General features: G+C 64.6%; 42 protein-coding genes and 1 pseudogene (2 of these 43 only partly in view). 23 read left to right on the top strand and 20 right to left on the bottom strand.

Annotated elements, in window-relative coordinates; all coding sequences use genetic code 11:
* The 3 genes from GJ699_RS01425 to GJ699_RS01415 all read right to left on the bottom strand — a co-directional run.
* On the bottom strand, positions 1-1,972 hold the 5' portion of the coding sequence (locus GJ699_RS01425; RefSeq protein WP_154372385.1) for an FdhF/YdeP family oxidoreductase. 341 nt of this gene lie to the left of the window's left edge; only the first 1,972 of its 2,313 coding nucleotides appear in the window; it begins with the start codon at positions 1,970-1,972; its stop codon lies off the left edge, out of view.
* A 12-nt stretch (positions 1,973-1,984) separates the two neighbouring features.
* Positions 1,985-4,750 carry a bifunctional diguanylate cyclase/phosphodiesterase gene (locus tag GJ699_RS01420; RefSeq protein WP_154372383.1) on the bottom strand — a complete coding sequence of 922 codons (2,766 nt, stop codon included), beginning with the start codon at positions 4,748-4,750 and terminating at the stop codon, positions 1,985-1,987.
* Between the two features lie 98 nt (positions 4,751-4,848).
* Positions 4,849-8,559 carry an ATP-binding protein gene (locus GJ699_RS01415; RefSeq protein WP_154372381.1) on the bottom strand — a complete coding sequence of 1,237 codons (3,711 nt, stop codon included), beginning with the start codon at positions 8,557-8,559 and terminating at the stop codon, positions 4,849-4,851.
* Between the two features lie 102 nt (positions 8,560-8,661).
* Here GJ699_RS01415 and GJ699_RS01410 point away from each other — a divergent pair, with 102 nt between their 5' ends.
* Both GJ699_RS01410 and GJ699_RS01405 read left to right on the top strand, forming a co-directional pair.
* Entirely contained in the window at positions 8,662-13,164 is a 4,503-nt protein-coding gene (locus tag GJ699_RS01410; protein ID WP_195763432.1) for a DEAD/DEAH box helicase, read from the top strand.
* Positions 13,165-13,221: 57 nt separating this feature from the next.
* The gene (locus tag GJ699_RS01405) at positions 13,222-15,240 is read left to right on the top strand and encodes an AsmA family protein (protein ID WP_154372377.1); all 2,019 of its coding nucleotides are present in this window, start codon (positions 13,222-13,224) and stop codon (positions 15,238-15,240) included.
* On the opposite strand, the gene GJ699_RS01400 is transcribed toward GJ699_RS01405, so the two are convergent.
* The 11 genes from GJ699_RS01400 to GJ699_RS01350 all read right to left on the bottom strand — a co-directional run bounded on the left by GJ699_RS01400 (position 15,237) and on the right by GJ699_RS01350 (position 29,357).
* Positions 15,237-16,571, bottom strand: a complete 1,335-nt coding sequence (locus GJ699_RS01400; RefSeq protein WP_154372375.1) for a sigma-54-dependent transcriptional regulator — start codon at positions 16,569-16,571, stop codon at positions 15,237-15,239. The two genes, GJ699_RS01405 and GJ699_RS01400, sit on opposite strands and share 4 nt — an antisense overlap.
* Entirely contained in the window at positions 16,568-18,379 is a 1,812-nt protein-coding gene (locus GJ699_RS01395) for a sensor histidine kinase (protein ID WP_154372373.1), read from the bottom strand. Before GJ699_RS01395 ends, GJ699_RS01400 begins: the two co-directional genes overlap by 4 nt.
* Before the next feature lie 34 nt (positions 18,380-18,413).
* The gene (locus GJ699_RS01390; RefSeq protein WP_154372371.1) at positions 18,414-19,409 is read right to left on the bottom strand and encodes a porin; all 996 of its coding nucleotides are present in this window, start codon (positions 19,407-19,409) and stop codon (positions 18,414-18,416) included.
* Positions 19,409-20,668: a dicarboxylate/amino acid:cation symporter gene (locus tag GJ699_RS01385; RefSeq protein ID WP_371867413.1), complete on the bottom strand. Its 1,260-nt coding sequence runs from the start codon at positions 20,666-20,668 to the stop codon at positions 19,409-19,411. The genes GJ699_RS01390 and GJ699_RS01385 overlap by 1 nt, the downstream gene beginning before the upstream one ends.
* A 177-nt stretch (positions 20,669-20,845) precedes the next feature.
* Positions 20,846-23,236: a glycoside hydrolase family 127 protein gene (locus GJ699_RS01380; RefSeq protein WP_154372369.1), complete on the bottom strand. Its 2,391-nt coding sequence runs from the start codon at positions 23,234-23,236 to the stop codon at positions 20,846-20,848.
* Positions 23,237-23,352: 116 nt separating this feature from the next.
* Positions 23,353-23,619, bottom strand: a complete 267-nt coding sequence (locus tag GJ699_RS01375; protein ID WP_154372367.1) for a UBP-type zinc finger domain-containing protein — start codon at positions 23,617-23,619, stop codon at positions 23,353-23,355.
* A gap of 66 nt (positions 23,620-23,685) precedes the next feature.
* Positions 23,686-24,933: a right-handed parallel beta-helix repeat-containing protein gene (locus GJ699_RS01370; protein ID WP_154372365.1), complete on the bottom strand. Its 1,248-nt coding sequence runs from the start codon at positions 24,931-24,933 to the stop codon at positions 23,686-23,688.
* 2 nt (positions 24,934-24,935) lie between these two features.
* On the bottom strand, positions 24,936-26,018 hold the full coding sequence (locus tag GJ699_RS01365) for an SGNH/GDSL hydrolase family protein (protein ID WP_154372363.1): 1,083 nt from the start codon (positions 26,016-26,018) through the stop codon (positions 24,936-24,938).
* A complete protein-coding gene (locus GJ699_RS01360) occupies positions 26,015-27,799 on the bottom strand; it encodes an ATP-binding response regulator (RefSeq protein ID WP_371867412.1) in 1,785 nt (594 codons plus the stop codon). Before GJ699_RS01360 ends, GJ699_RS01365 begins: the two co-directional genes overlap by 4 nt.
* Position 27,800: 1 nt before the next feature.
* Positions 27,801-28,418: a response regulator transcription factor gene (locus tag GJ699_RS01355; RefSeq protein ID WP_154372362.1), complete on the bottom strand. Its 618-nt coding sequence runs from the start codon at positions 28,416-28,418 to the stop codon at positions 27,801-27,803.
* 6 nt (positions 28,419-28,424) lie between these two features.
* The gene (locus GJ699_RS01350; RefSeq protein ID WP_154372360.1) at positions 28,425-29,357 is read right to left on the bottom strand and encodes a LysR family transcriptional regulator; all 933 of its coding nucleotides are present in this window, start codon (positions 29,355-29,357) and stop codon (positions 28,425-28,427) included.
* A gap of 109 nt (positions 29,358-29,466) precedes the next feature.
* On the opposite strand from GJ699_RS01350, the gene GJ699_RS01345 reads away from it, so the two are divergent.
* Positions 29,467-30,210: a 3-oxoacyl-ACP reductase family protein gene (locus GJ699_RS01345; RefSeq protein WP_154372358.1), complete on the top strand. Its 744-nt coding sequence runs from the start codon at positions 29,467-29,469 to the stop codon at positions 30,208-30,210.
* A gap of 2 nt (positions 30,211-30,212) precedes the next feature.
* Here GJ699_RS01345 and GJ699_RS01340 read toward each other — a convergent pair whose 3' ends face one another.
* The gene (locus GJ699_RS01340; protein ID WP_154372356.1) at positions 30,213-31,190 is read right to left on the bottom strand and encodes a ribonuclease T2 family protein; all 978 of its coding nucleotides are present in this window, start codon (positions 31,188-31,190) and stop codon (positions 30,213-30,215) included.
* A 146-nt stretch (positions 31,191-31,336) separates the two neighbouring features.
* Between GJ699_RS01340 and GJ699_RS01335 the strand changes: the two genes are divergently transcribed.
* Positions 31,337-31,594: a hypothetical protein gene (locus tag GJ699_RS01335; protein ID WP_154372354.1), complete on the top strand. Its 258-nt coding sequence runs from the start codon at positions 31,337-31,339 to the stop codon at positions 31,592-31,594.
* Between the two features lie 25 nt (positions 31,595-31,619).
* On the opposite strand, the gene GJ699_RS01330 is transcribed toward GJ699_RS01335, so the two are convergent.
* Positions 31,620-32,489, bottom strand: coding sequence for a LysR family transcriptional regulator (locus tag GJ699_RS01330; RefSeq protein WP_154372352.1), 870 nt, complete (start codon positions 32,487-32,489; stop codon positions 31,620-31,622).
* 97 nt (positions 32,490-32,586) lie between these two features.
* Between GJ699_RS01330 and GJ699_RS01325 the strand changes: the two genes are divergently transcribed.
* The 15 genes and pseudogenes from GJ699_RS01325 to GJ699_RS01255 all read left to right on the top strand — a co-directional run bounded on the left by GJ699_RS01325 (position 32,587) and on the right by GJ699_RS01255 (position 46,666).
* Positions 32,587-33,978, top strand: a complete 1,392-nt coding sequence (locus tag GJ699_RS01325) for an MFS transporter (RefSeq protein ID WP_154372350.1) — start codon at positions 32,587-32,589, stop codon at positions 33,976-33,978.
* Positions 33,956-34,228 (top strand): tautomerase family protein, encoded by a 273-nt coding sequence (locus GJ699_RS01320; RefSeq protein ID WP_267877703.1) that lies wholly within the window; start codon positions 33,956-33,958, stop codon positions 34,226-34,228. Before GJ699_RS01325 ends, GJ699_RS01320 begins: the two co-directional genes overlap by 23 nt.
* Before the next feature lie 70 nt (positions 34,229-34,298).
* Entirely contained in the window at positions 34,299-34,697 is a 399-nt protein-coding gene (locus GJ699_RS01315) for a VOC family protein (protein ID WP_154372346.1), read from the top strand.
* 45 nt (positions 34,698-34,742) lie between these two features.
* Entirely contained in the window at positions 34,743-35,501 is a 759-nt protein-coding gene (locus GJ699_RS01310) for a hypothetical protein (RefSeq protein WP_154372344.1), read from the top strand.
* A 163-nt stretch (positions 35,502-35,664) separates the two neighbouring features.
* Positions 35,665-36,972 (top strand): sugar MFS transporter, encoded by a 1,308-nt coding sequence (locus GJ699_RS01305; protein ID WP_154372342.1) that lies wholly within the window; start codon positions 35,665-35,667, stop codon positions 36,970-36,972.
* Between the two features lie 97 nt (positions 36,973-37,069).
* On the top strand, positions 37,070-37,942 hold the full coding sequence (locus tag GJ699_RS01300) for a DUF4351 domain-containing protein (protein WP_154372340.1): 873 nt from the start codon (positions 37,070-37,072) through the stop codon (positions 37,940-37,942).
* Between the two features lie 124 nt (positions 37,943-38,066).
* On the top strand, positions 38,067-38,804 hold the full coding sequence (locus GJ699_RS01295) for a c-type cytochrome (RefSeq protein ID WP_195763431.1): 738 nt from the start codon (positions 38,067-38,069) through the stop codon (positions 38,802-38,804).
* Positions 38,801-40,072 (top strand): c-type cytochrome, encoded by a 1,272-nt coding sequence (locus GJ699_RS01290; RefSeq protein WP_154372338.1) that lies wholly within the window; start codon positions 38,801-38,803, stop codon positions 40,070-40,072. The genes GJ699_RS01295 and GJ699_RS01290 overlap by 4 nt, the downstream gene beginning before the upstream one ends.
* A complete protein-coding gene (locus GJ699_RS01285) occupies positions 40,065-40,262 on the top strand; it encodes a hypothetical protein (protein ID WP_371867410.1) in 198 nt (65 codons plus the stop codon). The genes GJ699_RS01290 and GJ699_RS01285 overlap by 8 nt, the downstream gene beginning before the upstream one ends.
* Positions 40,263-40,823, top strand: coding sequence for a cupredoxin domain-containing protein (locus GJ699_RS01280; protein ID WP_154372336.1), 561 nt, complete (start codon positions 40,263-40,265; stop codon positions 40,821-40,823).
* Complete coding sequence (locus GJ699_RS01275; protein ID WP_371867409.1) at positions 40,807-42,429, top strand: cbb3-type cytochrome c oxidase subunit I; 1,623 nt, start codon at positions 40,807-40,809, stop codon at positions 42,427-42,429. Before GJ699_RS01280 ends, GJ699_RS01275 begins: the two co-directional genes overlap by 17 nt.
* A 4-nt stretch (positions 42,430-42,433) precedes the next feature.
* Complete coding sequence (locus GJ699_RS01270) at positions 42,434-43,210, top strand: c-type cytochrome (RefSeq protein WP_154372334.1); 777 nt, start codon at positions 42,434-42,436, stop codon at positions 43,208-43,210.
* Between the two features lie 286 nt (positions 43,211-43,496).
* Positions 43,497-43,970, top strand: a pseudogene (locus tag GJ699_RS01265) (FxDxF family PEP-CTERM protein); the annotation flags it as partial.
* Positions 43,971-44,463: 493 nt separating this feature from the next.
* Positions 44,464-44,907, top strand: coding sequence for a DUF2442 domain-containing protein (locus tag GJ699_RS01260; protein WP_154372330.1), 444 nt, complete (start codon positions 44,464-44,466; stop codon positions 44,905-44,907).
* A gap of 154 nt (positions 44,908-45,061) precedes the next feature.
* A complete protein-coding gene (locus GJ699_RS01255) occupies positions 45,062-46,666 on the top strand; it encodes a hypothetical protein (RefSeq protein WP_154372328.1) in 1,605 nt (534 codons plus the stop codon).
* Here the strand turns inward: GJ699_RS01255 and GJ699_RS01250 are convergent, their stop codons facing one another.
* The 4 genes from GJ699_RS01250 to GJ699_RS01235 form a co-directional block, all read right to left on the bottom strand.
* A complete protein-coding gene (locus GJ699_RS01250) occupies positions 46,667-49,180 on the bottom strand; it encodes an excinuclease ABC subunit UvrA (RefSeq protein ID WP_154372326.1) in 2,514 nt (837 codons plus the stop codon). It abuts the gene before it with no gap.
* A 24-nt stretch (positions 49,181-49,204) separates the two neighbouring features.
* Positions 49,205-50,935 (bottom strand): EAL domain-containing protein, encoded by a 1,731-nt coding sequence (locus GJ699_RS01245; protein WP_154372325.1) that lies wholly within the window; start codon positions 50,933-50,935, stop codon positions 49,205-49,207.
* A 75-nt stretch (positions 50,936-51,010) separates the two neighbouring features.
* On the bottom strand, positions 51,011-53,179 hold the full coding sequence (locus GJ699_RS01240) for a formylglycine-generating enzyme family protein (protein ID WP_154372323.1): 2,169 nt from the start codon (positions 53,177-53,179) through the stop codon (positions 51,011-51,013).
* A gap of 3 nt (positions 53,180-53,182) precedes the next feature.
* Positions 53,183-53,794: a TetR/AcrR family transcriptional regulator gene (locus tag GJ699_RS01235; RefSeq protein WP_154372321.1), complete on the bottom strand. Its 612-nt coding sequence runs from the start codon at positions 53,792-53,794 to the stop codon at positions 53,183-53,185.
* A 102-nt stretch (positions 53,795-53,896) separates the two neighbouring features.
* Here GJ699_RS01235 and GJ699_RS01230 point away from each other — a divergent pair, with 102 nt between their 5' ends.
* The 4 genes in view from GJ699_RS01230 to GJ699_RS01215 are tightly spaced (each overlapping or abutting the next) and all read left to right on the top strand, a layout consistent with a single transcriptional unit that may run on beyond the window.
* Positions 53,897-55,174, top strand: a complete 1,278-nt coding sequence (locus GJ699_RS01230; protein ID WP_154372319.1) for an NAD(P)/FAD-dependent oxidoreductase — start codon at positions 53,897-53,899, stop codon at positions 55,172-55,174.
* Entirely contained in the window at positions 55,171-55,947 is a 777-nt protein-coding gene (locus GJ699_RS01225) for a DUF1365 domain-containing protein (protein WP_154372317.1), read from the top strand. Before GJ699_RS01230 ends, GJ699_RS01225 begins: the two co-directional genes overlap by 4 nt.
* The gene (locus GJ699_RS01220) at positions 55,944-57,149 is read left to right on the top strand and encodes an SAM-dependent methyltransferase (RefSeq protein ID WP_154372315.1); all 1,206 of its coding nucleotides are present in this window, start codon (positions 55,944-55,946) and stop codon (positions 57,147-57,149) included. Before GJ699_RS01225 ends, GJ699_RS01220 begins: the two co-directional genes overlap by 4 nt.
* Positions 57,118-57,671 carry the 5' portion of a chalcone isomerase family protein gene (locus GJ699_RS01215; RefSeq protein WP_154372313.1) on the top strand. 49 nt of this gene lie beyond the right edge of the window, so only the first 554 of its 603 coding nucleotides appear in the window; it begins with the start codon at positions 57,118-57,120; the stop codon falls past the right edge of the window. The genes GJ699_RS01220 and GJ699_RS01215 overlap by 32 nt, the downstream gene beginning before the upstream one ends.

Raw genomic sequence — 57,671 nt, 5'->3', positions numbered from 1 at the left:
TGGTCATCATCACCATCAGACGCTCGCCATGTTGGGCGCGGGCGCGGCGAATCGGCGTGTCCAGTTCAACCCTGTGCGGCACGAACTGCGCCTTGCCGCTGTCGGTCTTCCATTCGCGCTCACGCGAGGCCACCTTCAGATGGAAGCCGCCCGGTTTGGCCACGCGCGCGTTGTAATCGTAAAAATCATCGAACACTTTTTCGATATCGTCACGGATGCGGGCGTAATCATCGCGATACGCCTGCCACGGCAACTGATAGCGCGTACCCAGCGTGGCCTCGGCCATGCGCGCGACGATGGCGATCTCGGACAGCAGCTCCGGCGATGCCGGCTTGTTCAGGCCATAAGAGATGTGCACCATGCTCATTGAGTCTTCCACCGTCACGCCTTGCGGCACGCCGTTCTGGACATCGATCTCGGTGCGGCCCAGCGTCGGCAGGATCAGCGCCTTGCGGCCGTGGATCAAGTGACTGCGATTCAGCTTGGTGGCGATGTGCACCGTCAGCGCGCACGATTGCAGCGCCTTGAAGGTCAGCGGCGTGTCCGGCGTCGCCATCGCGAAATTGCCACCCAGGCCGATGAAGACCTTCACCTCGCCCTTCTGCATGGCCTCGATGGTGGCCACCACATCCAACCCATGATGGCGCGGCTGGGCAAAGCCGAACACACGCTCCATGCGGTCCAGGAAAGCAGTGCTTGGACGCTCCTCGATACCCACCGTGCGGTCGCCCTGCACGTTGGAGTGGCCACGCACCGGGCACAGTCCCGCGCCCTGCTTGCCGATCTGCCCGCGCATCATCATCAGGTTGGACAGCATCTGCACCGTCGGCACCGAATGCTTGTGCTGCGTCAGCCCCATGCCCCAGGTAGCGATCACGCGTTCGCCGCGAATGAAGATGTCGGCCAGTTGCTCGATCTGCGCGCGCGGCACGCCGCATTCTTCCAGCAGCAGCGACCACTTCTCCGCCCGCAGATCGCGCGCGAATTCGGCAAAGCCGGTGGTGTGCTGTTCGATGAAATCCACATCCAGCACACGCCGCACGCCGATCAGCACCGCCCTGTCGTCCATCTCCAGCACCCGCTTGGCCACCGCCTTGATCAGCGCGAAGTCGCCGCCCAGACGCGGTTGCACAAACATCGAGCTGATAGGCGTGCTGGACATGGTCAGCATTTCGAGCGGATGCTGCGGGCTGGTGAAGCGCTCCAGTCCACGCTCGCGCAGCGGATTGATGGAGACGATGGTGGCGCCACGGCGCGCGCATTCGCGCAACTCGCCCAGCATGCGCGGATGGTTGGTAGCCGGGTTCTGGCCGAAAATCAGCAGCGTATCGGCATGCTCGAAATCGTCCAGCGTCACCGTTCCCTTGCCGATGCCCACCGTGCCGGGCAGGCCACGGCTGGTGGCTTCGTGACACATGTTGGAGCAATCCGGGAAGTTATTGGTGCCGTAGGCGCGCACGAACAGCTGATACAGAAAAGCCGCCTCGTTGCTGGCGCGGCCGGAGGTGTAGAACGATGCCTGGTCCGGGTGGTCCAGCGCATTCAGCTCGGTAGCGATCAGGCGGAAAGCATCGTCCCAGGCGATGGGCTGATATTTATCGCTGGCGGCGTCGTAGACCATGGGGTGCGTGAGCCGGCCGTGCTGCTCCAGCTCATAGTCCGACTGTTCCAGCAGCTGCGCCACCGTGTGGGCGGCAAAGAAGTCCGGCGTCACGCGCTTGCTGGTGGATTCGGCCGCCACCGCCTTCACACCGTTTTCGCAAAACTCGAAGGTGGACGCATGCTCGCGGTCCGGCCATGCGCAGCCGGGACAGTCGAAACCGTCCGGCTGGTTCTGCGCCAGCAGCGATTTATAATTGATGCCGCTGACGCGCTCCTTGACCAGATTGATGGCCACGTACTTAAGCGCGCCCCAGCCGGCGGCGGCGTGGTGGTAGGGTTGTATGCGTCCTTGCTTGTTATTCTCAGCCATGCCCGATGCTCCTTATATCGATGGTGCCAGCATAGCGTCGGCGGCAGCAGTGGAAGGAGTACAGTCGGCGAGACCGGCGGGGAGTACAGCCAGTTCCAGCTCCGCCAGCGGCGCCGCCCGGCCGAACAGATAGCCCTGGAAAGCGTTGCAGCCAAACGCCTCCAGCTCCGACCACTGCTCGCGCGTTTCCACGCCCTCCGCCACCACCGCCAGGTCCATGCTGTAGGCCAGTGTGATGATGGCGCGCACGATACTGGACGCATGACGGGTGTGCAGCATGTCGTGCACGAAGGAGCGGTCTATCTTCAGCTGGTCGATGGGCAGCAGCTTCAGATAGCTGAGCGACGAGTAGCCGGTGCCGAAATCGTCCAGCGCGAAGCCAACGCCGTGTGCTTTCAATGTTGTCATCTTTGCGATCACGTCATCCATGTCGGTCAACAGCATGCTTTCGGTGAGCTCCAGCTTGAGCCGGCGCGGATCGGCGCCGGTGCGGTCCAGCACCGCCAGCACCTGATCGACGAATGCGGTCTGGCGGAACTGCCGCGCGCTGACGTTGACGGCCATGCTCAGGTGCGCGCTATCCGGCTCCGACGCCCACTGCACCAGCTGGCGGCAGGCCGTCTCCAGTACCCACTCGCCCAGATCGACGATCAAGCCGGACTTCTCGGCCTGCGGGATGAATTCGCCCGGCCCAATCAAGCCGCGCTGCGGATGCTGCCAGCGCAGCAGCGCCTCCACGCCGGTGACGCGGCCGGCATTGTCCACCACCGGCTGGTAGTACAGCCGCAGCTCGCCGCGCTGCAAGGCGTAGCGCAGGTCGGCCTCCAGTGTGGCGGAAGCGTCCAGCGCCACCTGCATGTGCGGATCGAAGAAGCGGAAGGTGGCGCGACCGGCCGCCTTGGCCTCGTACATCGCCATGTCGGCCTGGCGCAGCAGGTCGTTGATGGTGTGGTGCTCGGCGCCGAACAACACCACGCCGATGCTGGGCGTGCTGCGCAGTTCATGCGCTTCCAGCGTGTAGCCGCGGCTCAGCGACTCCAACACCTTGCCGGCGACGGCGGCGGCGTTGCCCATCGCCTGCTGCTGCTCTTCGCCCAGCTCTTCCAGCAGGATCACGAATTCATCGCCGCCCAGGCGCGCCACGGTATCGGTCTCGCGCGTCACCTCGCTCAGGCGGAACGCCACCATCTCCAACAGGCGGTCGCCCATGTCGTGGCCCATGGTGTCATTGAGCGACTTGAAGTTGTCCAGATCGACGAACAGCACCGCGCCGTGACTGCCGCTGCGCGCGGCCTTGGCGATGGCATGGTGCAGGCGGTCCAGCAGCAGGCGGCGATTGGGCAGCTTGGTCAGGCCATCGTAGAAAGCCAGGTGAGCGATTTCCGCTTCCGCCAGCTTGCGGGCGCTGATGTCCATGCGCGTGCCCAGCATGCGCAGCGGCGTGCCGTCCGGCGCGCGCTCCACCACCCTGCCCCGGCTCTGCACCCAAATCCAGTGGCCGGCGCGATGCCGCATGCGGTACTCGGCTTCGTAGGAACGCGAACTGTCGGCCAGATGCGCTGCCAGCGCCGCTTCGATGGCGGGAATGTCGTCGCCCCTGACCATGCCGTGCCAATCAACCACGCCGGTGTTCAGCTCATCCTGGGTGTAGCCCAGCATGGCGGCGGCGCGGCCGTCCACGCTGCGGCGATCGTCCGTCATCTGCCACTCCCACAAGCCCAGATTGGCGCCGTTCAGCGCCAGCTCCACTTTTTCAGCGGCGGCGGCCTGCTCGGCGGAGCGCGCCTCCGCCAGTTCTTCCAGCACCAGGCGGCGCCGCTGCACCAGCATCAGGGCGCCGCTGGAGGTCAGGCCGAACACCAGCCAGGCCACGGCGCAGGACCAGGCCATGCTGTGCCAACTGGCCGCGATCAACGCCTGATTGCGGCCCAGGCTCACCACCAGCGTCTTGTCCAGCCCCAGGCCGCGCAGCAGCATGGTGCGCTGAACCACCAGCCGCTGCTCACCGCTGGCCGTGGTCCCGTCCAGCACCGTCTCCGAGCGCCGGCTGGCCTGATGCCGCATGAAGAACGGATCCGGCGCGGCACCGGTATCGCGCAGGGCGGCCGGATCGGCCGGCACGAACAGGATGCGGCGGCCGCTGTCCTCGGTGATAGCGCTGTTCATGTCCGGCGCATACAGGGCGGAACGCATCACGGCGTCAAAGTATTCCGGATTGAGGATGGCGCTGACGGCGCCGTTGTTGGCGCCGTCCCGCCCCACCAGCGCCATCGACAGCTTGATATTGAACACGCCCGGCGTGTTTTCGTACGGCTGCGACAGATACAGCGTGTCGGGATCGCGCATGCGTTCAACGCGGCTGGTGTAGTTGTGGTCATCCAGGCGGCTATCGCGCAAATCGTCGTCGGACAGCACGATGGCGCCCTTGCGATCCAACACCAGCAACGCGCGCACCCCGGGCATGGCGCGCTTGAGCGACTGCAGCAACGTGCGGCGGCAATCGGCGGTGCACAGGCTGCCCGGCCGCAGCGCGCCACGCACACTGTCCAGCGCACTGCGCACGCCGTCCAGCTGATGACTGAGATTTTCGTCGATGATCAGCGTTTGCAGGCGCATGCGCTCGACGTTGGAAGCCAGCAGCAGACCGCGTTCGTTCCACACGAAGTACGCGATCAGCAAACCGCTGAGTGCCAGCACAAAGCCCAGCATCAGCCACTCGGCTGCGCCGGTGCGCAAGCCGGGCAACTGTTTGAGCTGTTTGTAATGTTGAACGAACATAAACCCCTCCCTGATTGACTGCAAGCGTCAATATAGAATCAGGAGGGATGGCGCGAAATCGGACCTTGGTTATGCCAACTCATACCAAGGTTTAAGTATCAGGTCAGTTGCAGCATGCTGTCCAGGCGCCCCAGGTCCACCGGTTTGGTCAGATGGTGTTCGAAGCCGGCCTTCATCGCCTGCTGGCGGTCCGCATCCTGGCCATAGCCGGTGACAGCGAACAGGCGCAGGCCATCCATGCCCGGCAACTGGCGCAAACGCATCGCCAATTCGTAGCCGTCCATGCCGGGAAGGCCGATGTCCAGCAGGCCGACTTGCGGCCGCAGTTGCGGCGCCAGCGCCAGCGCTTCCGGTGCGCTGAAAGCCACCTGCACTGTATAGCCCATCAGCTCCAGCGCCTCGGCCAGCGCGCGTGCCGCGTCCTCGTTGTCGTCCACCACCAGCACCGACAATCCACCCGGCGCCGCGCTGGCCGGCGCCGATTCGGAACCTTCCTGTGCGGCCGGACTGCGCTCCTGCAGCGCCGGCATGCGCACCGTGAAGGTGCTGCCGCAGCCGACGCCGGCGCTGTAGGCGCTTACGCTGCCGCCATGCAGCTCCATCATGCTGCGCGCGATCGCCAGCCCCAGACCCAGCCCGCCCTGCGAGCGGCTCAGCGCCTGGCGCGCCTGCATGAAGCGTTCGAACACCGAGCCTATCATCTCGGCCGAAATACCGATGCCGTTATCCTTCACTTCCACCACCACCTGGGCGCCATCGCGCCAGGCGCGCACGGCGAGATGGCCGCCGGTCTCGGTATACTTGGCGGCGTTGGTCAGCAGATTGGCCAGCACCTGCGCGCAACGCACCGGATCGGCCAGCACCGGCAGGCCGGAAGCCGGCACTTGTACCGTCAGTTCATGACGCTTTTGTTCGATTAGCGGGCTGGCGGTTTCGATCGCGCGCGCCACCACGTCCGCCATCTCGATCACCTGGCGCCGCAGCTGGATTTTGCCCTCGGCCACGCGCGCCACATCCAGCAGGTCATCCACCAGCGCCACCAGATGCTTGGTCTGGCGTTCGATCACGGCACGTTCCTTGATGGCGTAATCGCCGCCGCGCATGCGCATCAGTTGCAAAGCGGTGACGATCGGCGCCAACGGATTGCGCAATTCGTGGCCCAGCATGGCGAGGAATTCATCCTTGGCGCGGTTGGCCGCTTCCGCCGCGCGCTTGGCGGTGGCCAGTTCGGTCACTTCAAATGCCACCACCGCCACGCCATGCGGCTTGCCGGTTTCGTCGAGCAGCGGTTGATAAACGAAGTCGAACCAGCATTCGGCCGGTGGCTGATCCGGTATGCGCCGCAAGCGCAGCAGCACCGAACGGCCGACGTAGGGCTGGCCGGTGGCCAGTACGCCGTCCAGCAGTTCGTAGATACCCTGCGACGCCAGCTCAGGGAAGGCTGCGCGCACGGTATGCCCCACCAGCGGACGCGGACCAACCAGTTGCTGATAATAGTCGTTGGCCTGTTCGAACACGTGTTCCGGCCCGCCGAGAATCGCGATCGCCACCGGCGCCTGGCTGAAAATGCTCTGCAAGCGGCGCGTGGCCGCCGCCTCCATGCCGCGCACGCGCTGGCGCAGCCGTAGCACTTCGATGCGCGCCGCCAGCTCGCGGCCGGAGAAGGGTTTGACCAGATAGTCGTCGGCACCGGCCTGCAAACCTTCCAGCCGCGCTTCTTCGCCGGCGCGCGCGGACAGCAGCATGAACGGAATGTCGCGCGTGGCCGGATGCGCGCGCAGCGCCGCCAGCAGACCGAAGCCGTCCAGCTGCGGCATCATCACGTCGGACAGGATCAGGTCCGGCGGGTCGCGCTCCACACTGGCCAGCGCCTCCAGGCCATTGGTACAGACCTCGATCTGCCAATGCGGTTGCAGCAAGCGGCGCAGATAGTCGCGCATGTCGGCGTTATCATCCACCACCAACAGGCGGCCATGACTGGCGACCTGAGTGACGGTGGCGGCATGCGAGTGAGTCCAGCCCTCGGCCTCGGACACGAAGGCGGCAACGGCGGCCGGCGCCGGTGTGACTGCAGCCGGCGTGGTCGCCAACTGCTCGGCCGGCAGATGCGCGCAGCCGAGCGGAATGACGACGCTGAACACGGTGCCGCGCCCGATCACACTTTCCACGCCTATCTGCCCGCCATGCAGCGTCACCAGATCGTGCACCAGAGCCAGGCCGATGCCGGAACCTTCGTGGGTACGCGAACGCGCGCCCTCCACGCGGTGGAAGCGTTCGAACAAGTGCGGCAGTTGGTCGTGCGGGATGCCGGTGCCGGTGTCCGCCACCTCCAGCCGCAACCGCTCGCCGACAATGCGCTGCGACACGCGGATCTCACCTTCAAAAGTAAACTTGAAGGCATTGGACACCAGATTCAACACGATCTTTTCCCACATCACCGGGTCCACATACACCGGCGCCGTCAGCGCAGCGCAATCCACCTCCAGCCGCAGTCCCGCGCCTTCGATCGCGGAACGGAAGCTGCTGGCAAGGTCGGTGGTCAGCGCCGCCAGGTCGATCGAGGCAAAGCTGGCCTGGGCGCGGCCGGCCTGTACGCGCGAGAATTCCAGCAGCGTGTTGACCAGCTTTTGCAGCCGCAGCGCATTGCGCTGCATGAGCTGCAACCGCTCGCGCTGCGGCGCCGGCAGCGGCGCGCTGCTGTCCTCCAGCGCATCGTTGACGGGGCCAAGCAGCAGCGTCAAGGGGGTGCGGAACTCGTGACTGACGTTGCTGAAGAACTGCGTCTTGGCGCGGTCCACCTCAGCCAGCATATCGGCGCGCAGGCGCTCATCCTCGGAGGCACGGGCGTGGCGGATGGCGTTGGCGGCCTGGGTCGCGATCAACTCCAGAAAGCCACGGTAGTCCGCATCCAACTGACGCGCCGCGCTCACACCCAGCACCAGCGCACCGATATTGTTACCGCGGCCGCTGCCGGACAGCGGCAGCACCAGCGCCTGGCGGTGCGGCTGTCCGGCGAGGCCGAGCGGCAGCCCCGCCGGCGACGCCTGCGGATCGAGCGCGATCAGATGCGACACACCGGACGCGATCACCGCATCCACCTCGAACAGCGCAGCCGCGCCGGCGATCTCGCCATGGGTGGCTTGCAGCAGCCGCGCCGGCGCGCCGTCGTCCGGCGCCGCCAGGTATAACTGCGCGAACGGCACGTCGTCCGGATTACGGCCGATCGCCTCCATTGCGATGGCGCAGGCGCCGTGCACGGTTTTCTCCTGCAGCGTGCGGGCATTCATGTCCGACAGCGTGTGCATGCGGCGCGCGTTCAGGTGGCGGCTGCTGACATCCAGATTGGCGCAGAAAAGACCGGCCACATTGCCCGATTCATCGCGCACCGGGCTATAGGAGAACGAATAAAAGGTCTCCTCGACAAACGCGCCCCGGTTCATGAACAGGCGCACGCCGTCGGCCATGGTGGCCTCGCCGCTGTTGAACACACGCTCGGTCAGCGGGCCGCAGTAGTGCCAGATCTCGGCCCACACCTCGGCGGTGGGCCGTCCCAGCGCCCATGGATGCTTGGCCAGGCTAAGTACGTCGATATAGGCGTCGTTGTATAAAAACGTCACCTGTTCGCCCCAACCCATCCACATCGGCTGCGGAGAATTCAGCATCAGACTGACCACGGTCTTGAGACTGTGCGGCCAGCCGTCGATGGGACCAAGCGGCGTGCTGCCCCAATCGTGAGCCCAGATGCGGGCTCCAAGCTCGCCGGGGGCGCACAAAAACCGTGGAATGCCGTCTGCGAGCGATGAGGACATGGAAATGAAGGTTCATGAATTACAATGTTTTTAAGCTTACCATGTCCACTTTCGGGCACGCGTCTGGTTGACTTGACCGCATCCGCCCTCATCATGCTATTCATGACCGAAGCCTTGCACGCCGCTGACCTGTACCACTTCCATCCCGCCGTCGCGGGCTGGTTTGATGCGGCCTTCCCAGCCGCCACCGAGGCGCAGCGGCGCGCCTGGCCGCTGATCCAGTCCGGCCAGACCACGCTGATCGCGGCGCCCACCGGTTCCGGCAAAACGCTGACCGCCTTCCTGGCCGCGATCGACGCGCTGGTGCGCGACAGCGTGGTGGCGCCGCTGCCCGACGAAACGCGGGTGCTGTATGTATCGCCGCTGAAGGCGCTGTCCAACGACATCCGGGTCAACCTGCTGGCACCTTTGGAAGGCATAGACCGCGAGCTGCAGGCCATGGGTTTGCCGCCGCATGGCATCCGCAGCGCGGTGCGCACCGGCGACACCACGCAGGCCGAACGCAACGCCATGCGCCGCCGCGCGCCGCACATTCTGGTGTCGACGCCGGAATCGCTGTACGTGTTGCTGGGTTCCGATAGCGGCCGCGCCATGCTGGCCGGCGTGCGCACCGTGATCGTCGACGAGATCCACGCGGTGGCAGGCAGCAAGCGTGGCAGTCATCTGGCACTGAGTCTGGCGCGGCTGGATGCCTTGTGCGCGCAGCCGCCGGTGCGGGTCGGGCTATCAGCGACGCAGAAGCCGATTTCGCTGGTGGCGCAATTCCTGGCCGGGACTGACCGCCCATGCGCGTTGGTGGACGTGGGCCATGTGCGGGCGCGCGATCTGAATCTGGAGCTGCCGCCGGTGCCGCTGGAGCCGGTGATGGCCAACGATGTGTGGGAGCGCGTGTACGACCGCCTGGCCGAGCTGACGGTGCAGCACACCACCACGCTGATCTTCGTAAACACGCGCCGCATGGCGGAGCGCATGGCACGCCATCTGGCGGACCGTCTGGGGCCGGAACATGTGGCCGCGCACCACGGCAGCTTGGCCAAGGAATATCGGCTGGACGCCGAGCAGCGCCTGAAACGCGGTGAGTTGCGGGTGCTGATTGCGACCGCGTCGCTGGAGTTGGGCATCGATATCGGTGATGTGGATCTGGTGTGCCAAATTGGTTCGCCGCGCAGCATTGCGGCGTTTTTGCAGCGCGTGGGCCGCTCGGGCCACCATGTGGGCGGCATGCCGAAGGGGCGGCTGTTCCCGACTTCGCGCGATGATTTAATCGAGTGTGCGGCGCTGCTGGACTGCGTGCGCCGCAATGAGCTGGACGCGCTGCGGATTCCACCGGCGCCGCTGGATGTGATGGCGCAACAGATCGTGGCGGAGGTGGCGTGCCGCGAATGGAGCGAGGATGATCTGTTCGCGTTGCTGCGTCAGGCCGCACCGTATGCACAGCTGGAACGTCAGCACTATGACGATGTGTTGCACATGCTGACCGATGGTTACACCAGTCGCCAGGGAGTGCGCGGTTCGTATCTGCACCGGGATACGGTAAGCGGTACCTTGCGCGGGCGGCGCGGCGGCAAGCTGACGGCGGTGACCTCCGGTGGCACGATACCGGATAACGCGGATTACACGGTGCTGCTGGAACCAGCGGGGCAGAACATCGGTACGGTGCATGAGGACTTTGCGGTGGAGAGTCTGGCGGGCGATGTTTTCCAGTTGGGGAATGCGTCGTATCGCATCCAGCGTATCGAGGCCGGCAAGGTGCGGGTGGAGGATGCGCATGGCGCGGCGCCGAATATCCCGTTCTGGATCGGCGAGGCGCCGGGGCGGACCGACGAGCTATCGGCCGGCGTCGCGCGCCTGCGGGCAGAGGTGGAGCGTCTGCTGCAGCCTGCGGCCAACAACGACACAGCGGCAGGCGACGGCGTGGCCGCTCGCGACGATGCGACTGGTGGCGGTGGCGGTGGTGCGACGATGGGTGGTGCGCTCACGGCGGCCGGCGAGGCTGCGATTGAGCGCGCGGTGGCTTGGCTGGGCGAGCATCTGGGCCTGCGCGACGATGCGGCACGGCAGATTGTCGAGTATCTGGCGCGCGCGCGATCGGCGCTGGGTGCGCTGCCGACCCGCGACACGCTGGTGATGGAGCGCTTCTTCGACGAGTCGGGCGGCATGCAGCTGGTGTTGCACGCCCCCTTCGGCAGCCGCGTCAACCGCGCCTGGGGACTGGCCCTGCGCAAACGCTTCTGCCGCACCTTCAACTTCGAGCTGCAGGCCGCCGCGACCGAGGACGCGATTGTACTGTCACTATCGGACAGCCACAGCTTCCCGCTGGACGAAGTGTGGCGCTACCTACGCTCACAAACAGCGGAACACATCCTGATTCAAGCCTTGCTGGACGCCCCGCTATTCAACGTCCGTTGGCGCTGGAACGCAACCACTTCGCTGGCCTTGCCGCGCTATGCCGGCGGCCGCAAGGTGGCGCCACAGCTGCAACGCATGAAAAGCGACGACCTGCTGGCGGCGGTATTCCCCGACCAGGTGGCATGCCTGGAAAACATCGTCGGGGAACGCGAGCTGCCCAGCCATCCGCTGGTCGACCAGACGCTGGACGATTGCCTGCACGATGCGATGGACACCGAAGGCTGGCTCGCCCTGCTGCGACGCATGGAAGCCGGCGAGGTCCGCTTGCTGGCACGCGATCTGCCCGCACCGTCACCGCTGGCGATGGAGATTCTGAATGCGCGGCCATATGCGTTCCTGGACGACGCATCGCTGGAGGAGCGCCGCACGCACGCAGTGCTGAACCGGCGCTGGACCGATCCAGCTTCCACCGACGATCTGGGCGCGCTGGACGTGGGTGCGATCGCGGCGGTGGCGGCGGAGGCATGGCCGTCGGTGCGTAATGGCGATGAAATGCACGAAGCGCTGATGTCGCTGGCCTGCGTGACACCGCACGAGGCGGCGAGCCAGCAAGGCTGGCCCGCGTGGCTGGACGCTCTGGCGGCCGGCGGTCGCGCCACGCGCTTGCGGGATGCCGACAGCGGCGCCGACCTGTGGGTAGCCCGCGAGCGCCTGCCCTGCCTCCAAGCCGCCTACCCCGCCGCCGACGCGCCACTCGCCGGCCCCACGCGTCCGGCCGCCGGCCTCATGGCAGCGGCGGCGGACGCTGCGACCGAGCCCGCGCTCACGGGCGATGATGGCGGCGGCACGTGGACCCGCGATGCCGCGCTGGTCGAAATCCTGCGCGCGCGCATGAGCGGCTTCGGACCGCAGACGGTGGCCGCGATTGCCGCCCCGCTCGCGCTGACCGCCTCCAGCGTCACCATCGCGCTAACGCAACTGGAAAGCGAAGGCTATGTGATGCGCGGCCGCTTCACGCCCGGCGCCACGGCGGAGGAATGGTGCGAACGCCATCTGCTGGCCCGCATCCACCGCTACACCATCCGCAGCCTGCGCCGCGAGATCGAACCGGTCGAGCGCCAGGACTTCATGCGCTTCCTGTTCGAATGGCAGCACCTGACGCCGGACGCCCAGCTCAAAGGCGAAAACGCCCTGCCCGAAGCGCTGGCCCAATTGGAAGGCTACGAAGCCGCCGCCGGCGCCTGGGAGAACGACCTGCTGGCATTGCGCGTGCATGACTACTCAGCCACGTGGCTGGATGACCTGTGCCGCGCCGGCAAAATCGTCTGGACCCGCGTTGGCGCACCGGCCAGCGCGGCCGGCGGTCCGGTACGCAGCACGCCACTGGTGCTGCTGCCACGCCGTCAATTGAGCTTGTGGCACGCCCTGCCCGCCGTGGCGGCCGAAATCGAAGTCTCGCCGCGCGCCGCCCGCGTACTGGAAACCCTGCGCCGCGACGGCGCCATGTTCTTCGACGAGCTGTCGCACGAAGCCCGCCTGCTGCCAGTGGAGCTGGAAAACACGCTGGGCGAGCTGGTGGCCACCGGCTTGGTCAACGCCGACAGCTACGCCGGCCTGCGCGCCATGCTGGTCCCGGCCAACAAGCGCGCCAGCAACGACAAGCGCCGCCGTCGTGGCGCCGGCCCGACCATGGAGGAAGCCGGCCGCTGGGCCATCGTGCGCCGTGGCGAAGTCGCCATCACCGTGCGCCCGACCGAAACCGTCCCCGCCACGCCAGCGCCGCGCAAGCCGCGCACCGATCCCGAAACGCTCGAACACATCGCCATGACCCTGCTGCGGCGCTACGGCGTCATGTTCTGGCGCCTGCTGGAACGCGAAGCCGCATGGATGCCCAACTGGCGCGAGCTGCTACCCGTCTACCACAAGCTGGAAGCGCGCGGCGACATCCGTGGCGGCCGCTTCGTGGCCGGCTTGTCCGGCGAGCAGTTCGCCCTGCCCGAAGCCATCCCGCTGCTGCGCGACATGCGCCGCCGCGCCCACGACGGCAGCTACGTCTGCATTTCGGCGATCGACCCGCTCAACCTGTGCGGCACCCTGCTACCCGGCGACAAAGTACCCGCACTGGCCGGCAACCGCCTGCTGTTCAAGGACGGCCTGCCGCTCGCCACCCAGATCGCCGGCAAATTCCACTACCCACCCAATACCAGCGACCGCGAACTGCTGCACGCCTGGCTGGTCGGCAAGCCGCCCGTTTGAGCTCACTGTGGCATAGCGCACATAACACCCGCCGCGCGAGGCGTAGCATGAATCTCCATGAAACTATCGCGCCCATACAAAATCATTGCTGGCCTGTTGGCCACGCTGCTGGTGGTGCTGGCGGCAGTCGTCATCTTCATTCTGACCTTCGACTGGAACCGTGCCCGCCCCTGGATCAACCACCGCGTAACCGACAGCATCGGCCGCGAGTTCGCCATCAACGGCGACCTGCGCGTGCACTGGCAACAAGGTGACGACAGCGAATCCGGCTGGCGGCGCTACGTGCCGCGCCCGCGCATCAGCGCTGCCGATGTCAGCATCGCCAATCCCACCTGGACCACCACCGGCCCACGGCTGGCCAACGTCGGCAGCATCGTGGTCGAAATCCATCCGCTGCCGCTGCTGCACAAGGAAGTGGTCATCACCGACCTCGAAGTCGACAAAGTCACGGTCGCAGCCCAACGCCGCGCCGATGGCAGCAACACCTGGACCTTCAAGGACAACGGCCCGTCCGAGTGGGAAATCGACATTCAGCGCCTGGCGCTGGGTGAAGGCGACCTGCGCTACCTGGACGATGGCATCAAACTGGATCTGCGCGCCAAAGCCAGCGGCATCAACGAGGGCGCCGACGCGCAGAAGTATGGCCTGCGCTTTGACCTCAGCGGCAGCTACCGCAATGCCCCCGTCACCGGCGGCGGCAAGATCGGCAAAGTGCTGTCGCTGCGCGAACAGCACGCCAACTTCCCGGTGCAGGCGCAGGCCAGCCTGGGCAAAAACAAAATCGCCGTCGAAGGCCAGGTCACCGACCCGCGCGCGCCGGCCGGACTGGATCTGAAACTGTCGCTGGCCGGCGCCAGCATGGCCGACCTGTATCCGCTGACTGGTGTGCTGCTGCCCGAAACACCGCCCTACGCCACCACCGGTCGCCTGATCGGCAAAAAATCCGGCGCCAACTGGAACTGGACCTACAAAGACTTCAGCGGCACCGTCGGCGGCAGCGACCTGGAAGGCACGCTGGCCTACAGCCCGCGCTCACCGCGTCCGCTGCTGAGCGGCAGCGTCACCTCGCGCCAACTGCGGCTGGAAGACCTCGGCCCCACCATCGGCGCCGAGAGCAACGCCAGCAAGGCCAAGCGCGACAAGCCGCAGAACCAGCCGGCCGACAAGGCGCTGCCGGTGGAACAATTCAACACCGAAAAATGGGGCGCGCTGGACGCCGACGTCAAATTCACCGGCAAGAAGCTGGTACGCACCCACGACATTCCACTGCAGGATATCCAGACCCACATCCGCATGAACGACAAGGTGCTGACGCTCACGCCGCTCAACTTCGGCATGGCCGGCGGCGACATCACTTCCAACATCAAGCTGGATGGGCGCCAGAAGCAGATCGACGCGCAAGTGCGGCTGGCCGCGCGCCACCTGAAGATACGTGAGTTGTTCCCCAAACTGGAATCGATGCAGGCCAGCGTAGGTGAAGTCAGCGCAGACGCCGCGCTGGCCGGCAAAGGCAACTCGGTGTCCGCCATGCTGGCCAGCTCCAGCGGCGAACTGGGGGCCGCCGTCAGCGAGGGCTCGGTCAGCAAATTCATTCTGGAGGCGGCAGGCCTGAACATCGCCAATCTGGTGTTCGTCAAACTGTTTGGCGACAAGCAGATCCAGTTGAACTGCGCGGCCGGCGACTTCGTGGTCGAACACGGCAAGGCACAGACCCGCCGCTTCGTCATCGACACCCAGGAAGCCGTTATCAACATCAATGGCTATGTCGACCTGGCCAGCGAAAGCCTGGACCTGGACGTGCGCCCGCAAACCAAGGGCGTGCGCATCGTCTCGCTGCGCACACCGCTGTATGCGCGCGGCACTTTCACCAATCCCAAGGTGGGACCGCAAGCCGGACCGCTGGCACTCAAGGCCGGGGCGGCGGTGGCGCTGGCCACCATCGTCACGCCGGTGGCGGCGATTATCCCGCTGGTCAATCCGGGCAAGGTGGATGCGGTCGATTGCGCCGCCGCGCTGGCGGAAGCCAACCAGACCCGCACCGCCGCCAGAACCCAGCCAGTGCAGAAAAAACGCTAAGCCTTGAAGGCGTCGCCGGTCAGGCCATACTTCTGCATCTTGTAATACAGCGTTTGCTTGGGCACCGCCAACGCCACACTGACCTCGCTGACGTTGCCACCAGCCTTGCGCAGCTCCTGCTCGATCACCGCGCGCTCGAAGCCTGCCACCTGATCCGCCAGCGGCACCGGCGCCATGCTACGTTCGGACAGCAGTCCATCGGAACCACTGGACAGCCCAAGCACGAAGCGCTCCGCGATGTTGCGCAGCTCGCGCACATTGCCCGGCCAGCTGTGCGCCATCAGCGCCTGCATCAGCGGCCCCGGTACTGGCGGCGCCGCGCGCTGATAGCGTGCTGCGGCACCCAACAGGAAGTGCTCGAACAGCAGCGGGATATCCTCGCGCCGCTCGCGCAGTGGTGGCAGATTGAGGATGATCAGATTCAAACGGTAATACAGGTCGCTGCGGAATTTCTGCTGGTCCGCCCATTCCTTCAGGTCGACCTTGGAGGCCGCGATCACCCGCACATCCACCGGCACCGGCGTGTTGGAACCCAGCCGCTCGACATAGCGCTCCTGCAGCACGCGCAGCAGCTTGACCTGCAAATTCATCGGCAGGCTTTCGATCTCGTCGAGGAATAGCGAGCCACCGCTGGCATGTTCGATCTTGCCGATCTGGCGCTTGGCGGCGCCGGTGAAGGCGCCCGGCTCGTGGCCAAACACTTCGCTCTCGAAGATCGTCTCCGGAATCGCGCCGCAATTCAGCGCCACGAAATGATGTTTGCTGCGGCGGCTAAACTGGTGCAGGCAGCGTGCCACCATCTCTTTGCCGGTGCCGGTTTCGCCGTAGATCAGCACATCGGCCGGCTCGTCGGCCAGGTCCAGTATGGTGCGGCGCAGATCGCGCATCGGCGCCGACTCACCCAGCAGCATCGCTTCGATACCCTCGCCATGCTCGATGCGATGCCGCAGCGCCGCCACCTCCAGCATCAGTCGGCGCGTCTCCAGCGCGCGCTGTACCACCTCGGTCAGCTGCTCGGACGAATACGGCTTGGCGATGAAGTCATAGGCGCCGCTGCGCATCGCCCCCACCGCCATGCTGATGTCGCCATGGCCGGTCACCAGCACCACCGGCAGCTGCGCATCGATGGCCTTGGCCGCCGCCAGGAATTCCAGCCCGCTCATGCCGGGCAGGCGCACGTCGCTGACCACCACGCCGGCAAAGCCGGGCGTGATCCGCGCCAGCGCCGGTTCGGCGGCGGCGAAAGCCTCCACTTCAAATCCCGCCAGATCCAGTGCCTGCGCACTGCCGGCGCGCACAGTGGCGTCGTCTTCTATCAGTAATACTTTCATGTTGTCTCCTGCTGCGCAAGCGGTAGCGCGATGACGAAGCACGCGCCCACGGCAACGGCTTCGGCCCGCAACTCGCCGCCGAATTCGCGGACGATCTGCTCCGAGATCGCCAGCCCCAGCCCCAGTCCCTTGCCCTGTGGCTTGGTAGTGAAAAATGGTTCAAACAAATGGCTACGGACCTGTTCCGGTATGCCCGGTCCGGTATCCGCCACCGTAATCAGCGCCTGCTGCGCCTTGCGCTCCACCGTCACCGTCAAGTGACGCTCAACGCTGTCGGCCATCGCATCCAACGCGTTGGTGAACAGGTTGACCAGCACCTGTTCCAGCCGGTTACTGTCGCACAGCGCCAGTACCTGCTGCTCGCGCATCGTCATGCGGAACTGCACACGCTCCTGCTCCACGCGCCGCTCGACCAGGAACAGCGCGGAGGTGATGGCGGCGGCCACCGGCACCGCCGACACGCTGGCATCGGCCTTGCGCGCGAACTGGCGCAATTGCCCGGTCAACGCGCCCATGCGCGCCACCAGTTGCGAAATCGTGGCCAGATTCCCCTTGGCGTCGTCCATCCGTCCGCGCTCGATCAGCACCTGCGCATTATCCGACATGGTGCGCAGCGCCGTTAGCGGCTGATTCAATTCATGCGTGATGCCGGCCGCCATCTGGCCCAGCACCGCCATTTTCCCGGCCTGTACCAGCTCGCTCTGCGCGCGCCGCAGCTTTTCCTCGGCGACGCGGCGCACCAGATTTTCCTCGCTGAGATGCTGCGTCATCTCGCGCAGACTGGCGGTGCGTTCGGCCACCTTGATTTCCAGCTCGGCGTGCACGCGCCGCCGCTGCCGCGCATACACCACCAGCATGAACAACAGCGCCTGCAGCAGCAACGCAAACAGGAACACGCTGAGGGCACTGGTGCGCGCGGCGCTCAGGTCGGACAGGTATACAAAGCGCCACTGGCGCGACGGCAGTGCCAACGTCTGGCTCAGCGTCGGCGCTTCCAGCCCGGAAGGCAGCGACACAATGGAAGTGCCGTCGTCCAGTTGACGCAGCTCGCGCATGTCGAGTGGCGTCAGCGGGTGCGAAAAGTACTGGCGCGACGTCTCCAGTTCGCGCCGCGCCGCCGCCGTCAACGGCACCAGCGTGCGGTACTTCCATTCCGGGACGGAGCTGAGGAACACCACGCCGCGCGCGTCGGCCAGCATCACCTCGCCGGCGCCGCGCTCCCAGCTCTGCTCCAGCTTCTCGATATTGACTTTGACAGTGGCCACGCCCAGCATGCGACCTTGGTGATAAATCCCGTGCGCAAAAAAATAACCCGGTTCGCCGCTGGTGGTGCCGACGCCGTAAAAGCCGCCGGGGATGCCGCGCAGCGCGTCACGCACATAGGGCCGGAACGCGACATAATCACCGACAAAGCTCTCCGGCAAACGCCAGTTGCTGGCCGCCTGCGTCACGCCCTCCAGATTGACGATGTAGATGGTGGTGGCGCCGGAACGCTGCTTGAGTTGCTCCAGATAGGCATTGACCTCGCCGCGCAGCGCCTCGTCGCCGGGACGCTGCAGCAGCGCGATCACGTCCTTGTTCAGCTCCAGCGTGCCAGGCAGGAAATCGTACTTCGACAGCAGGTTTTCCAGGCTGACCGCATAGCTGTCCAGGCGCTGGGCGCCGGCCAGCCGCGCGGCGGCGGTGGCGTTATCGCCGGCCCAGCGGCCGGCCAGTCCCGCCAGCGTCAGCGCAACGGCCAGCAGCAGCGCCCACAGCGCCAGCCGCCGGACCGGCCATGCCGGTGTCGCGGCCTGCGTTGTTGCCATAGTGTCCCCTGCTTCTTGTTATGCGAGATTAGCATTAAAACACATGACGTACACCCAGGTTAATACCCGTGGTGCCGGAACCGCTATCAGCCGCCGTGCCGACGCGGAACAAGGCGCCGTTACTGTTGCGAATATGGCCATAGGCCGCGTACAAATCGGTGCGGCGCGACAGGCCATGAGTGAAGCCCAGCGCCGCCTGGCGCGCGTGCTTCTGCGCCGTGGTCGAATCGTGATGATCGATGTAAGAAGCGATCAGGTGATTGGCGCCGCTCAGCTGCACGGTGAAGCCGGCCAGCGAGTCATGGCTCTCGTTGCCGTAGACGTCGCGGTTGCGCGCATGCGCCAGATGGCCGGTGATGTCGCCAAATTTGTAGCGTCCGACCAGCATGGTGTTGCGGCTGTGCGCAGTGGCGCTGGCGTTGTCGCGCTGCTGGTGCGCCAGCACCACGGTCAACGGGCCTTGCTCATAGGTGGCGCTGGCGCCGATGTAACGGTTTTTGGCGCGGTCGCCAGCGCTCTCGCCAAAGCCGTACTGCACATCAGCCGAGAAGCCGGCCACGCGCGGCGTGATGTACTCCACCGTGTTGTCAACGCGCGTGGTGTCGTCGAAGACGTTTTGCGCATTGCCGGCCAGGCCGGTGGTGAATGGATCGGCCACGTTATTCAGGGTTTTATAGAACGGCGTGTATTGATGGCCGATGCTCAGCGCGCCGGCCGCGCCGCTCAGGCACAACAAAGCCTGGCGGCCGAACAGTGCGCCATTCTGTTTGGCGGCGCCGGTGTCGATCGAATAGCCGTTTTCCAGGACGAAGGTCAGCACCGTGCCGTCGCCCAGGTCTTCCCTGCCCTTGAAGCCGAGGCGTGAGCTGGAACCCACGCCGCTACTGACCTTCTGTACCGAACCGGCTTCGCCGCCGTGTTCCAGTACCAGGCCGGCATCGGCCACGCCATATACGGTCAGCGACGACTGCGCCTGCGCGCCCAGCGATACCACGGCCAGCGCGAACGCGCTCATGACATGCTTTTGCATTAATGTGCCTCCTGTTGTACGGGCGCTTCTTCATCGAGCGCGCCTTCCCATTTGGCGACGACGGCGGTGGCCACGGCGTTGCCGACCGCATTGGTGGCCGATCGGCCCATGTCGAGGAACTGATCGATGCCCATCAACAGCAGCAGGCCAGCCTCCGGAATGTGGAACTGATTCAGCGTGGCGGCGATCACCACCAGCGACGCGCGCGGCACGCCGGCGATGCCCTTGGAGGTGACCATCAACAGCAGCAGCATGGTGATCTGCGTACCCAGCGACAGTTCGATGCCGTAAGCCTGGGTGATGAACAGCACAGCGAAAGTGCAGTACATCATGGAGCCGTCCAGATTGAACGAGTACCCCATCGGCATGACGAAGCTGGAGATTTTGCGCTTTACGCCAAACTGGTCCAGCGCCACCAGCAGCTTGGGATAAGCCGCCTCCGAACTGGCGGTGGAAAACGCCAGCAGGAAGGGTTCGCGGATCAGCGCGATCAGGCGGAACACGCGCTTGCCGATGAAAGCAAAGCCGCCCAGGATCAGCAGCGCCCACAGACACACCAACCCCAGATAGAAACCGCCCATGAATTTGGCGAAGGTGGCCAGGATACCCAAGCCATTGGTGGTGATGACCGATGCCATGGCGGCGAACACCGCCAGCGGCGCCAGATTCATCACCGTGCCGGTAATGCGCAGCATGACCTGCGCCAGCTGGTCGATCACATTGGTCAGCTGACGCGCGGATTCGCCCAGCGCGCCCAACGCGCCGCCGAAGAACACCGCAAACACCAGCACCTGCAGGATTTCGTTATTGGCCATGGCCTCGATCGGCGACTTTGGCACCATGTGGGCGACGAAGTCCTTCAGCGTGAAGGCCGAGGTTTTCAGGCCGGTGGCCGCATCGACCGGCGGCAGCGGCAGGCCGAGATGCGCGCCCAGTTGCATCAGGTTGGACAGCACCATGCCCAGTACCAGCGACACCAGCGAGGCGATGATGAACCAGGCCATGGCTTTCATACCCACGCGGCCGGCGGTCTTACCGTCGCCCATGTGGGCGATGCCGACTGTCAGGGTGGAGAACACCAGCAGCGAAATGATCATTTTGATCAGCCGCAGGAAAACGTCGGTGACGATGGAGATGTGGCTGGCGATATCCGCGCTGAGTTTTTTGTCCGGGAAGACTGCGTTGCAGGCGTAACCGACTAGCACACCCAGTACCATCGCGATCAGGATGTACAGGGTTAAAGGACGTTTCGTTTTCACTGGCTTCTCCAAGTTATTGTAGTGGCGGCTTGGATAGCAATGGACGTGCCAGCGCCTTGCGGCGCTTTCAGGCGCCACAAGTATTTGAATTTAATGAAGATTCTTTAGGGAAATGGTGCCAGACCAGCAGATCCGGCACCAGTTTTTGGACGCCCGGAACGGGCTTTGTATGAAAAGTTAGACGACTGTCGCCGCGCGCTGCGTAAACAGGCGCACGCCGAAAACCGGGCCGGCGGTGTGGCCTGGCTCCGGATCGAAGCGCACCACCACGTTGGCCTTGCCGCTGGTGAGTCGTTCCGGCACAGGATATTCCTCGTCGAAGAACACGCCGGCATGGCTGCCATCCAGCTTGACGTGGGCGATGCGTTCACCGTCCACGCTGATGTAGAAGTCGCGATTGCGCTCCTCGCCCCAGTAGCTGGCCTGCAGCACCAGCGGGCCGTCGCTGCACTTCATGCGGAAGCTAAAGTAGCCGCCGGTGCGCGCATCACGGCCGTTACGGCCACGGTAGGACACTGGATACGAGATGTCCGATTGCAGATCGTGGTCGCGCTCCGGTTGCATTTCACCGAGGTGCATCACGTCCACCGAACGCGCGGCCAGATCCTTCAGGCGCGCCTCCTCCTTGCGGAAAGCCACTTCCGAGGCGGCCCATTCGGCTTCGCTGTAGGCGTTGAAGTACACCGCCGCACGCCGCTCGTACTGCGCGTAGAACGGCGTGAACTTCATGTCGCCCGGACGACCGGTGCCAACGCTGCGGTACACCGCCTTGCTCTTGTCCGATTCCGCAAACGCGCCGAGGATGTTGGCGCCCACCAGCGCCGGCGCCAGGCCGTTGAATGGTTTATCGGCCGCGCCCAGATCGGCCGCCAGCACCATCGGTCCGCGCAGCAGCGCCACCACATGGTCGTTGCCGGCGGCGGCTTCCAGGCGCAGATCCAGCGGCAGCGACAGGCGCACCGTGTCGCCGGCACGCCAGCGGCGGCGGATCAGCGCATAGCCCTTGTCGTGCGTGACCGCTTGCGGCTTGCCGTTGACCAGCACCGTATGCTCCTTGGCCCACGCCGGAATCCGCAGCGCCAGCGTGAAGTAACGCTGACCGGCCAGGCGTCGCACCTTGAGGTCGATGTCGCCCTCGTACGGATAGCGGGTGTTCAATTCCAGCTTGGCCGCCGCAGCCTTCCACTCCACCGTCGACGGGATGTAGAGATTGACGAACAGCGTGTCCTTGTTCTCCCAGTAGATAGAGTCGCCGTGCTTGGCGTGGCTCTCCATGCCGGACAACACGCAGCACCAGAAATCGTTCTCCTCGCTGGAGTACTCGCGCGCCACGCCGGACATCAGCGGCGTCATGTAAGTGAACATGCCGGTGCGCGGGTTCTGGTGCGCCAGGATGTGATTCAGGTGGGTGCGCTCGTAGTAATCGAAGTAAGCCGCATCCGGCGCCCAGCTATACAGATGGCGCGTCATCTTCAGCATGTTGTAGCTGCAGCAGGCTTCGCAGGTTTGCTCGGTGATGTGGGCGGCGATGCTGTCCGGCGCCGAGAAGTATTCGCGGTCGCCGTTGCCGCCGATGACGTAGCTGTGATGCTGGGTGACGCGCTTCCAGAAGAAGTCCACGGCGGTGGCGTCGCTTTCGCGGCCGGTCAGCTCGTGCAGGCGCGCCAGGCCAATCAGCTTGGGGATCTGCGTGTTCGAATGCAGATTGGCCAGTTCGTCGCGGCCCTGCGCCAGCGGCAGCAGCACCTTGGTGTGGTACAGGCGCTGCGCCAGCGCCAGCCAGCGCTTGTCCTGGGTGCGCGCATACAGCTCGGCAAAGCTCTCGTTGATGCCTCCATGCTCGCAGCCCAGCACTTGCTGCACCTGTTCGTCGTTCAGCGCGGCGAACACTTTATCGATGTAGCCGGCCAGGCCCAGCGCCACTTGCAGCGCCTGATCGTTGCCTGCATAAGTCTGCGCATCGAACAGGCCGGCGAACACCTTGTGCCAGTTATACAGCGGCACCCAGCAGCCATTCAGATCGAAACCAGCGGAGCGGATTTCGCCGCGCATGATTTCGGGGAAGATCTCCTTGCCGTCAACCACCTGGCCATCTTTACGCTTGCGCATGAAGCCAGCGATGTAACCGTCGCCCTGCGCCTGCTGCACGCGCGCCAGTTCGGCCACGATGTAGTCGATGCGCGGCTTCAGCGCCGGTGTGCCGGTTTGCGCATACATCAGCGATAGCGCGGACAGATAGTGGCCCAGCCCTTCGCCGGCGATGGTGTCCGATTCCCAGCCGCCGTAGATGGCGCCCTTGGTCGGCAGGCCGGCGAATTTATGATAGTTGTGCAGGAAGCGGTCGGCGCTGAGGCGCAGCAGGTATGCCTGGTTGGCCTGCACCGCGTCCTGGTAGGCCGATGGCAGCAGCCGCACCGACGACAACGGCACCGCGCGCGCGGTGGCGGGCACGCCAGCGGCGCTGCCGGTGTTGCCAGCACTGGTGGCGGTGGCGGCGTTGGCTTTGGCGCTCCAGCCGGAAATCAGTCCCAGGCTGACTGCGCCCTGCAATATCGAACGGCGATGCATACGTACCTCATGGTTTAAGTTTTAACCAATAATGTACGTCCAGCGGCGCCCCGCCGTCTTGTTTCAGCGCGGCGCAAAGCGTGACGAAATCGGCATAATCACCACGCCGGCGCGGGCTAAATCGGGTCGAACATCTCGCGGTCGATATAGCACCAGCCCCAGGTTTCACCCGGCTCGCCCGAACGCATCATGGCGTGGCCGGTGGCGTGATAGTGCTTGGTGGCGTGGCGATTGGGCGACTGGTCGCAGCAGCCGACATGGCCGCAGCTCAGGCACACGCGCAGGTGCACCCAGCTATCGCCGGTTTTCAGGCATTCCTCGCAGCCCAGAGTATTGGCATGGTGAGTGTGAATCTGGTCGAAATGCTGGCATGCGTGGCTCATGACGAACTCCGTGGGCAGAAAGCTTCAGTCTAGCGCAGGCCAGCCGCCGTGTACTCTCCCCTTGGTTCAGTCGAACGCGCCCATGCCGGCTAGCGCACTGCCGGCGCGCAGGTGGGCGCTGCGCAGGACCGGCAGACTACCATCCGGCTGACGCGGCGCGTCCCAGCCGGTGATCGACAGCTCTTCAAAATCCGCAGCGCTCACTGGCGCCGGCAAGGTCCACGAATTGTGTGCCGCGTCCAAGCCTTCGGTGTGCAGGGTCAGCTTGCCGCCGTAGGCGATGTTGTTGCGCAGGTTGCCGAAGTTGAGCGGCGTACCATCCGGCGCGATGCCCAGCATGTTGTAGTCAACGCCATTGGCAAAGCTGGTGTTGTTGATAAAGTCGATCGCCAGCGGATGGTGGTTGGCGTAGAAGCCGGCCACCTTGTTATCGAAAGCGACCGAGTAACGCACGGTGTGCTTGACGCCATTCGCCACGTACTTGCCACCGTAGCCGCCGGCCTTGATGCCGTTGCCGTTACCCGCTTCCAGCGGCGTGTGGGTGCCGGGCAGATAGCCCTGCTGCCAGGCCCACGAATATTCAATCGTCACCGGCGAGAAAGCATTGATGAGGTCAAAGCCGTCATCCGTGTTGGCCCAGGCACGGCAGCCGCGAAATACATTGCCCGGCTGGTTGGCCTTGATGTGGGCGCCGAAACCATCGGCGCTCTGTCCGGCGCCGTTGGAGGTGTAGGGATCGTAGTTGTGATGCGAGTCGCTGTTCAGCACCAGGTTGTAGGCGCCGTCCTTGATGAACAGTCCCGGCCCCATATTGTGGTGCAGATTGAGCTGCTCAAACACGTTATGGCTGCCGTTGATCCAGATGCCCCACGACTCGTGATTCAGGTGGTTCTCCGGCTGCTGCGGCGCTCCCGTGACTTCCAGTCCTTTCAGATGTATCCAGCTGGCGGTGACGTTGAAGCCTTTGACGCGGCAGTCGTCCTTCATGGCCGTAAAGTCGAACACCGGTGTTTCGCCGGGATAGGCCCAGTAGCGTATCGGCTTGCCCTCGCTGCCGCTCTTGTCCAGCGTGACGCCGTTGACGATGCCGGTGCGGCTGGGGCAGACGTTTTCGCCGGCGCTGTAGACGTAGCGGCCACCGCGCAGATACACGGTGTCGCCGGCTTGCGCCGCTTGCTGCGCGCGGGCGATGCTGCGCCACGGCGCGGCTTTGCTGCCGGCGGCGCTGTCGCTGCCGTCCGGGGCGACATAGTAGTCGCTTGCCTGCGCCGATGCGGCCAGCGCCAGCGTGAGAATCAGAAGCAGCTTATGCATGTTCACCAGCCCATTTTCTGGCGGATGAACGCCGTCAGTTGCGCCGCATTCGCCTGATGCTGCTTGACGCGCGGATGGCCGCCAAAGCCGGTCCACGGAAACACGATAGTGTCAATGCGCTGGTCCCCCTGAGCCGCCATCTGGTCCACCGCCGTGCGCACATAGCCCGGCCACTTGGAACCCTCCTTCACCGCATCCATGCTGCCCAGCGCGCACACAATATAAGCTTTCGGATACAGCGCGCGCACCTTCTGTACAAAAGTACGATACGCCGCGATGCGTTGCTCATCGGTCGGCATCGGCGACAGACGCTTCTCGCGATCTATTAGCCAGCTGTCGTTCTGGAACAGGTTGACGACCACCACGTCCGGCGTCCACGAACTGAAATCCCAATGCGTGTCGTTGTTACCGACGGCGCTCAATTGGTCATAGAAGTCCGGCATGGTGAACGGGAACCAGCTGATCATGATGCCGATGCCGCTCTGCGACGTGATATGCGCCTCCGCATTCAGCGCCCGCGCCGTGATCGACGAATACGACATGAAGTTGTTCTTGTCCTTCAGCAGATGATCCGGACCGTCATCCGGCGACTCATTGCCCATGCCGGTGGTGATGGAATCGCCAAAGAATTCGATATGGCGCTGTTTGCGCGGTGGTGGCGGCAGCAGCTTGCCGCCGTCCGCCAGTTCCAGCCCCTGGAAGAAGGTGCCGCCCTCCTCGCCCTCGTTGCGTTTGGTGATGAGGAAGCTGTGCGCGCCGGCCTTCAGGCCACTGGCCGCCGGATAGGTCGCGCTGCCCTTGCGAGCCGCGATGATGACAGGCTTGCTGTAATCGCCATCGATGAAGACATTGAAGAAGTTCTTGCCCTGCTGGTCATCCAGCTTGACGGCCAGGCTGGCGCCGGTGAAGTTCCCTTCGATGCTGGTGCCGGGCCAGGACAGCATGGGCCGCGCGCGGTCGGCAAAGTCGATGCGGCCGATGTACTGCAGCTGCGCGCTATCCGCTGGCACCGTCACGCCGGCGAACGCCTGTCCTGCCGCCAGTAACGCCAATAACAACGCCAATAGTCCGGTCTTGAACTTCATTGATATGTCTCCTCTTTTGTCAGGTTAAACAAGGCTTGATATAACTGCTCCGGCTTGACCGGCTTGTGCAGCAGCGGATCGCCGGTCGCCATGGCTTCGCGCAGCCGCTCCGGCGCGGTGTCGCCGGTGATGACCAGCGCCGGCACATGCCGCCCCAACGCCGCGCGCAAAGCGGCAATCGCCTGCGCGCCGGTTTGCTGCTCGCGCAGCCGATAGTCGCTGATGATCACGGATGGCGTCCATGCCGGCGCCGCCCGCGTCGCCAGCGCTAGCGCTTCGCTTAGCGAACTGGCGGTGTCGCAGGCGCAGCCCCAGCTCTCCAGCAGCTGCGCCATGCCGGCCAGGATGCTTTGATCGTCGTCAATCACCAATACGCGCAAGCCGGGCGGCAGCGCTTCGGCGGCGTGCGGCGGCGTGGCCAAGGCGCCAGCCGTCCCGGTCATCGCGCCGGCCACCGTACCGCTCGGGACGACCGGCAGCACGATGCGGAACACGCTGCCACGGCCCGGCCGCGACGATAGCGACAGCCGCAGATCCAGCGCCCCGGCCAGCCCCTGCGCGATTGCCAGCCCAAGCCCCAGCCCCTTATTGCGGTCGCGCTCAGGATTGCCCAGCTGATGAAATTCGCGGAAGATCTCGCGCTGGTCAGCCGCCGCGATGCCGATGCCGGTGTCCCACACCTCCACCTGCACGCTGGCGCCGCGCCGCCGGCAAGCCACCAGCACGCCGCCACGCTCCGTGTAGCGGATCGCATTGGACACCAGATTCCGCAGCACCATCTCCACCAGCCGCTCATCCGACTCCACCGTCAGCGCGGTTTCGCGCGAGCGATAGAACAGCCCCTTGGCATCGGCCAGCGGCGCCAGGTCGTTCTCGATCTGGTTCAGCAGTCCTTGCAAATCAAACGGCTGCGGGTGCGGCTGCACCACACCGGCCTCGATGCGTGAGAAGTCCAGCAAGGTATTCAGCATGTCGCTGGACGCCTGCCACGCCGAGCGCGCGCTGGCCAGCACCTCATCCTGATGCGCCGTCAGGCCGCTGCGCGCCAGCACGTCAAGGAACAAGCCCTGAGCGTGAATCGGCTGACGCAGGTCATGGCTGGCGGCGGCCAGGAACTTGGTCTTGGCCAGGTTGGCGTATTCGGCGCTGCGGCGCGCCTCCTCTTCCGCCTTCATCAAATCCAGATTCTCGAAACGCAGCTTAATCGCCGCCAGCGCCGCGAGATTGCTGTTGCGCGCCTGCCCCGCCAGACTGACCACGTACAGCAGCCCGGTCAACGACAGCGCGCGGTAGGAGGTATCGCCGGACTGCCACAACCACGAAATGGCCAGCACGATCAGCGCCAGCGAAAAGGCCAGAAAGGTCGGCAGCACCGGCGCCAGCAAGGACATCGAACTACCCAATATCCCGGTCAACACCGCCAGCACCATGATACTGCCGGTCATGGTGGTGCTGCCCAGCGCCACCCAAGCCAGCGCGCCCCAGGCCGCGCCGTCCACCGCATGCAGCACGGTCAGGTGCAGCACCAGCCGGCGTTCCTGCCCCGGCGCGATGCCATCGGCCAGCCTGCGACGCGCATCGGCAAACGCATACAGTTTGGAGACGATGACGCCGGCCGCCCACGCCAGCAGCGCGCTGCGGTTGACGTCATTCTGCAGCGTGTACACCAGCAGTGCCGCCAGCAGCAGCGCCGGGATCACCGACGCGCCCACGTTCCCGTACAGCAGCCGCAGTTGTTCGGCCAGCAGCCGTTGTTCAGGCAGAGGCCACAGCTTACGCACGTCAGGCGACCAGGCCGTGACGGCGCGCGGCGAAAATGGCCTGGGTGCGGCTGGTCACGCCCAGCAGGCCGAAGATGGCCTGCACATATCCGCGCACAGTGAATTCGGAGAGCTCCATGCGGCGCGCTATCACCTTGTTCGGCAAGCCCTCGCATAGAAGTTGCAGCACCTCGGCCTGGCGCGCGGTCAGCTTGATGAGTTGCGTCAGGCCGCTGTCGGCCGCCACGCCCGGCTGCACTGGCGCCGCCTGCGCGCCGCTCAACGCATGCTCCACTGCTTGCAGAATGGCGCTGCTGCTATCGGCCTTGGAGACGAAGGCCAGCGCGCCACGCGCCAGCGCCGTGGCGATGGTGTCCGGCGTCGCCATTGACGACAGCATGATGACCGGCACTTGCGGCCAGCGCTGGCGGAAGATGGCCAGCCCTTCGATGCCGTCCGGGCCTTGCAACTGGATGTCGAGCAGGATCACGTCCGGCGCCTGGTGCACCTGGTTGACCGCCTGCGCCACCGACAGCGCCTCGCTGACTTCCACTTCCGGAAAGCGCTGGCGCAGCACCAGGCCCAGTCCCTCGCGGAACAGCGCATGGTCGTCGATCAGCAGGAGTCGGAAGCCGGGCATGCAATATTATAAACGGTGACGGAAACGCGCCGCATGGCCGCTGGCGCGGAAACTGCTCACGATGAAATCGACGAACACCCGCACCTTGGCCGGCACCAGCTTGCGGCTGGAGTAGTAGATCGACAGCGCGCCCACCGTCGCATACCATTCGGGCAGTACGCGCACCAGCTCTCCGCTGTCCAGCAACGGCAAGGCATGCGGCAGCGGCAGCATGGCGATGCCCATACCGCCGGAGGCGGCGCGGCCGATCGCCTCCGGATCGTCCAGCACCGCCACTGCGCGCACGCTGGCGACGATCTCCTGGCCGGCGTCGTGCTTCAGCGTCCACGGCATCAAACGGCCGCTGCTCAAGGAACGGCGCAGCAGGCCGCGATGGCGCGCCAGATCCTGTGGGTGCGCCGGCGCCGCATGCGCTTTCAGATAAGCCGGCGCCGCCACCAGAATGGTATCCACCCGCGCCAGCTCGCGCGCGATCAGCGCGTCGGTCAGCTCGATGCCGCCGCCGATGGCGACGTCGAAGCCTTCCGCGATCAGGTCCACCTGACGGTTATCGAAATGCAGATCCGGCACCACGTCCGGGTAAAGGCGCGTGAATTCGGCCAGCAGCGGCACAAAATAAGTCCGCCCCACCGTATGCGCCAGCGACACCTTCAGCGTGCCGGCCGGCTTGCCTGCACCTTGCCGCAGATCGGTCAGCGCGTCGCCGATTTCGCTCCATGGCAGCCGCACCTGCGCGTGCAGGCGTTCGCCGTCGCTGGTCAGCGCCAGACTGCGGGTGCTGCGCTGGAACAGCCGCACGCCCAGCCGCGTCTCCAGCCGCTGCACGCTTTTGCTGACGGCGGCCGGCGTCAGCCCCAGGCGGCGCGCGGCGGCGGAGAAGCTGCCCTCGTCGGCGGCGGCGATGAAGGCGTCAAGATAGCTGCTTAATTCGGTCAACATACGCTCATCTTATACCATTGGTTGAAACTGTACACGCATATTCATGACTACCGCGACAAGCCGGCCACACCCATACTGTGTTCATCAACCAACCCGAAAGGAACACATCATGAACACCAAACTCAACGGCAAAGTCGCTTTCATCAACGGTGGTTCGCGCGGCATCGGCGCCGCCAGTGCCCGTCGCCTGGCCGCCGAAGGCGCCAAAGTGGCGATCGGCTACGCCGCATCGGCCATCGCCGCCGAAGCGCTGGTCGAAGAAATCAAGGCCAACGGCGGTGACGCCGTCGCCATCAAGGCCGACGCCAGCGACGCCGCCGCGCTGACCAAAGCCATCGACGCCGTGGCGGAGCGCTTCGGCCGCCTCGACATCCTGATCAACAGCGCCGGCGTGCTGCATCTGGGCCCGGTCGACCAGTTCTCGCTGGAAGACCTGGACCGCACCCTGGCGGTGAATGTGCGCGGCGTGTTCGTCGCCTCGCAAGCCGCCGCCAAACACATGACCGATGGTGGCCGCATCATCAACATCGGCAGCACCAATGCGCAACGCATGCCGTTCGTCGGCGGCGCCGCCTACGCCATGAGCAAATCGGCGCTGGTCGGCCTGGTGAAAGGCATGGCGCGCGACCTCGGCCCGCGCGGCATCACCGTCAACAACGTGGCGCCAGGCCCGGTCGACACCGACATGAACCCGGCCGAATCGGACTTCGCCACCGCGCTGCACGGCCTGATGGCACTGCCGCGCCACGGCAAAGCGGATGAAGTGGCCTCGCTGGTGGCTTACCTGGCCAGCCCGGACGCGGCCTTCGTCACCGGCGCCGACCTGCTGATCGACGGCGGCTTCGCGGCCTAAGCTCAGTTCTTGCCGGCTGCCTCGATGTAGATCTCATCGTCGCAGCCCACCGCCCGGCTGGCCGCCGGGCGGGCGTTCGCCACGAGTTGCGTCAGATCGCGGTCGGTGGCGAAATCCAGCGCCAGCGAGACCCGGATCTCCTGCAGATATTTATGCTGGGTGCAGACCAGGGTGATGGTGCTGGCCACCTTGTCGCCATAGCGCGCCTTGACCTTGTCGAAGAAATCGCTGACGCGGATGCTCTTGCCGGTATTCGCCAGCACGATCTTGCCCACTTCCGATTCATTCACCACCCGCACCGCGGACACCGCCTTGATGAAGTAGTCGTCCGGCGGCAGCGATTGGCATTTGCCATGCTTGTTCCACTCATAGGCGCCGAAGCTGCGCTCGTAGTAGAAGTTGGGCATCCACGGCGCGATCTTTTCAACGGTATCTTTGCTGAGCGAGAATTGCGGCCCCTGGCAGCTGCCATAGTTGGTGCCGCATTCCTTTTTGTTCGGCCACAGGCCATGCAGACTCAGGGTCTTGGCCTCCAGCGTGCCGCTGTTCATGGCGTCGCATTCCGGTTTTTTGCCGTTGTACTTGGCGTGTTCGCAGAAACCGGGCTGCCAGGTGATCGCCAGCAGATAGCTGTCCTGCTGATTCGGCGCCGAGCAGCTGGCGCCGGCCGCGCCTTCAGGCGCATGGCTGGCGGCTTTATCTTCCAGCTCGGCCTTGCCGCACTCCTTCTGCACCCAGCGCATCGACGGTTCGGCGCCCGGCACCTGAATCCGCAGCCAGTCGTAATCGGGTTTATTGATTTCGCGTACGCTATAGCTGCTGCCGGCGCTGACTTTGACGTCGCCTGGGTTGGTGCGCTTGGCGAACGAGGAATATGCCTCGCAGCTTTTGGTGGCGTTGAAGCTGCCGTTGGCCGATTCACTGGCGCTGGCCGTCAGCGTGGTAAAGGCCAGCAGTGCGACTGCGATGTAACGACGCATGGAATTCCCCGGTTTGATCGAATGTCAATATTTTAACCGCAAGCTCGGGCTGTAGTCCTACAAGCGCACTGCAAGCGCTCCGACAAGGCTCTGTCTCTGGAGTGGATAGGATAGGCGTTCTATCCATCCAACGGGAGAAATCCACCATGAAACCAATACATCTCACTGGCAAGCTGGCCTGCGCCTTGATCGCTACGGTAGCCGTTATCAGCGGCTGTCAGAAAAAAGAAGTCGACCCGCCGCCCGTGCCGGAAGCTGCGCCCGCGCCGGCCACGCCACCGGTCACCAACACCCCGACCACCGAAGGCGGCACCGTCACCCAGCCGAACCCGAACGCGCCAGCACCGGACGCGCCAACTCAAACGCCACCACCAGCCACCACCGAGCCACCAGTCAAGCACTAAGCAATTCGCTGCGACGACTTTTGTCTCATAGTCCAACGCCGCCGAACGCGGCGGCGAAGGCATCGCGCGCGGCATGCTGGGTGATGTCGCGGCGCCAGATCAGCATGGTTTGCACGCGGGCGACCTCGGCCGGCAACGTGTGGATGCGGACCGACTTGGCCAGCTCACGCTGCTTGAGCACTTCTTTCGGCATCATCGCCACCCCCATGCCCGCCGCCACGCAGCCGATAATGGCTTCGAAGGTGCCGAATTCGGCGATGCGGGCTGGCGATACTCCGCCTTCGGCAAACCAGCGTTCCAGCCGGCGGCGGTAGGAGCAGCCGCTGCGAAAGCCGAGCAAGGTACGACGCGCCACGTCGGCCGGTGATTTGACCGGACCGTGCAAGCTGTCGGTCAGCAGCACCAACTCCTCATCAAACACCGGCAATTGCATTAGCTCGGGACGCTCAACCGGCGCCGCCACCAGCGCCACGTCGACCCGATGATTGAGCACAGCCTGGATCAGGTAATCGGTGGGGCCGGTGTCCAGCACCAGGTCAACTTGCGGATACTGACGGTGAAACTGGCCCAGCACCTGCGGCAAGCGGGCGGCGGCGGTGGTTTCCATCGAACCGATTTTGAGCTGGCCGGACGGCTGGCGGTCGCCGCGCATGGCTTCCTGCGCCTCATCAGCCAGTTGCAGCAGCCGCTCGGTATAGGCCAGCAGACGCGCGCCCTCCTCGGTAATCAGCATGCGCCGGCCGGAACGGTGAAACAGGCTGACGCCCAGCGATTCCTCCAGCTGGGTCAGACGCGCGGAAACATTGGATTGCACCCGGTTGAGCCGCGCGGCGGCCTGCGTGACGCCACCCTCCTCGGCCACGGTTTTAAAGATGCGCAGGGATGACAGTTCCATAGCGTTCTCTTTTAACGAATCATGAATTCAGTATAATTCATTTTTAATGATGCGTTAAACGGCCTATATTGGCAAGATCGAACTGCGGAGCATCATCATGAAAACCACACCCTCGCTGGCGATTCTGCTGGCTTGCAGCTTTGCCTTCATCATCGTCCAGCTGGACGTCACCATCGTCAACGTCGCGTTGCCGGAAATCGGCCGCGAGCTGCGCGCCGGCGTCGATCAGCTGCAATGGGTGGTGGATGCCTATACGCTGGGCTTTGCCGTGTTTCTGCTGTCGGCCGGCGCCATGGGCGACCGCTTTGGCTCGCGCAGCGTGTTCCTGGCCGGCTTCGCCCTGTTCACGGCGGCCTCGCTGGCCTGCGCGGTGGCGCCCGACGCATCGCTGCTGAACCTGGCCCGCGCCGTTCAAGGCATCGGCGCCGCGCTGCTGGTGCCCAGTTCGCTCGCGATTCTCAACGCTGTCTATGCGCATGACCGGCCGATGCTGGCCAAGGCCATCGCCTGGTGGACCGCGGCCGGCGGGGTGTCGATCGCGGCCGGGCCGGTGCTGGGCGGGCTGCTGATGTCGGCGCTCGGCTGGCGCAGCATCTTCTGGGTGAATGTGCCGATCTGCATCATCGGCTTCTGGCTGACGCTGCGCGTGGTGCCCAAGCTGCACCACGACGGCCCGGCACGCGCCTTCGATGTGCCCGGCCAGCTGTTGGCGGTGGTGGCGCTGACCGCCTTCATCGGCGCCGTGATCGAAATCCACGCACTGGGCCTGACCCACGCGGCGGTGCTGGGTGGGCTGGCGGTGGCGCTGGTGGCGGGCGCGCTATTCCTGCGCGTAGAACGCCGCAGCGCGGCGCCGATGCTGCCGTTGCAGCTATTTTCACAACGCGGCTTTACGCCGGCCGTGCTGTTCGGCGTGTTCGTCAATTTTGCCTACTACGGCGTGATTTTCGTGCTCAGCTTTTATCTGCAAAAAGTGCGCGGCTTCAGCGTGCTGCACGCAGGGCTGATCTTCCTGCCGCTGACCGGTACCTTCATCTTTTCCAATATCGCCAGCGGCTGGCTGCAGGCGCGTACCGGCTCGCGCACACCGATGATTATCGGCGGCCTGATCGGCGCCAGCGGCTATGCATTGCTGGGCCTGTTCGGCATCTCGGACCATGCCGGCTTCTGGGCCATGCTGCCCGGCCTGGCGCTGATCCCGGCCGGCATGGGACTGGCGGTACCGGCCATGACCACCGCGATTCTGGCCTCGGTCGAGCGCAGCAAGGCGGGTACCGCGTCGGCGGTCCTGAACACCGCGCGCCAGGTCGGCGGCGCCATGGGCGTGGCCGTGTACGGCGCGCTGGTGGCGGCACCGGCCTCCGCCGCCATCTTGCGCGGGATTGAAGTCGCCATGACGGTCTCAACTGCGCTATTGTTACTGGGTGCCTTGCTGGCGGTGTACGGGATCGCGCCCCACGGCGCGCCTGCCACGCGGCCGGCCAACTGATTTTCAACCAAGGAGTAGAGCTATGCCATTCGTAAATATCCGCGTTACCAATGAAGGCGTCACCGCCGAGCAGAAACAGGAACTGATCCAGGGCGTGACCGAGCTGTTGCAGCGCGTGCTGAACAAGAATCCGGCCACCACCTTCGTCATCATCGACGAAGTGGAAACCGACAACTGGGGCGTAGGCGGCACCGCCGTCACCACGCTACGCAAACGCGCGGCCGAAGCGGCGGCCAAGACATCCGCGTAAGCTTGTCGAATTCGAGCCACCTCGTTCGTCGTATGGATGAAGTACCTTTTATCCACCTCAGGGAGACGTCATGAACAAGCAGGTATTTTTCAATCTCGCAGTCAAGGATCTGGCCAAATCCAAGGCTTTCTTTGCCGCGCTCGGCTTCGGCTTTAAGCCCGAGTATGGCAACGAGAGTGCGGCCTTCATGGTCGTGGTCGAAGACACGATCTTCGCCATGCTGATGACCGAGGATTTTTTCCGCTCGTTGATCGACAAGCCGCTGGCGCAGGCCAAAGAGGCCAATGAAGTCATCATCTGCCTCAGCTGCGAAAGCCGCGAGGAAGTGGACAGCCTGATCGCCAAGGCCGTCGTCGCCGGCGGCCGCACCCCGCATCCGCCCGAAGACCACGGTTTCATGTACGACCAGGGCTTTGAGGATATCGACGGCCATTTGTGGAATCTGGTCTGGACCGCGCCGCAGAGCTGAACTTCAACTGGTACACTGGGGCTTTCCATTTTTGTCACGCCGACCATGGACCGACTGCGCCGCCTCGCCCTGCTGTGTTGCCTGCTGCCCGCTGCCGCCCACGCGCAGCAGCTGGAGCAGCCACAGCGGCCAATCGAGCATTTCATCTCGCCGCCGCAGCTGTTCCCCGAGGAAGGCGCCGATCGCGCGCCCTATCAGCCCTTCCCCGCCTACGATGGCCCCAACGGCAAGCAAATCGGTCAGGTGGTCGCCAACCTGAACCCCTGCGCGCCCGACAAGCCGCGCGAACAATGCGAGCAGCCATTCAGCTGGCACCTCGCGCTGTCCAACGGCCAAAAATTCGAGCTGCCACATGACATGGTCGGCTACGAGCAGGAAGCGTTTGTGTCCTACCAGCCGGTGCGCATCCGCGCCGGCAAGGCCTGGTCCAGGATCGAATACGATGGCGGCGCGTTCTGGATACGCACCGAACCAGAAGACATCATCAACCGCGAAAAACGCTCCACCGACATCGAGCGTTTCGACACCTGGTGCAGCCTGCCGGGCAAGTGCGCGCCAGTCACAGCTGCCATGCGCAAGGAAATCGACAAGGTGATGGCCGGCGAATACGCCATCCTCGGCGCTGGCCTGCAAACCTACAGCATCGAAGGCGTGGTCACGCGCAACGGCAAACGCTATTATCAGGTCAAGCTGGCGGAGGTGGAAGCCGGCAAGCCCGCGCCGCGCCTGCCGAAAACCGGCTACATCCCCACCCGCGACAAGAACGGCCAGCACGTCGGCCAGTTCTCGCCCAAAGGCTGCTGACGACGCGCGCAACTTGCCGTTCACGTAGCGTGGGCGGCGCACATTGCCACATGGAACTATTGACCTATTCCAAATTGGTATTGCTCACGGCGTTTTTGGCATTGGAGCTATAACGGTCGCTGCGATAGGATGGAGGATCAAGTAAACTTATAGAGACAACCCGATGCCAGCTCCACTCTCCAGCGCGGCCACCGCCGTGCCGCCATCGTCCCACGCCACCAGTCCACGCGCCGTGTTGTCGCTGCTGACCAGCCTGTTCTTCACCTGGGGCTTCATCACCGTCATCAACAACACCCTGCTGCCGCACCTGCGCAGCGTGTTCGACCTGAACTACACCCAGACCACGCTGATCGAATCGGTCTGGTTCATCGCCTACTTCTTCGCCTCGATTCCCTCGGCGCGGCTGATCGAACGCATCGGCTACCAGAAATCGATGGTGTTCGGCCTGAGCATGATGGCGGTCGGCGCCCTGCTGATGATTCCGGCGGCGCGCCTGCCGTCCTACGGTGTCACGCTGGTGGCGCTGTTCGTGATCGCCTGCGGCATCACGCTGCTGCAGGTGTCGGCCAATCCGTACGTGGCCGTGCTGGGTTCGCCTGAAACCGCGTCCTCGCGCCTGAACCTGGTGCAAGCGTTTAACTCGCTGGGTGCGACGCTGGCGCCGCTGTTTGGTGCTTACCTGATTCTGGGCCGTTCCAACTCCGGCACCGCCGAAGCCGGCCACGTGCTGACCCAGGCCGAAAAACTGGCCGACGCGCAAGCGGTGCAACTGCCATATCTGATCGTGGCCGCCGTGCTGGTGATCCTGGCGCTGGTGATCGCACGCTTCAAGATGCCGGCCATGCACCACGGCGAAACCAGCCGCGTGTCGGACGACGAGCGCGCCAAGCTGTCGCTGTGGAAGCACCGCAATCTGGTGTTTGGCATTCCAGCCATCTTCATCTACCTGATCGCTGAAATCGGCGTCGCCAACCTGTTCATCAACTTCACCGGCCAGCCTGAGATTGGCGGCCTGAGCCACGAGCAAGGCGCGCACTACCTGTTCCTGCTGTGGGGCGGCATGCTGGTCGGTCGTTTCGTTGGCTCGTGGGCGATGAAAAAGACCACGGCAGAACGCGTGCTGGCGTTTTGCGCGCTGGGCGCTTTCGTGGTGATGCTGATTGCCGCGCTGGGCACTGGTCATGTGGCGATGTGGGCGCTGATTTCGGTCGGCCTGTTCCACTCGGTGATGTTCCCGACCATCTTCACGCTGGGCATCAAAGGCCTGGGTCCGCTGACCGAAGAAGGCGCCGGCCTGTTGATCATGGCGATCGCCGGTGGTGCGCTGGTGGTGGTACAAGGCTGGCTGGCCGACACCGTTGGCCTGCAACTGTCCTTCCTGCTGACGGCGGTATGCGAACTGTACGTGCTGTTCTACGCCGTGTGGGGCTCGAAAGCCACCAACGCGCTGCCAGACGCGCACGTCGACTAAATTCCCTCCGCTCCGCCCTTCCATGCCCGCTCTTCAGCGGGCATTTTTTATGTTCTGCGTTAAGCCCGCCAGCGCGACCACGCCCTAGACTGGCTGGATGCCCGCCACCACGCCACCTGCCCGCTATGATCTGCCCTGGAAAACCGCGCTGACGCACGCGTTCCGGGACTTCATGGCGTTCTTTTTCCCCGACATCGCCGCCGAGATCGATTGGCGCCGGCGCCCGCGTTTCCGCGACAAAGAATTGGCCGGGATCAGCATGAGCGGCGAGGCCGATAGCCGTGTGGCCGACAAGCTGGTCGAGGTATGCTGGCGCAACGGCAGCGTGCATTGGATACTGATCCACATCGAAGTCCAGGCGCAACGTGACGCATCGCTTCCGCGCCGGATGCTCGACTACAACTACCGCATCTTCAACGAACACGTTCTACCCGTTTCCAGCCTGGTGGCTTCGCACAACCCGTTTGCCTGGATCACGCTGGCGCATTTACGCACGCAGCAAGCTGGTCACGATCCCAACGAGCTGTACGCCGCCAAGTGGCAATGCACGAAGCTAATGTATCAACATGGCTGGAACAAGAAGCGCATACTGGCCATGTTCTACGTGATTAACTGGATGATGGTCCTGCCCGAACCGCATCAGCGACGCTATTGGCAGGCCGTTCTGGATCTGAACAAGGAGCATGAGATGAGACCCTTCAACCCATTGGAACAAATGTTGGTAAACGACGGGATAAAAGAAGGCTTGGAACAAAGTGTGCGTCAAGGCCGCGTTCAGGGGCGGCAAGAAGGTCTTGAGCTAGGGCGTAAAGAAGGGGCGTTGGCACTGCTGGAACGACAGCTTACACGGCGTTTCGGCGCCCTACCGAAAACGGTCCAACGCAAATTGGCAAAGGCCGATCTACCTCAACTGGAAGCCTGGAGCGACCTGCTGGCCGAGGCGGAATCGCTGCAACAAGTATTTAAATAATACGCTCAGCTTGTGACACAAGCGCAACGTTGTCGCTTTTTATACGGCGTCACACGCATTCATGCGCTCGATCGGAGTACGATATCGTTTCGGCAACAGAACGTTTGCAACCAAAGGACAAGGTATGCCCCCATCCCGCGGACTTATTGCGTTACTCATTCTGACTTCGAACATCGCTCCCGCCACCGCGCAGCAAGCCGCCCCCGCTGCCGCGCCGCTGCGCGCGCCGGATACCATGGAAGCCCACACCCTGGCCTGCATCGGCTGCCACGGCGACAAAGGCCGTGGCGTCGAGAACGTCTACTTCCCGCGCCTGGCCGGCAAGCCCGCCGGCTATCTGTACAACCAGCTGATCGCCTTCCAGGAAGGCCGCCGCCGCTATGCGCCGATGAATTACCTGCTGGCCTACCTGCCGCCGGCCTATCTGAAGCAGATGGCCGACTACTTCGCCAGCCAGCGCCCGGACCCGCTGCCGACCACCGCCCCCAGCGCGCCGGCCGCCATCATCGCGCAAGGCCAGCAGATCGTCGCCAAGGGCCTGCCGGACAAGAAAATCCCGGCCTGCACCAGCTGCCACGGCGGCTCGCTGGGTGGCCGCGAACCCGGCATCCCCGGCCTGCTGGGCCTGCGTGCCGATTACGTCAGCGCCCAGCTCGGCGCGTGGCGCTACGGCACCCGCACCGCACTGGCGCCGGACTGCATGCAAATCATCGCGTCCACCCTGTCCGAAGCGGAAGTCGGCGCCGTGGCGGCCTACCTCGCCACGCAGCAGATTCCGGCCCAGGAAAAACCGGTCGCCGCCGACGCCACGCCGCTGCCTATGGCCTGCGGCAGCCAACAGGCACAAGAGGCCAAGCGATGAGCCGCCGCATCCTGTTCGCGTCCACCATCCTGCTGGTGCTGCTGCTCGGCGCCGGTTACTGGCTATTCAGCGGCCCCGCCCCCACCGCCAGCGGCGGCGGCGCCAGCACCGAGATGCTGGAGCGCGGCAAATACCTGGCCCAGGCCGGCGACTGCATCGCCTGTCACACGGTGCCGGGACAGGCCATCTTCTCCGGCAACCGGCCGATGCCAACCCCGTTCGGCACGCTGTACGCGCCCAACATCACGCCCGACGCCGACACCGGCATCGGCAAATGGAGCGCCGACGATTTCTATAACATGCTGCACACCGGCCGCTCGCCCGGCGGCGTGCTGCTGTATCCGGCCATGCCGTTCGCCTCCTACACCAAGGTCACGCGCGCCGACTCGGACGCCATCTACGCCTACCTGCGCTCGGTGCCGGCGGTCAAGCGCGTCAACCGCGAGCACGAACTGCGCTTCCCCTACAACAACCGCAGCCTGCTGATCGGCTGGCGCACGCTGTACTTCCAGGAAGGCGAATACCAGCCCGACGCGCAGAAATCGGTCGAATGGAACCGGGGCGCCTACCTGGTGCAGGGCTTGGGCCACTGCGCCATGTGCCACTCGCCGATCAACGCGCTGGGCGGCTCGGCCGAGGCCAAAGCCTTCCAGGGCGGCCTGATCCCGATGCAAAACTGGTACGCGCCATCGCTGACCTCCAACCGCGAGGCCGGCCTCGGCAACTGGGAACTGCAGGACATCATGGACCTGCTGCAAACCGGCGTCTCGCACCGTGGCACCGTGTACGGCCCGATGGCCGAAGTCACCTTCAACAGCCTGCAGCACCTGAACGACGCCGACGTGCGCGCGATGGCGGTCTACCTGAAGCAACTGCCCGGCACAGACGCCCCGGCCGAACCACCGGCGCCGCTGACCAACGACGTCCAGCAACAATACGCGCTGGGCCAACGCATCTACGACACCCGCTGCGCGCTATGCCACGTCGACGACGGCCACGGCATGCCGCCGCACTTCCCGCCGCTGGCGGCCAACCAGTCCATCCTGATGACCTCGGTGGTGAATCCGGTGCGCATGATCCTCAACGGCGGCTACCCGCCCGGCACCCACAAAAACCCGACCCCGTACGGCATGCCACCCTTCGCGCAAGACCTGAATGACGCCGAGGTGGCCGCCGTGGCCACCTACATCCGCAACGCCTGGGGCAACGCCGCCGCGCCGGTGACGCCACAGCAAGTCAACCAGCTGCGCAGCGCGCTGCTTGAATAGGAGCCCAACCATGATCGTCGAACCCAACCTGCCCGCCGAGGGCGATCTGGCCGAACAGCAGCGCGTCGACGCCATCGTCGCGCGCGGCCCCGGCGGAGCCTTCACACTGGCCGGGGTGGCGGTGGCGATCGTGATGGCGATCTGGTTCGCCTTCTATCTGCTGGTGTTCGTCGCCCGTGGAGGTGCCTAGATGAGCGACCAGCACAGCGCCGCCCACGCCGCCGAACAGGCCGAAGCCCGCTGGGTGTGGGTGGTGGCCATCATCATCGCCATCCTGTTATGCATGATGGGCTACATGAGCCTGCACTGGATCACGATGCCGCCGCAGCGCATGGAAACCGTCAACCCCGGCACCTTGCACCTCAGCGGCGAATTCGTCGAGAGCAATCTCGGCAGCGCGCTGGAGGCCGACGGCAGCGTCACCGTGCGACTGACCGGCAACCAGTACTCGTTCACGCCGCAATGCCTGCTGGTGCCGGCCGACACGCCGCTGATATTCCGCGCCACCAGCAGCGACGTGGTGCACGGCTTCAGCGTCACCGGCACCAACATCAACCTCAACCTGGTGCCGGGTTATGTATCGACCATCCACGCCCGCTTCCAGCAACCGGGCGAACACAGCATGCCCTGCCACGAATTCTGCGGCGTCGGCCACGCCGCTATGTGGGCCCATGTCAAGGTGGTGGACAAGCAAACCTTCGCGCGCGCCGCGCAAGACAAAAGGAGGCTGAGCTGTGCTGAACGTTCCTAACCGGCGGCTGGTGCTGGCGCACTTCTGGCTGGCCTTTATCGCCTTCTTCATCGCGCTGCTGCTGGGCGAATGGCAGATGTACGTGCGCAGTCCGTTGCACGACTGGATCGCCAATCCCGAACTGTACTACCGCTCGGTCACCGCGCACGGCTCGGCCATGGGCTATGTGTTCCCGACGCTGGTGGCGATGGGCTTCGGCTATGCGATTGTCGAACTGGCGCTGAAGCAGACGCTGATCGGCCTGCGCTGGGCATGGCTGGGTTTCGCGCTGGTGGTAATCGGCACGCTGACCGCGATGGCACCGGTGGCGGCCGGCAAGTCGTCGGTGCTGTACACCTTCTATCCGCCACTGCTGGGCAGCGTGTTCTACTACCTGGGCGTGGTGCTGGTGGTGGTCGGCTCGTGGATCTGGGTGGCGCTGATGGCGATCAACCTGCGCGCCTGGCGCCGCGCCCATCCGGGCGCCACCGTGCCGCTGGCGATGTTCGCCAACAATGCCGGCGCCTATCTGTGGGCCTGGACCTCGGTTGGCGCGGCGGTGGAAATCCTGTTCCTGATCCTGCCGGTGGCGTTCGGCTGGAAGCAGACCATCGACGCCGGCCTGGCGCGGGTATTCTTTTCGTGGACCTTGCATGCCATCGTCTACTTCTGGCTGATGCCAGCTTACATCGCGTTCTACACGCTGGTGCCGCGCGCCATCGGCGGCCGGCTGTACAGCGATGCCATGGCGCGCCTGTCCTTCGTCCTGTTCCTGGTGTTCTCGATGCCGATCGGCGTACACCACCTGTTCCAGGACCCGCAGGTGGGCAACGGCGTCAAGTTCCTGCACGCGGTGTTCACCGCCATGGTGTCGGTGCCGACCTTGCTGACCATCTTCACCATCTGCGCCTCGGTGGAGATTGCCGGCCGGCTGCGCGGCGGCCAGGGCCGCTTCGGCTGGATCGCCGCCCTGCCGTGGAAAAATCCGCTGATGCTGGCGATCGCGCTGTCCTTCATCATGCTCGGCTTTGGCGGCGCCGGCGGCCTGATCAACATGAGCTACCAGCTCGACTTCGCGATCCACAACACGCAATGGATCACCGGTCACTTTCACCTGATCTTCGGCGGCGCCATCGTCATCATGTATTTCGCGCTGGCCTACGACCTGTGGCCGCACCTGACCGGGCGCGCGCTGGACAGCTGGCGGCTGATGCGCATCCAGCTGTGGCTGTGGTTTGTCGGCATGATGGTGGTGACGCTGCCATGGCACTGGGTCGGCATCCTCGGCATGCCGCGCCGCATGGCCTACTACGACTACAGCCATCCGGACCTGGCGCCACTGGCGGTCTCGGTCATCATCACCTTCAGCGGCGGCCTGCTATTGCTGGCGTCCGGACTGCTGTTCCTGTGGATACTGTTCTGCGGCCATCTGGGCCACCTGGCCACGCAGCCACCGTTCCGCTTCAGCACGCCGGTGCACGCGGGCGCGCGCATTCCGGCGGCGCTGAACACCTTCGGCCTGTGGCTGGCGTTGATGATAGGACTCAGCGTCATCAACTACGGCTACCCGATCGCCCAGCTGATCGGCACGCCCAACACCGCCGTGCCGGCCGTTCCGATCAGGTGATGCCATGAGCGAACTGACTGTGAAAAATCCATGGGTACGCTACAGCGTCGGACTGGTGCTGGTGGCGGTGCTGTTGTCGGCGCTGATCGGCTTCATCTGGGTGCCGATGTCGAATAACCCCAGCATCGGCGCGGTGTGGGATGCGATCTGCAGCGCGGCCGGCGTGCCGGGCGGCAGCCGTGCCCGCAACTTGGGCCAGGATGGTGTGGCCCGACCGAGCGACGTCATCGTCAGCGCCAACATGATGCGGCCTGCCAATGCCGAATCAATCGGTCGTGGCGCCACACTGGCCATGCGCTGCACCATGTGCCACGGCATTCGCGGGGTCAGCGAGGCCAACTCGCCCAATCTGGCGGGACAGATCGAAGCCGCCATCTACAAGCAGCTCCGGGATTACCAGTCTGGCCACCGCGTCAGCGCCATCATGCGGCCGATGGTGGTCAACCTCAGCGACCAGGACATGCGTGACCTGGCGGCCTACTATGCCTATCTGCCGCACGAACGCGCGCCGCACGAGGTGGCCGACGAGATGCCACGGCTGGTCAGCAATGGCGCGCCGATGCGCAACATCGGCGCCTGTATCACCTGCCATGGCGGCGCGGCGCAGCAGGCCGCCACGCCGGTGCTGGAAGGCGAGCCGGAAATCTACATCCGCGACCAGTTGCATGCCTTCCGCAACGGCACCCGCAGCAACGATCTCAACCAGCAAATGCGCAACGTCGCGCGCCAGCTGAGCGATGCCGAGATCGAACAGCTGGCGGCGTATTACGCCCGACGCTAATCCTCAAGCCCCCCTTCCACTTCCGAGCTACGTCTGACGTCGCTCCGGCATACCTATTGCCGCAAGGAATGTTAATTCGATTTAAGAACAGTGTTTAAGTGTAACTAAATTTGTGCATATCTCAATTTAAATTTAAATTTTGTCAAGATTGTCTCACGGAGTTAATAACAAATTAACAAAGTGCGGCCGTCTTACGTCCGGCATTGCAACTTCGCGATGCCGTTACCTACTGTTTTGGGAAATTTGAATGAACTTGAAGAAATTAATTGCATCAGCCGCCATATGCATTGCTGCCTCGGGTAGCGCTTACGCCGACGTCATCAACGCCGGCACCATCCCGAGCTCGTCGTCGAGCCCGTGGACCGACCTCGTGATTCACACGGGCGCGGGCACGACGTTCACCGACACCCTGTCATTCACCGTCACGGAAACGCAGTTGTCCTCGTCCGCCAATGGGCTGGCATTGTCGCTGGGCGGTCTGACCACCTCGACCATCTCAGGTCTGAGCTATACGCTGTGGAGCTCCAGCGGCACGCAAATCGGCGGCACCTACACCGGTGACAACACCACCTACACCAGCCTGCTGAGCGCAGCCGGTTCGTACTACTTCCTGATCACCGGCACCGTGGTCGGCAGCGTCGGCGGCTACGCCGTCTCGCTGCAAACCAGCGCCGTACCTGAGCCGGCAACCTACGCCATGATGCTGGCGGGCCTGGGTCTGGTCGGCATGGTGGCGCGTCGCCGCAAATCGAAAGCTTAACTTAGTTAGTAGTGCTTTAACGGCCCGATCGTATTTTTGATCGGGCCATTCTTATAGGCCAGCTAACCGCATGCACCGCCGTCTGGACATCGTGGTACGTATCGAGAACCAGAGTGTTAAGCTGAGCGTCGATGGCCAAGCACATTCGCATGCCTGCCAAAAAGATCAGATGTGCTTTGCCCATAGCGCCAATTCGGCGTACTATTTAAAACCCAACGGCTAGGTTTTTATGAAAATCTGCACACATAAGGGAATAGCCATCGTGCTTCTGACTCGAAACGAACACTGCCCTCCGCATGTTCACGCGGGCACTGCACAATGGGATGCACGTTTTCAATTCAGCTTCTGGCACAACGGCGTGCGTCTGTGGGATGTAACACCCACACAAAACGATCCCAAAGCGGCTTTACTGGAAGAACTGAGGTTGGAGCTAAAGCTTGCTGCTCATCTTCCTTGAGTTATCTGGTCAAAATGATTTTGTGGAGATCGCATTATGTCGATGATCAAAGCAAAGAAAATCGACGATGAAACTGTGACCGAAAGCGTGCTCGCACGCGCAATCACTAAAGGAAAAGAGCGACGCAATAGCGGCCTGCGTGCCAAAGGCGTACGCTATCTTCCCGAGTTTAAGGCGCTTGCCATCAGTTTCGCTGATCAGGCGGCCATCTTATTACCGGTGAAAAAATATAGCGAATTCGCTGATCTAAGTATCGGTGAGCTGAACCGAATTGAGATTGCCCTCAACGGCAGTGCGCTATATCTTGAGGAGCGAGACTTGCATGTATCGATTGCCGGTCTGGTATCGGCTAGCAAGCCGCTGATGCAGTTAGCATCGAGTATGGTAGCGACACTCAATGGCCGCCGGACCAGCGCGGCCAAGGCACAGGCCGCGCGCCAAAACGGCCACAAAGGCGGGCGGCCCAAAAAGGTGGGATGAAGCATGGCGTTGCGGCAATCAACCGAACACAGCGCCAAGCCTTGCAACCAACGCTCCGCTCTGTATGATTTTAAGTGCTTGCTCTTGGGGACCACAGGAGTTATCGTTCCTGCAATCCAATCAATTTTTCAACGCGACAGGCACTTTTTTGAATATGAGATACAGCGCTTCACCCCTGCGGCCCGCCCCCATCGCCGGCCTGATCGTTTCGATCCTGTTGTTATTGCTACTGCTGTATTCTCAAACACCCACGCTGGCGCTGGATTTTGGCGGTATCTATGTTGTGCTGCTGATCGCCGCGCTTCCGGCGGTGCTGCTCAGCGGCCGCAAGATCGTGATGGCTGCTTACGTCGCCGGCGCCGTGCTGTTTGGCGCCGCCGTATTCCTGAGCAGCGCGCCGATTCTGCACGCCAAGGCGTACTACAACATGCTGGGCACCGAAACGCCGGCCAATTTCCACGACACGCTGCCACCGATCGATATCGAACAAGCGCCGCTGGTATCGCAGGACATGGCGCTGCAGGCGATGCAGAAGCGGCTGTCGGAAATCGCCTCGCTCGGCTCGCAGGTGGCGGTCGGCACGCCGGTCAAGCAACTGGTGCGGGGCAAACTGGTATGGGTCGCCTTCCTCGAACACAGCGGTTTCTTCAAATGGTTCGCCGACGGCGCCACGCCCGGCTATCTGGTGGTGTCGGCGCACGATCCAGCCGATGTGCAACTGGTGATGCAACTGGACGGCAAGCCACTGAAGCTGCGCTATCTGCAATCGGCCTACTTTGGCGACGCGGTCGAACGCCACGCCTACCTGTCGGGCCACAGCACCATCGGCCTCACCGATTTCGAACCGGAGCTGGATGACAACGGCGTGCCCTATTACGTCGGCACCGTGTACGCGCACAAGGTTGGTTTCTCGGGCAGCGAGTCGACCGGCATCGTCACCGTCAACGCCGTCAGCGGCGAGGTGGTGCGCTATCCGCTGGGCACCGAGCCGGCCTGGGTCGACCGCATTCAGGCCGAGGAATTCATCCTCGAACAGATGCGCGACCGCGGCGAATACATCCACGGCTTCATCAACCTGAATAATGATGGCCGTCTGCGCGTCGAGGGCGTACTGGATCTGGTGTACGGCTCCGACCAGCGCCCATATTGGGTCGGCGGCATGACCTCCAAGGGTCAGAACAACGGCCTGTCCGGCTTCTATTTCGTCGACTCGCGGACCAAGGCGGTGCGCTGGTTCAAGGTGCCGTCGGTGTCGCAGGCCACCGCCGCGCACGCGGTGGAAAACGTCAATCCGGAGAAGCACTACCGCTCGACCAATCCGCTGCCCTTCCTGGTGGGCGGCGCGCCGACCTATGTGATGGCGCTGCGCGACACGCAAGGCGTATCGCGCGCGTTTGGCATGGTGGACATGCGTAACAACCAGGTCATCGGCGTGGCCGACACGCTCAGCGCGACGCTGCGCAGCTACCAGTCGCGCCGCTCGACCAACCGCGTCGCCGCCGACATCGGCACCGAGGCACGCGAAGTGGCGCTGAAAGGCACCGTGGTGCGTATCGCCTCCGAGTTCCGCAACAACCAGACCATGTACTACATCACGCTCGACCAGTCGGCGGGAACCATCTTCACCGGCAGCTCGGACCTGTCGGAAGAACTGGTGCTGACGCGGCCCGGCGACAAGGTCGAGCTATCCTACGCCGACAGCAATACGCGGGTGGTCGGCATGAGCAAGTTCCACAACACCGACATCCCGGCGCGCTAATCACCCGCTCCGCGCCCGCTTCAAATAGGGCGCGGTGCGGCTGGCTTTAACGGCGGCCACCTTGGCCGGCGTGCCGGCGGCGACGATGCGGCCGCCCTCCTCGCCGGCACCGGGACCGACGTCGATCAGCCAGTCGCAATCGGCCAGTACCTGCATATTGTGCTCGACCACGATCACGCTGTTGCCGGCATCAACCAGCCCATGCAACTGCGTCAGCAGCAGATCGACATCGGCCGGATGCAGGCCGGTAGTCGGCTCATCCAGCACGTACAGCGTATCGCCACGGCTGGCGCGTTGCAGCTCGGTGGCCAGCTTGATGCGCTGCGCCTCGCCGCCGGACAATTCGGTGGCCGGCTGCCCAAGCCGCAGATAGCCCAGTCCCACCGCGCGCAGCACCTCCAGCGCATGCCGCAGCGGCGGCTCTTCGGCGAAGAACTCCCATGCCGCGTCCACCGTCATCGCCAGCACTTGCGCGATGTTGTGATCGCGGTAGCGCACCGCCAGCGTATCCGGGTTGTAGCGCGCGCCCTCGCACTCCGGGCACGGTGCATACACGCTGGGCAGGAACAGCAACTCGACCATCACAAAGCCCTCGCCCGAACAATGCGCACAGCGGCCCTTGGCGACGTTGAACGAGAAGCGCCCGGCGTCATACCGTTTGGCGCGCGCCGCGCGGGTGGCGGCGAACAGTTTGCGCACGTGGTCGAACAGGCCGGTGTAGGTCGCCAGATTGGAGCGCGGCGTGCGGCCGATCGGCTTCTGGTCCACCTGCACCAGCCGCCTTACCCGCTCCATGCCGCCAGTGATGCGGCCTTGCAGCTCGCCGGCATCCACGCCATCCAGCAAATCCTCGGCGCTGTCGGCGGCCTCCTGGGCCGGCTGCTGGCCGAGCTGCGCCTGCACCAGTTGAATCAGCGCCTGGCTTACCAGACTGGATTTGCCCGAGCCGGAGACGCCGCTGACGCCAACCAGCACGCCGAGCGGAAAATCGGCATCCAGCCGCCGCAGATTGTTGCGCACCACGCCGCGCAGTTGCAGCATGCCGTCGGCGCCACGCGGCACCCGCGCGGGCCGCTGCGCGGCGCCAAACAGATAGTGCGCGGTGCGTGACGCCGACACTTGTCGCAGGCCGCCGGGCGGGCCGCTGTACAGTACCTGACCACCATGCTGGCCCGCCTTGGGGCCGACATCGACGATCCAGTCGGCGTGGCGTATCACCTCCAGCGCATGCTCGACCACGAATAGCGAATTGCCGGCCGCCTTCAGACGCTCCAGCGCGCGCAGCAGCGCTTCTGTGTCTGCGGGATGCAGGCCGGCCGATGGTTCATCCAGCACATACACCACGCCGAACAGACTGGATCGCACCTGCGTCGCAAGACGCAGCCGTTGCAACTCCCCCGGCGACAGCGTCGGCGTGCCGCGCTCCAGATTCAGATAGCCGAGCCCCAGATCCAGCAACACCGCCAGCCGCGCGACCAGATCGGCAGCGATACGCTGCGTGACGATGGCCTTCTCCGGATGCTGCTTTGCCCCCTTGCGCGAGGCCGGTGCACCGTCGGCAAATGGCTGCAGCAACTGCGCCAGTTGGCGCAACGACAAACGGCTGATTTCGGTGATGTCATGCCCGGCAAACCTCACCGACAGCGCTTCCTTGCGCAGCCGCTTGCCCCCACAGCTCGGGCAATCCATGCCGACCAGGTACTGCGCCACGCGCTTTTTCATCAGCGGACTCTCTGTGCCGGCGAAGGTCTGCAGCACATATTTGCGGACGCCGGTGAACGTGCCCTGATAACTGGGCGTCTCCTTGCGCTTGAGCGCGCGCCGCGTCTCGGCCGGCGTCAGGCCGGCGTACACCGGCACCGTCGGCTGCTCGTCGGTGAACAGTATCCAGTCGCGGGTTTTCTGCGACAACTCGCGCCACGGCGTGTCGACATCGTAGCCCAGCGTGACCAGAATGTCGCGCAGGTTCTGGCCGTGCCAGGCGGTCGGCCAGGCCGCCACCGCGCGTTCGCGAATCGTCAGGCTATCGTCCGGCACCATCGAGCGTTCGGTGGCGTCGTACACCCGGCCCAGACCATGGCATTGCGGGCAGGCGCCCTGCGGTGTGTTGGGTGAAAACGATTCGGCATACAGTAGCTCCTGCCCGGGCGGATAGTCGCCGGCGCGCGAATACAGCATGCGCAGCGAGTTCGATAGCGTGGTCACGCTGCCGACCGAGGAACGGGTGGTCGGCGTGCCGCGCTGCTGCTGCAGCGCCACCGCCGGCGGCAAGCCATCGACGGCATCGACTTCCGGCACCGGCATCTGGTGAAACAGCCGCCGCGCGTACGGCGACACCGACTCCAGATAGCGCCGCTGCGCCTCGGCGTACAGCGTGCCGAACGCCAGCGACGACTTGCCGGAGCCGGAAACGCCGGTAAACACCACCAGCGCATTGCGCGGGATATCGACGTCGACATTCTTCAGATTATGTTCGCGCGCGCCGCGCACCCGCACGTAGCCGTCCAAGTCCATGTGCGTATCCTCAAATCATGCGGTTCAATGGCGGACGTCCGGCACGCAAGCGGTGATGAAGGCGTAGCACACCCGCGCATCGCTGGCGATGCTGTCAAAGCTCATCGCCTGCGGTTGCCAGCCGCTGAAATCGGGGCCGTGGCGGCGCGCGCTGGCATCGTCCGGCAGCAGCATGCTCCAGTGGTTGAATACGCGGCGCCGCGCCGCCCCCTGCATCACCAGCCGCAGCTTGTGGTGCAGCGGATTGCCGTGTATGCGTTCGAAGGTGGCCAACACCGCGCTGCGCTCGCCCTCCAGCATCTGCATGAAGCGTCCGCCCTCATACAGCAGACAGCCGGTAACGCCGGCGGCGCTGTTGTTGGCGCGGGTCCGCAGCAGCAGCTGATCCAGCTGCATCGGCGTCAATGGACTCACCGCCTCGCTCACGTACAGCAGGAAGTACAAGCCGCCACCGCTGGCCGGCGGGCCGTCGCGGTGCTCGCGCTCCACCACCTCCAGCAAGCGCTCGGCCGGCATCGGCCGGTAAAAGTGGTAGCCCTGAATCAGATCGCAGCCAAAGCCGCACAGTTCCAGTTGCTGGGCCGCGCTTTCCACGCCTTCGGCCACCAGCTTCAAGCCCAGCGAGCGGCCCAGGCCGACGATGGCCTCCACCACGGCGCGGCTTTCGCCGCTGGCCGCAATGTCGCGGATGAAGGAGCGGTCGATCTTCAGCACGTCCACCGGCAAGCGGGCCAGCCGCGCCAGCGACGAATAGCCGGTGCCGAAATCGTCCATCGCCAGCCGCAGGCCCAGTTGCGCCAGCCGGTCCAGCAGTTGCAGCTTGCTGTCGATGTCGGCCATCAGCATGCTTTCGTTGATCTCCAGCACCAGCCGGTCCGGATCGGCGCCGGTGTCGCGCAGGATGGCCGCGAATTCGTCGGCCAGGTGCGCTTCGTCCAGCTGGCGCACCGAGACGTTGACCGTGACATACGGCGCCGCCGCGCCCCAGCGCGCAGACCAGTCACGCTCGGCCAGGCACGCCTGGCGAAACACCCAGGCGCCGATCGCGATCACCGCGCCGCTACTCTCGGCGATCGGGATGAATTCGGCCGGCGAGATCTCGCCGCGCGGCGAAAACCAGCGCAGCAACAGCTCCGCGCCGACAATGCGCCCGCTCGCCGCTTCAACGATGGGCTGGAAGTATGGCGTCAGTTCGTCGCGCTCCAGCGCCAGCTGCAAACCCTGCGCCATGTCGAGCCGCTGCAGCGCGCGCTGATGCAGCTCGTGATCGAAGAACTGCCAGCCGTCGCCGCCGGCCTGACGCGCGGCCTGCACCGCGATGCCGGCGAAGCGCAGCAAGGCATCGTCGTCCGTGGCGTCGCTGCCGGTGGCGATGCCGATGCTGGCCGTGGCCCACACGGCGGCGGCGCCCAGCACCACCGGCACCTGCAGCGCCGCTTTCAGCCGCTCGGCCAAGGCCACCAGCGCCGCCGGTGCCGCCACCTGTTCGCACACGATAGCAAATTCGTCGGCGCCCAAGCGCGCCACCAACTCCCCGCCGCGCGCCACCTGTTGCAGCCGGCGCGCGGTTTCGCGCAGCAGCGCGTCGCCATTATCCTGGCCGTGCAGGTCATTGATGGCCTGGAAGCCATCCAGATTCACCAGCACCAGCGCCACGCCCGCATGATGGCGCGCCGCGCGCTGCAACGCCAGCTGCAAGCCGGCGCGGAAGGCCCGCCGGTCGGCCAGCCCGGTCAGGGGGTCTCGTGTGCTCATATGCTATGCCATCGTCAAGTCAGGCGATAGTATATGCTGACACCTTGGAACCTGAAATTCTGTTCGGCAACTAACTCAGTCGGCATCGGTGACGCAGCGGAAGCCGACTGTGGCGGCGCGGTCGCGGCCCGGCGCCATCAGCAGCAGCTTGCCGTGCTGGTCGTTGCGGTAGGCTTGCGGGAAGTACCAGATCGAGCCTTGCGGACGATAGGAGCTGCCGCCGCGCAAGATGGCGAAGCGGGTATGCTCGTCGCTGTACTCGTCGGTCCACTGCCACACGTTGCCGACCATGTCCCGCACGCCGAACGGACTGGCGCCGGCCGGATGCGCATCCACGTCGTCCGGCGTGGCGACCAGCCGGCCGCTGGCCGGCGTTGGCACCGCATCGGCGCGCCACTCCTGGCCCCACGGATAGGCGCGGCCATCGCCGCCGCTGGCGGCATACTGCCACTCCCATTCGCGCGGCAAACGCTTGCCGGCCCAGACGGCGTAGGCGCGCGCGTCTTCCAGCCCAACCCAGGTCACCGGCTTGTTGCCCCAGCCGGCCGGATAGCTGCCGTTCTTCCAGTGTTTAAGGAAGTTGGTGTCATCGGCCGGATGGTAATGGGTGGCGTCGATGAATACCTTGAACTGCGCATTGCTGACCGGGTAGCGATCGATGAAGAAGCGCGGTATCTGCATCGTGTGCTGGTGGAAGCGGCGCGCCTCGGTCTCCCACGGATATTGGACGTCGACGCCGGCGCTGTTGCCGCCTTCGATCGCCAGCCCGCGCACGCTGAAGTCAAAGCTGCCGGCCGGGATCTCGACCATGCCGGCCGGCGCGCTGCTTTCCGGCTTGGTCGGCGCCACCGCCGTCACGCTCTGCGATAACGCGCGCCATTCGGCGGACCAGTCGCCCAAAGGACGGGCCGTCAACGCGCGCATTTTGTCCAGCGCGGCCTGCGGCGGTAAGGAAGACGTCATCAGCACCGCGCCAAAGCCGCGCGCATCGATATCGAACGACAGCAGCACGCCATCGCCATCGCGCACCGGCGTCAGCTCGACGCCATGCCAGGCATCGAAATAGCGCGCGCCGGCGCGATACGGCACGCGCAGCTGCGCGCCCTGGCTGTCATACTCGTTGCGGTTGACGATGGTCCACAGCGTGCCCTCGGCCAGCGGCCAGCGGCTGCTGAACACACCGTACTGGCGCATCGGATAATGTGGCTCCCACTCAGGGCTGACCAGGAAACGCGCATACAAGCGCTCCAGCGTCGCCACCCGGCGCGTGGCCTCGCCGTCGCGCGGCGTAATGCCATTCCAGATGCCCCAGATGTTTTCCCAGCTCTCCCAACCCACACCGTTGAAGAAAGCGAATTGCAGGTCGTCGGTCTTGCTGCGATTCCAGCGGTCCGAGATGTTGACCATGTGGCGCGACTCCAGCCATTTATAGCGGTCCACCGTGGGCGCGAACGGGAAGGTGTACTGGCCCCAAGTCATCAGGTTCCACGCCAGCGCCTCGTCCGATGGCAAACCCTCGGGCTGGAACACCAGCGGGTGCTTGATCTTGTCGGCCGCCAGCGTGAAGGCCAGCGGCACGCCATCCTGGGTATCGCCGTTGATGCCGTCGGCGCCGATTTCCTTCATCAGCGCCGCCAGTTCGTCCGGCCACGAGCGCTCAATGGCGCGCGTGCCCTGGTCCCACAACATCATCGGGAACATCACGCGCACACCGCGACGGTGGAAGTCGGCCACCATTTTTTTCACCGCCGGTATGCCACCCGGCAGCGAGCGCACCATGTCGACGGTGTTGCGGTCGTCCAGGCCAATGTTGGGATAGGTCGGCCACACCAGCACCGCGTCGATACCGCCGAAGCGCCGTTCCAGGTCGTCCAGATAACGGTCAACCGTGTACTGGCGCGTGGCCGGGTCGTAGAAATAGCGGTCCTCGACCATCATCTGCGCCTGCATGAAGCTGGACTGGGTCCACGCTGACGATGGCTGCGCATAGCGGCTGCCATCGTAGCCAACGCGGATGCGGCGCTCGTCGCGCCAATGGCGCAGGTCTTGCAGCCACTCGGCGTGATCGGCCCCGGTGCAGGGATTCCACACGCCCTCCCACGGCTGATTCATGGTCGCGCAGGCCGGCGCGGGAATCGCCAGCTGGGTGTAGGAAGCGTGTGGGACGTAGCGCGTGTCTTGCGCCTGGGCGGACAAAGCCAGCGCCAGCAACAGTGCCGCGCCTTTCAATGGATGCAGTTTCATGGGTCAGCGCGGGTGAAAGCCTTCGAATGCTACCGCCAGCATGTGGGCGACGATGTCGTCGCTGGCCATCTTGCTGAATTTCTGCAGATAGTCGACCGCCGGATCGCAGGTGCGGGCGTAGTAGCTGTACAGGATAACGTCGCTCGGCAACGCCGGATTCAGCAGGCCGGCCTTCTGCCCCTCCTTGACCAGCGCTTCCAGCTGGCGATTCAACTTCACCACGCGCAGCATGTATTTCACGTTACGCATCAACATATCGCGCACATGCGGGCTGGTCGACGGCAGGAACGGCAAGCCGCCCTCCAGTCGCACCCGCAGCGCCCAGGCCAGCAGCGCCGACAGCTTCTCGACCGGATTCAGCGCCTTGTCCAGCGCCGCCACCTGGTCAATGGCGCCATCCAGCAGCCGCACCATGGCCTCGCCCACCAGCTCTTCCTTGGATTTGAAATGCTTGTACAGGCTGGGTTTGGAGATGCCAACCGCGCCGGCCACGTCGTCCATGGTCATCAGGTCGTAGCCCTTGCTGCCCAGCACGGAGGTGGTGGCGTCCAGGATGGCGCTCTCGCGCAATTTGAACGCCTGGTCTTTGAAGCTGAATTTGGACAGGATACTCATTGGTAAAAATTAGCTACTAATCAGTAGCGTTTCTGATTTATTGGTAGTAATATTATCACGCCGGTACAAAACCCGGCGCTTTTACGAACGAAATCACCCAACATGACCACACCTCGTCAACGCATCGCTGTCATCGGCGCAGGCATTTCCGGCCTGGCCTCGGCCTACTTCCTCAAGCACCAGCACGACGTGGTGCTGTTCGAAGCGGGCAGCTATATGGGCGGCCATGCCAACACGGTTGACATCGAGATCGATGGCCGCCATTGCGCGGTCGATACCGGTTTTTTGGTGTACAACGAGCGCACCTATCCCAATCTGGTCAAGCTGCTCGAAGAGTTGAATGTGGCCAGCATCGCCAGCGACATGTCGTTCGGCGTCGCCACCGGCGATGGGCTGGAATGGGCCGGCACCAATCTGGACACCGTGTTCGCCCAGCGCCGCCGGCTAGCCTCACCCGCCTTCCTTGGCATGCTGCGTGACATCCTGCACTTCAACCGCCACGCCAACGGTTTTCTCGATGAGGTCACCGTCAGCGGCGCCACGCTGGGGCAGTTGCTGGAACGGCAGCGCTACGGCGCCATGTTCCGCGACGCCTATCTGCTGCCGATGGCGGCCGCGATCTGGTCCAGCTCACCGCGCGACATCCTCGGCTTCCCGGCCGCGACCTTTCTGCGTTTCTGCATCAACCACGCGCTGTTGCAGATCAACGACCGGCCGCAGTGGCGCACCGTGCGCGGCGGCTCGCGCAACTATGTGCAGGCGATCGCCGCCACCCTGCCCGACTGCCGTCTCAACACGCCGGTGCGCGCCGTGCTGCGCGACGAAGGCCGCTGGCTGGTCAGCCATGCCGCCGGTGCCGACCATTTCGATCAGGTGGTGTTTGCCACCCACGCGCCAACCACGCTGGCCATGCTGCCCGAGGCCGGCGACAGCCAGCGCCGTGTGCTGGGTGGCGTGCGCTATCAGCCCAACACCGCCTATCTGCACACCGACGCCAGCCTGATGCCGCGCCTGCGCAAGGTCTGGTCGGCGTGGAACTACCTGTCGGGGCCAGCATCGGAGCAGGGTCGGCCGGTGTGCGTCAGTTACTGGCTGAACCAGCTGCAAAGCCTGCCGTTCGAGACGCCGGTGATCGTCACGCTGAATCCGCATACACCGCCCGCCGCCAACAGTGTGCTGGCGCGCTTCGAATATGCGCATCCAGTCATGGACCTGACGGCGCTTGCTGCCCAACACGCGCTGCCCACCATTCAGGGCAAGGACGGCCTGTGGTACGCCGGCGCCTGGACTGGTTATGGCTTCCACGAAGATGGCCTGAAGTCGGCGCTGCGCATCGCCGCCGCGCTGGGTGCCGCGCCGGATTGGGCGCAACTGTCATGAACACCTCGGCGCCCGCCCAACTGGTGCACGCACGCGTGATGCATGCGCGCTTGCGGCCGGTGCTGAACCGCTTTGTCTATCCGGTGTTTTATGTGCGGCTGGATCTGGCGCGGCTGGACCAATGCCAGTCTGGCTGGTTCGGTATCGACCGCCGACGGCCACTGTCGCTGCGCACCCGCGACTATGGCCCGCGTGACGGCTCCAGTCTTGAGGCATGGATGCGCGGCCTGCTGCGCCAGCACGGCATAGTGGCCGATGGCGCGATCTGGCTGCAGACCTTCCCGCGCGTGCTGGGTTACGCCTTCAACCCGGTCAACTTCTGGCACTGCCACGATGCGGCGGGCAAGCTGTGCGCGGTGCTGGCCGAGGTCAATAACACCTTTGGCGAGACCCACCGTTATTTACTACGCCTGGCCGACGATGGCGCCGAGCTGGTAGCGCGCTGCGACAAGCATCTGCATGTGTCGCCGTTCTGCCGGGTCGAAGGCGATTACCGTTTTCGCTTCCGCCTGGACGGCGCGCGGCCACGCACCGCCATCGACTATCACGATGCCGATGGTCTGCTGATCCGCACCACGCTGTCCGGTCGCGTCCAGCCGATGACATCGCGCGCGCTGGCCGCCGCGCTGCTGCGTTATCCGCTGCTGGGTGCCGGCATCGTGCTGCGCATTCACTGGCAGGCACTGCGCCTGTGGTGGCGCGGCGTGCCTTTCTTTTACAAGCCGCCGCGTACGGCGCACAACCTCACCGACCACAAGGAGCCGACCCGATGAACCGCACGCTGACGACTTCTCCCCTGGCCGCACCCGCCGGCGCCCGGCTGTTTCTGGCGCTGCTGGGGCGCATCGGCCACGGGCATCTTGAGCTGCTGACGCCCGACCACACGCGCATGGTGTTTGGCGATGCCCACGCCGGCCCCGGCGCCACGCTGCAGGTGCACGACTGGCGCGCCTGTGAACGCATTCTGCGCGCCGGCGATATCGGCTTTGCCGAAGCCTATGGCGCGGGCTGGGTCGACAGTCCGGATCTGGTGGCGCTATTGCGGCTGGCGCTGCGCAATGAAAGCACGCTGGATCGGATGGTGTTTGGTGGCGTGCTGGCACGCTGCTGGTATCGGCTGCGGCATTGGTTGCGCCGCAATTCACGCGACGGCAGCCGGCGCAATATTCACGCGCACTACGATATCGGCAATGAGTTTTACCGTTTGTGGCTGGACCCTAGCTGGACCTATTCCAGTGCGCTGTTCGACGGCGACTACACGCAGTCGCTGCAACGCGCGCAGGAGCGCAAGTATCAGCGCGTGATCGAGGCGCTGGGCTTGCGGCTGGGCGACCGGGTGCTGGAAATCGGTTGCGGCTGGGGCGGATTTGCGGAGCACGCGGCGCGTCAGGGCATTCGTGTGCATGGTTTGACGATTTCGCCTTCGCAGCTGGAGATTGGCCGGCAGCGGATCGCGGCGGCGCAACTGGAGCCATTGGTGAAGCTGGAGCTGCGCGATTACCGCGATCTGCAGGGCAGCTATGACGCCATCGTCTCGATCGAGATGTTCGAAGCGGTGGGAGAGCGTTACTGGCCGCAGTATTTCGACACGGTGGCGGCGCGGCTCAAGCCGGGCGGCAAGGCGCTGGTGCAGTCGATCACGATTGGTGAGCAGTTCTTCCCGCGCTATCGCAGCGGCAGTGATTTCATCCAGCAGTATATTTTCCCCGGCGGGATGCTGCCCAGCGTGGAGCGCTTCGAAGCCGGGGCGGCGCGCGCCGGTTTGCAGTGCACCGACCGGCTGGCATTCGGCCACGATTACGCAGAAACCCTGCAGCGCTGGCGCAGCGCCTACCATGCGGCGCGCGTACAGGTGACGGCGCAGGGGTTCGACGCGCACTTCCAGCGCATCTGGGACTTGTACTTCGCCTACTGCGAAGCCGCTTTCGACGAGGAGCGCACCGATGTGGTCCAGTTCCGGCTCGAACGCCGCTAACCACCGCCGCTGGCTGCGCGCCAGTCTGGCAGCGCTAGCCATCGTGCTCGCCGCCGCCGCGCCGGGCCTCGCGAACGCGGCGGCGAACGACGCGGTACGCGCGACGGGCGCCGATTGGCGTGATGCCGTGCCACAGGCGCAGCCACTGGGCGGCGGCGATCTGACCTGGTTCGGCCTGCGCATCTACCGCGCCACATTGTGGTCGGCGCAACGGCCGTTCGACGCCTCGCAGCCATTCGCACTCCAACTGCACTACTACCGCAGCATCAGCCGCAGCCGCCTGGTCGACACCAGCATCGCCGAAATCAAGCGCCTGAACGCCACGCCGCCCGACGAGGCCACGCTGGCCCGCTGGCGCGCCCTGCTGACCACCGCCTTCGTCGACGTCAACGATGGTGACGAGTTAATCGGCGTCTACCTGCCTGGCCACGGCATGCGCCTGTACGACCGCCAACGCCTGCTGGCCGAACTGGACGACCAACAGCTGGCGCGCGCCTTCTTCGACATCTGGCTCAACGAAAA

The organism is Duganella guangzhouensis, from assembly GCF_009674535.1.
Classification (GTDB): domain Bacteria; phylum Pseudomonadota; class Gammaproteobacteria; order Burkholderiales; family Burkholderiaceae_D; genus Rugamonas; species Rugamonas guangzhouensis.
This window is presented reverse-complemented; position numbering and strand designations above follow the sequence as displayed.

What these genes read in the sequence shown, in the direction of transcription:
- GJ699_RS01405 (WP_154372377.1), top strand. Translation starts at nt 13,222, where the DNA reads ATGAAACTATCGCGCCCATACAAAATCATTGCTGGCCTGTTGGCCACG.
- GJ699_RS01295 (WP_195763431.1), top strand. Translation starts at nt 38,067, where the DNA reads ATGCCCCCATCCCGCGGACTTATTGCGTTACTCATTCTGACTTCGAAC.
- GJ699_RS01330 (WP_154372352.1), bottom strand. Translation starts at nt 32,489, where the DNA reads ATGGAACTGTCATCCCTGCGCATCTTTAAAACCGTGGCCGAGGAGGGT.
- GJ699_RS01370 (WP_154372365.1), bottom strand. Translation starts at nt 24,933, where the DNA reads ATGCATAAGCTGCTTCTGATTCTCACGCTGGCGCTGGCCGCATCGGCG.
- GJ699_RS01230 (WP_154372319.1), top strand. Translation starts at nt 53,897, where the DNA reads ATGACCACACCTCGTCAACGCATCGCTGTCATCGGCGCAGGCATTTCC.
- GJ699_RS01410 (WP_195763432.1), top strand. Translation starts at nt 8,662, where the DNA reads ATGACCGAAGCCTTGCACGCCGCTGACCTGTACCACTTCCATCCCGCC.
- GJ699_RS01310 (WP_154372344.1), top strand. Translation starts at nt 34,743, where the DNA reads ATGGACCGACTGCGCCGCCTCGCCCTGCTGTGTTGCCTGCTGCCCGCT.
- GJ699_RS01395 (WP_154372373.1), bottom strand. Translation starts at nt 18,379, where the DNA reads ATGGCAACAACGCAGGCCGCGACACCGGCATGGCCGGTCCGGCGGCTG.
- GJ699_RS01225 (WP_154372317.1), top strand. Translation starts at nt 55,171, where the DNA reads ATGAACACCTCGGCGCCCGCCCAACTGGTGCACGCACGCGTGATGCAT.
- GJ699_RS01245 (WP_154372325.1), bottom strand. Translation starts at nt 50,935, where the DNA reads ATGAGCACACGAGACCCCCTGACCGGGCTGGCCGACCGGCGGGCCTTC.
- GJ699_RS01250 (WP_154372326.1), bottom strand. Translation starts at nt 49,180, where the DNA reads ATGGACTTGGACGGCTACGTGCGGGTGCGCGGCGCGCGCGAACATAAT.
- GJ699_RS01415 (WP_154372381.1), bottom strand. Translation starts at nt 8,559, where the DNA reads ATGTCCTCATCGCTCGCAGACGGCATTCCACGGTTTTTGTGCGCCCCC.
- GJ699_RS01325 (WP_154372350.1), top strand. Translation starts at nt 32,587, where the DNA reads ATGAAAACCACACCCTCGCTGGCGATTCTGCTGGCTTGCAGCTTTGCC.
- GJ699_RS01340 (WP_154372356.1), bottom strand. Translation starts at nt 31,190, where the DNA reads ATGCGTCGTTACATCGCAGTCGCACTGCTGGCCTTTACCACGCTGACG.
- GJ699_RS01235 (WP_154372321.1), bottom strand. Translation starts at nt 53,794, where the DNA reads ATGAGTATCCTGTCCAAATTCAGCTTCAAAGACCAGGCGTTCAAATTG.
- GJ699_RS01260 (WP_154372330.1), top strand. Translation starts at nt 44,464, where the DNA reads ATGTCGATGATCAAAGCAAAGAAAATCGACGATGAAACTGTGACCGAA.
- GJ699_RS01400 (WP_154372375.1), bottom strand. Translation starts at nt 16,571, where the DNA reads ATGAAAGTATTACTGATAGAAGACGACGCCACTGTGCGCGCCGGCAGT.
- GJ699_RS01270 (WP_154372334.1), top strand. Translation starts at nt 42,434, where the DNA reads ATGAGCGAACTGACTGTGAAAAATCCATGGGTACGCTACAGCGTCGGA.
- GJ699_RS01255 (WP_154372328.1), top strand. Translation starts at nt 45,062, where the DNA reads ATGAGATACAGCGCTTCACCCCTGCGGCCCGCCCCCATCGCCGGCCTG.
- GJ699_RS01345 (WP_154372358.1), top strand. Translation starts at nt 29,467, where the DNA reads ATGAACACCAAACTCAACGGCAAAGTCGCTTTCATCAACGGTGGTTCG.
- GJ699_RS01365 (WP_154372363.1), bottom strand. Translation starts at nt 26,018, where the DNA reads ATGAAGTTCAAGACCGGACTATTGGCGTTGTTATTGGCGTTACTGGCG.
- GJ699_RS01350 (WP_154372360.1), bottom strand. Translation starts at nt 29,357, where the DNA reads ATGTTGACCGAATTAAGCAGCTATCTTGACGCCTTCATCGCCGCCGCC.
- GJ699_RS01315 (WP_154372346.1), top strand. Translation starts at nt 34,299, where the DNA reads ATGAACAAGCAGGTATTTTTCAATCTCGCAGTCAAGGATCTGGCCAAA.
- GJ699_RS01240 (WP_154372323.1), bottom strand. Translation starts at nt 53,179, where the DNA reads ATGAAACTGCATCCATTGAAAGGCGCGGCACTGTTGCTGGCGCTGGCT.
- GJ699_RS01220 (WP_154372315.1), top strand. Translation starts at nt 55,944, where the DNA reads ATGAACCGCACGCTGACGACTTCTCCCCTGGCCGCACCCGCCGGCGCC.
- GJ699_RS01290 (WP_154372338.1), top strand. Translation starts at nt 38,801, where the DNA reads ATGAGCCGCCGCATCCTGTTCGCGTCCACCATCCTGCTGGTGCTGCTG.
- GJ699_RS01375 (WP_154372367.1), bottom strand. Translation starts at nt 23,619, where the DNA reads ATGAGCCACGCATGCCAGCATTTCGACCAGATTCACACTCACCATGCC.
- GJ699_RS01300 (WP_154372340.1), top strand. Translation starts at nt 37,070, where the DNA reads ATGCCCGCCACCACGCCACCTGCCCGCTATGATCTGCCCTGGAAAACC.
- GJ699_RS01305 (WP_154372342.1), top strand. Translation starts at nt 35,665, where the DNA reads ATGCCAGCTCCACTCTCCAGCGCGGCCACCGCCGTGCCGCCATCGTCC.
- GJ699_RS01380 (WP_154372369.1), bottom strand. Translation starts at nt 23,236, where the DNA reads ATGCATCGCCGTTCGATATTGCAGGGCGCAGTCAGCCTGGGACTGATT.
- GJ699_RS01420 (WP_154372383.1), bottom strand. Translation starts at nt 4,750, where the DNA reads ATGTTCGTTCAACATTACAAACAGCTCAAACAGTTGCCCGGCTTGCGC.
- GJ699_RS01355 (WP_154372362.1), bottom strand. Translation starts at nt 28,418, where the DNA reads ATGCCCGGCTTCCGACTCCTGCTGATCGACGACCATGCGCTGTTCCGC.
- GJ699_RS01390 (WP_154372371.1), bottom strand. Translation starts at nt 19,409, where the DNA reads ATGCAAAAGCATGTCATGAGCGCGTTCGCGCTGGCCGTGGTATCGCTG.
- GJ699_RS01280 (WP_154372336.1), top strand. Translation starts at nt 40,263, where the DNA reads ATGAGCGACCAGCACAGCGCCGCCCACGCCGCCGAACAGGCCGAAGCC.
- GJ699_RS01335 (WP_154372354.1), top strand. Translation starts at nt 31,337, where the DNA reads ATGAAACCAATACATCTCACTGGCAAGCTGGCCTGCGCCTTGATCGCT.